Annotated in this window: 54 protein-coding genes and 1 riboswitch (1 of these 55 running past the window's edge); of the genes, 35 read left to right on the top strand and 19 right to left on the bottom strand. The window is 71.1% G+C overall.

What is annotated here, in order from left to right:
• The 4 genes from ACZ4WV_RS02335 to ACZ4WV_RS02320 all read left to right on the top strand — a co-directional run.
• Positions 1 to 1,619, top strand: partial view of a serine/threonine-protein kinase gene (locus tag ACZ4WV_RS02335; RefSeq protein WP_465741938.1) — the 3' portion only. Its footprint begins 340 nt before the window's first position; only the last 1,619 of its 1,959 coding nucleotides appear in the window; its start codon lies off the left edge, out of view; it ends in the stop codon at positions 1,617 to 1,619.
• Positions 1,620 to 1,669: 50 nt separating this feature from the next.
• Entirely contained in the window at positions 1,670 to 1,855 is a 186-nt protein-coding gene (locus ACZ4WV_RS02330) for a DUF6104 family protein (protein WP_465741936.1), read from the top strand.
• Positions 1,856 to 2,104: 249 nt separating this feature from the next.
• Positions 2,105 to 3,028, top strand: coding sequence for a DUF4097 family beta strand repeat-containing protein (locus ACZ4WV_RS02325; RefSeq protein ID WP_465741934.1), 924 nt, complete (start codon positions 2,105 to 2,107; stop codon positions 3,026 to 3,028).
• 1 nt (position 3,029) lies between these two features.
• Positions 3,030 to 4,076, top strand: coding sequence for a PadR family transcriptional regulator (locus tag ACZ4WV_RS02320; protein WP_465741932.1), 1,047 nt, complete (start codon positions 3,030 to 3,032; stop codon positions 4,074 to 4,076).
• A 102-nt stretch (positions 4,077 to 4,178) separates the two neighbouring features.
• On the opposite strand, the gene ACZ4WV_RS02315 is transcribed toward ACZ4WV_RS02320, so the two are convergent.
• Positions 4,179 to 5,141 (bottom strand): zinc-binding dehydrogenase, encoded by a 963-nt coding sequence (locus ACZ4WV_RS02315; RefSeq protein WP_465741930.1) that lies wholly within the window; start codon positions 5,139 to 5,141, stop codon positions 4,179 to 4,181.
• Positions 5,142 to 5,242: 101 nt separating this feature from the next.
• A complete protein-coding gene (locus ACZ4WV_RS02310) occupies positions 5,243 to 6,439 on the bottom strand; it encodes an NAD(P)-dependent malic enzyme (RefSeq protein ID WP_465741928.1) in 1,197 nt (398 codons plus the stop codon).
• Positions 6,440 to 7,021: 582 nt separating this feature from the next.
• Here ACZ4WV_RS02310 and ACZ4WV_RS02305 point away from each other — a divergent pair.
• From ACZ4WV_RS02305 to ACZ4WV_RS02285, 5 genes are all read left to right on the top strand, one after another.
• Positions 7,022 to 7,948, top strand: a complete 927-nt coding sequence (locus ACZ4WV_RS02305; RefSeq protein WP_465741926.1) for an ABC transporter substrate-binding protein — start codon at positions 7,022 to 7,024, stop codon at positions 7,946 to 7,948.
• Between the two features lie 462 nt (positions 7,949 to 8,410).
• Positions 8,411 to 9,349, top strand: a complete 939-nt coding sequence (locus ACZ4WV_RS02300) for an ABC transporter substrate-binding protein (RefSeq protein ID WP_465741924.1) — start codon at positions 8,411 to 8,413, stop codon at positions 9,347 to 9,349.
• Between the two features lie 36 nt (positions 9,350 to 9,385).
• Entirely contained in the window at positions 9,386 to 10,360 is a 975-nt protein-coding gene (locus tag ACZ4WV_RS02295; protein ID WP_465741922.1) for an amino acid ABC transporter permease, read from the top strand.
• Positions 10,357 to 11,154: an amino acid ABC transporter ATP-binding protein gene (locus ACZ4WV_RS02290; protein WP_465741920.1), complete on the top strand. Its 798-nt coding sequence runs from the start codon at positions 10,357 to 10,359 to the stop codon at positions 11,152 to 11,154. Before ACZ4WV_RS02295 ends, ACZ4WV_RS02290 begins: the two co-directional genes overlap by 4 nt.
• 114 nt (positions 11,155 to 11,268) lie before the next feature.
• Positions 11,269 to 11,859, top strand: a complete 591-nt coding sequence (locus tag ACZ4WV_RS02285) for a CGNR zinc finger domain-containing protein (protein ID WP_465741919.1) — start codon at positions 11,269 to 11,271, stop codon at positions 11,857 to 11,859.
• A 24-nt stretch (positions 11,860 to 11,883) separates the two neighbouring features.
• Here ACZ4WV_RS02285 and sodX read toward each other — a convergent pair whose 3' ends face one another.
• Positions 11,884 to 12,342 (bottom strand): nickel-type superoxide dismutase maturation protease, encoded by a 459-nt coding sequence (gene sodX / locus ACZ4WV_RS02280; RefSeq protein WP_465741917.1) that lies wholly within the window; start codon positions 12,340 to 12,342, stop codon positions 11,884 to 11,886.
• Positions 12,343 to 12,519: 177 nt separating this feature from the next.
• Between sodX and sodN the strand changes: the two genes are divergently transcribed.
• The 8 genes from sodN to ACZ4WV_RS02240 all read left to right on the top strand — a co-directional run bounded on the left by sodN (position 12,520) and on the right by ACZ4WV_RS02240 (position 19,065).
• The gene (gene sodN, locus ACZ4WV_RS02275) at positions 12,520 to 12,915 is read left to right on the top strand and encodes a superoxide dismutase, Ni (RefSeq protein ID WP_350747625.1); all 396 of its coding nucleotides are present in this window, start codon (positions 12,520 to 12,522) and stop codon (positions 12,913 to 12,915) included.
• 390 nt (positions 12,916 to 13,305) lie between these two features.
• Positions 13,306 to 14,361, top strand: a complete 1,056-nt coding sequence (locus ACZ4WV_RS02270; protein WP_465741914.1) for a FecCD family ABC transporter permease — start codon at positions 13,306 to 13,308, stop codon at positions 14,359 to 14,361.
• Positions 14,361 to 15,158 (top strand): ABC transporter ATP-binding protein, encoded by a 798-nt coding sequence (locus ACZ4WV_RS02265; protein WP_465741912.1) that lies wholly within the window; start codon positions 14,361 to 14,363, stop codon positions 15,156 to 15,158. Before ACZ4WV_RS02270 ends, ACZ4WV_RS02265 begins: the two co-directional genes overlap by 1 nt.
• A 77-nt stretch (positions 15,159 to 15,235) precedes the next feature.
• Positions 15,236 to 16,228: an ABC transporter substrate-binding protein gene (locus tag ACZ4WV_RS02260; protein ID WP_465741910.1), complete on the top strand. Its 993-nt coding sequence runs from the start codon at positions 15,236 to 15,238 to the stop codon at positions 16,226 to 16,228.
• Between the two features lie 139 nt (positions 16,229 to 16,367).
• Positions 16,368 to 16,751, top strand: coding sequence for a nuclear transport factor 2 family protein (locus ACZ4WV_RS02255; RefSeq protein ID WP_465741908.1), 384 nt, complete (start codon positions 16,368 to 16,370; stop codon positions 16,749 to 16,751).
• Positions 16,752 to 16,760: 9 nt separating this feature from the next.
• A complete protein-coding gene (locus ACZ4WV_RS02250) occupies positions 16,761 to 17,237 on the top strand; it encodes a GNAT family N-acetyltransferase (protein ID WP_465741906.1) in 477 nt (158 codons plus the stop codon).
• A gap of 270 nt (positions 17,238 to 17,507) precedes the next feature.
• The gene (locus tag ACZ4WV_RS02245) at positions 17,508 to 17,918 is read left to right on the top strand and encodes an ATP-binding protein (RefSeq protein WP_465741904.1); all 411 of its coding nucleotides are present in this window, start codon (positions 17,508 to 17,510) and stop codon (positions 17,916 to 17,918) included.
• Positions 17,919 to 18,186: 268 nt separating this feature from the next.
• On the top strand, positions 18,187 to 19,065 hold the full coding sequence (locus tag ACZ4WV_RS02240; protein WP_465742166.1) for an RNA polymerase sigma factor SigF: 879 nt from the start codon (positions 18,187 to 18,189) through the stop codon (positions 19,063 to 19,065).
• A 69-nt stretch (positions 19,066 to 19,134) separates the two neighbouring features.
• On the opposite strand, the gene ACZ4WV_RS02235 is transcribed toward ACZ4WV_RS02240, so the two are convergent.
• Positions 19,135 to 19,551 carry a hypothetical protein gene (locus ACZ4WV_RS02235; protein ID WP_465741902.1) on the bottom strand — a complete coding sequence of 139 codons (417 nt, stop codon included), beginning with the start codon at positions 19,549 to 19,551 and terminating at the stop codon, positions 19,135 to 19,137.
• Between the two features lie 50 nt (positions 19,552 to 19,601).
• On the opposite strand from ACZ4WV_RS02235, the gene ACZ4WV_RS02230 reads away from it, so the two are divergent.
• Complete coding sequence (locus tag ACZ4WV_RS02230) at positions 19,602 to 20,573, top strand: diacylglycerol/lipid kinase family protein (protein WP_465741901.1); 972 nt, start codon at positions 19,602 to 19,604, stop codon at positions 20,571 to 20,573.
• 368 nt (positions 20,574 to 20,941) lie between these two features.
• On the top strand, positions 20,942 to 21,193 hold the full coding sequence (locus tag ACZ4WV_RS02225) for a WhiB family transcriptional regulator (protein ID WP_014138019.1): 252 nt from the start codon (positions 20,942 to 20,944) through the stop codon (positions 21,191 to 21,193).
• A 515-nt stretch (positions 21,194 to 21,708) separates the two neighbouring features.
• On the opposite strand, the gene ACZ4WV_RS02220 is transcribed toward ACZ4WV_RS02225, so the two are convergent.
• The 7 genes from ACZ4WV_RS02220 to ACZ4WV_RS02190 all read right to left on the bottom strand — a co-directional run bounded on the left by ACZ4WV_RS02220 (position 21,709) and on the right by ACZ4WV_RS02190 (position 31,528).
• Positions 21,709 to 23,229 carry a sensor histidine kinase gene (locus ACZ4WV_RS02220; RefSeq protein WP_465741899.1) on the bottom strand — a complete coding sequence of 507 codons (1,521 nt, stop codon included), beginning with the start codon at positions 23,227 to 23,229 and terminating at the stop codon, positions 21,709 to 21,711.
• Positions 23,230 to 23,706: 477 nt separating this feature from the next.
• Positions 23,707 to 24,765: an SIS domain-containing protein gene (locus ACZ4WV_RS02215; protein WP_465741897.1), complete on the bottom strand. Its 1,059-nt coding sequence runs from the start codon at positions 24,763 to 24,765 to the stop codon at positions 23,707 to 23,709.
• 275 nt (positions 24,766 to 25,040) lie between these two features.
• The gene (locus ACZ4WV_RS02210) at positions 25,041 to 26,351 is read right to left on the bottom strand and encodes an extracellular solute-binding protein (RefSeq protein WP_465741895.1); all 1,311 of its coding nucleotides are present in this window, start codon (positions 26,349 to 26,351) and stop codon (positions 25,041 to 25,043) included.
• 389 nt (positions 26,352 to 26,740) lie between these two features.
• On the bottom strand, positions 26,741 to 28,294 hold the full coding sequence (locus ACZ4WV_RS02205) for a glycoside hydrolase family 3 protein (protein ID WP_465741893.1): 1,554 nt from the start codon (positions 28,292 to 28,294) through the stop codon (positions 26,741 to 26,743).
• 5 nt (positions 28,295 to 28,299) lie between these two features.
• A complete protein-coding gene (locus ACZ4WV_RS02200; protein WP_465741891.1) occupies positions 28,300 to 29,127 on the bottom strand; it encodes a carbohydrate ABC transporter permease in 828 nt (275 codons plus the stop codon).
• Positions 29,124 to 30,152: a carbohydrate ABC transporter permease gene (locus ACZ4WV_RS02195; protein ID WP_465741889.1), complete on the bottom strand. Its 1,029-nt coding sequence runs from the start codon at positions 30,150 to 30,152 to the stop codon at positions 29,124 to 29,126. The genes ACZ4WV_RS02200 and ACZ4WV_RS02195 overlap by 4 nt, the downstream gene beginning before the upstream one ends.
• 89 nt (positions 30,153 to 30,241) lie before the next feature.
• On the bottom strand, positions 30,242 to 31,528 hold the full coding sequence (locus tag ACZ4WV_RS02190; RefSeq protein WP_465741886.1) for an extracellular solute-binding protein: 1,287 nt from the start codon (positions 31,526 to 31,528) through the stop codon (positions 30,242 to 30,244).
• Between the two features lie 336 nt (positions 31,529 to 31,864).
• Between ACZ4WV_RS02190 and ACZ4WV_RS02185 the strand changes: the two genes are divergently transcribed.
• The 4 genes from ACZ4WV_RS02185 (at position 31,865) to ACZ4WV_RS02170 (ending at position 35,748) form a co-directional block, all read left to right on the top strand.
• Positions 31,865 to 32,653: a GntR family transcriptional regulator gene (locus ACZ4WV_RS02185; RefSeq protein ID WP_465741885.1), complete on the top strand. Its 789-nt coding sequence runs from the start codon at positions 31,865 to 31,867 to the stop codon at positions 32,651 to 32,653.
• A 283-nt stretch (positions 32,654 to 32,936) separates the two neighbouring features.
• Entirely contained in the window at positions 32,937 to 33,200 is a 264-nt protein-coding gene (locus tag ACZ4WV_RS02180; protein WP_465741883.1) for a DUF3311 domain-containing protein, read from the top strand.
• Positions 33,197 to 34,807 carry a monocarboxylate uptake permease MctP gene (gene mctP, locus ACZ4WV_RS02175; RefSeq protein ID WP_465741881.1) on the top strand — a complete coding sequence of 537 codons (1,611 nt, stop codon included), beginning with the start codon at positions 33,197 to 33,199 and terminating at the stop codon, positions 34,805 to 34,807. The genes ACZ4WV_RS02180 and mctP overlap by 4 nt, the downstream gene beginning before the upstream one ends.
• A gap of 155 nt (positions 34,808 to 34,962) precedes the next feature.
• The gene (locus ACZ4WV_RS02170) at positions 34,963 to 35,748 is read left to right on the top strand and encodes a histidine phosphatase family protein (protein ID WP_465741880.1); all 786 of its coding nucleotides are present in this window, start codon (positions 34,963 to 34,965) and stop codon (positions 35,746 to 35,748) included.
• A gap of 99 nt (positions 35,749 to 35,847) precedes the next feature.
• Here ACZ4WV_RS02170 and ACZ4WV_RS02165 read toward each other — a convergent pair whose 3' ends face one another.
• The gene (locus ACZ4WV_RS02165) at positions 35,848 to 36,798 is read right to left on the bottom strand and encodes a helix-turn-helix domain-containing protein (RefSeq protein ID WP_465741878.1); all 951 of its coding nucleotides are present in this window, start codon (positions 36,796 to 36,798) and stop codon (positions 35,848 to 35,850) included.
• A 400-nt stretch (positions 36,799 to 37,198) separates the two neighbouring features.
• Between ACZ4WV_RS02165 and ACZ4WV_RS02160 the strand changes: the two genes are divergently transcribed.
• Together ACZ4WV_RS02160 and ACZ4WV_RS02155 are read left to right on the top strand one after the other, a co-directional pair.
• The gene (locus ACZ4WV_RS02160; RefSeq protein ID WP_465741876.1) at positions 37,199 to 37,693 is read left to right on the top strand and encodes a GNAT family N-acetyltransferase; all 495 of its coding nucleotides are present in this window, start codon (positions 37,199 to 37,201) and stop codon (positions 37,691 to 37,693) included.
• 191 nt (positions 37,694 to 37,884) lie between these two features.
• Positions 37,885 to 40,059, top strand: coding sequence for an acyltransferase family protein (locus ACZ4WV_RS02155; RefSeq protein ID WP_465741874.1), 2,175 nt, complete (start codon positions 37,885 to 37,887; stop codon positions 40,057 to 40,059).
• Between the two features lie 31 nt (positions 40,060 to 40,090).
• Here ACZ4WV_RS02155 and ACZ4WV_RS02150 read toward each other — a convergent pair whose 3' ends face one another.
• The 5 genes from ACZ4WV_RS02150 to ACZ4WV_RS02130 form a co-directional block, all read right to left on the bottom strand.
• The gene (locus ACZ4WV_RS02150; RefSeq protein WP_465741872.1) at positions 40,091 to 41,290 is read right to left on the bottom strand and encodes a glycoside hydrolase family 113; all 1,200 of its coding nucleotides are present in this window, start codon (positions 41,288 to 41,290) and stop codon (positions 40,091 to 40,093) included.
• Between the two features lie 15 nt (positions 41,291 to 41,305).
• Positions 41,306 to 42,757, bottom strand: a complete 1,452-nt coding sequence (locus ACZ4WV_RS02145; RefSeq protein ID WP_465741871.1) for a glycosyltransferase family 2 protein — start codon at positions 42,755 to 42,757, stop codon at positions 41,306 to 41,308.
• Positions 42,758 to 42,881: 124 nt separating this feature from the next.
• Positions 42,882 to 43,739, bottom strand: a complete 858-nt coding sequence (locus ACZ4WV_RS02140) for a hypothetical protein (RefSeq protein ID WP_465741869.1) — start codon at positions 43,737 to 43,739, stop codon at positions 42,882 to 42,884.
• Positions 43,740 to 43,894: 155 nt separating this feature from the next.
• Entirely contained in the window at positions 43,895 to 45,349 is a 1,455-nt protein-coding gene (locus ACZ4WV_RS02135) for a glycoside hydrolase family 26 protein (RefSeq protein WP_465741867.1), read from the bottom strand.
• Between the two features lie 139 nt (positions 45,350 to 45,488).
• Positions 45,489 to 46,415 carry a hypothetical protein gene (locus ACZ4WV_RS02130; RefSeq protein ID WP_465741865.1) on the bottom strand — a complete coding sequence of 309 codons (927 nt, stop codon included), beginning with the start codon at positions 46,413 to 46,415 and terminating at the stop codon, positions 45,489 to 45,491.
• Positions 46,416 to 46,945: 530 nt separating this feature from the next.
• A riboswitch (cobalamin riboswitch) is annotated at positions 46,946 to 47,077 on the top strand.
• Between the two features lie 191 nt (positions 47,078 to 47,268).
• Between ACZ4WV_RS02130 and ACZ4WV_RS02125 the strand changes: the two genes are divergently transcribed.
• On the top strand, positions 47,269 to 49,668 hold the full coding sequence (locus ACZ4WV_RS02125; RefSeq protein WP_465742164.1) for a ribonucleoside-diphosphate reductase subunit alpha: 2,400 nt from the start codon (positions 47,269 to 47,271) through the stop codon (positions 49,666 to 49,668).
• A 20-nt stretch (positions 49,669 to 49,688) separates the two neighbouring features.
• On the top strand, positions 49,689 to 50,684 hold the full coding sequence (locus ACZ4WV_RS02120) for a ribonucleotide-diphosphate reductase subunit beta (RefSeq protein WP_465742162.1): 996 nt from the start codon (positions 49,689 to 49,691) through the stop codon (positions 50,682 to 50,684).
• 64 nt (positions 50,685 to 50,748) lie between these two features.
• On the opposite strand, the gene ACZ4WV_RS02115 is transcribed toward ACZ4WV_RS02120, so the two are convergent.
• Positions 50,749 to 50,937 carry a DUF397 domain-containing protein gene (locus ACZ4WV_RS02115; protein WP_465741863.1) on the bottom strand — a complete coding sequence of 63 codons (189 nt, stop codon included), beginning with the start codon at positions 50,935 to 50,937 and terminating at the stop codon, positions 50,749 to 50,751.
• A gap of 26 nt (positions 50,938 to 50,963) precedes the next feature.
• Complete coding sequence (locus tag ACZ4WV_RS02110) at positions 50,964 to 51,827, bottom strand: helix-turn-helix domain-containing protein (RefSeq protein WP_465741861.1); 864 nt, start codon at positions 51,825 to 51,827, stop codon at positions 50,964 to 50,966.
• Positions 51,828 to 52,030: 203 nt separating this feature from the next.
• On the opposite strand from ACZ4WV_RS02110, the gene ACZ4WV_RS02105 reads away from it, so the two are divergent.
• The 8 genes from ACZ4WV_RS02105 (at position 52,031) to ACZ4WV_RS02070 (ending at position 55,589) form a co-directional block, all read left to right on the top strand.
• Positions 52,031 to 52,480 (top strand): ATP-binding protein, encoded by a 450-nt coding sequence (locus ACZ4WV_RS02105; protein WP_465741859.1) that lies wholly within the window; start codon positions 52,031 to 52,033, stop codon positions 52,478 to 52,480.
• The gene (locus tag ACZ4WV_RS02100) at positions 52,477 to 52,749 is read left to right on the top strand and encodes a hypothetical protein (RefSeq protein WP_465741857.1); all 273 of its coding nucleotides are present in this window, start codon (positions 52,477 to 52,479) and stop codon (positions 52,747 to 52,749) included. The genes ACZ4WV_RS02105 and ACZ4WV_RS02100 overlap by 4 nt, the downstream gene beginning before the upstream one ends.
• A 333-nt stretch (positions 52,750 to 53,082) precedes the next feature.
• Entirely contained in the window at positions 53,083 to 53,604 is a 522-nt protein-coding gene (locus ACZ4WV_RS02095) for a DUF6879 family protein (protein ID WP_465741855.1), read from the top strand.
• On the top strand, positions 53,601 to 54,431 hold the full coding sequence (locus ACZ4WV_RS02090; RefSeq protein WP_465741853.1) for a helix-turn-helix domain-containing protein: 831 nt from the start codon (positions 53,601 to 53,603) through the stop codon (positions 54,429 to 54,431). Before ACZ4WV_RS02095 ends, ACZ4WV_RS02090 begins: the two co-directional genes overlap by 4 nt.
• 40 nt (positions 54,432 to 54,471) lie before the next feature.
• Positions 54,472 to 54,693 carry a hypothetical protein gene (locus ACZ4WV_RS02085; protein ID WP_465741851.1) on the top strand — a complete coding sequence of 74 codons (222 nt, stop codon included), beginning with the start codon at positions 54,472 to 54,474 and terminating at the stop codon, positions 54,691 to 54,693.
• A 13-nt stretch (positions 54,694 to 54,706) separates the two neighbouring features.
• Entirely contained in the window at positions 54,707 to 54,835 is a 129-nt protein-coding gene (locus tag ACZ4WV_RS02080; RefSeq protein ID WP_465741849.1) for a hypothetical protein, read from the top strand.
• 171 nt (positions 54,836 to 55,006) lie between these two features.
• On the top strand, positions 55,007 to 55,255 hold the full coding sequence (locus ACZ4WV_RS02075; RefSeq protein WP_465741847.1) for a hypothetical protein: 249 nt from the start codon (positions 55,007 to 55,009) through the stop codon (positions 55,253 to 55,255).
• 97 nt (positions 55,256 to 55,352) lie between these two features.
• Positions 55,353 to 55,589 (top strand): DUF397 domain-containing protein, encoded by a 237-nt coding sequence (locus ACZ4WV_RS02070; protein ID WP_465741845.1) that lies wholly within the window; start codon positions 55,353 to 55,355, stop codon positions 55,587 to 55,589.
• Positions 55,590 to 55,692 lie beyond the last annotated feature (103 nt).

Raw genomic sequence — 55,692 nt, 5'->3', positions numbered from 1 at the left:
TGCAGCAGGTGGTGCGCGAGCACGGTGCGCTGCCGGTGCGCACCGTGCTGCTGCTGATGGGCGGCATCGCCGAGGCGCTCCAGGCGATCCACAGCGTCGAGGTGGTCCACCGCGACCTCAAGCCCGCCAACGTGCTGGTCGCCGGGGACGGCCCCCGGGTGATCGACTTCGGCATCGCCCGGGCCGCCGACGCGACCGCGCTGACCGGCACCGGCTACCGGATCGGCTCCCCCGCCTTCATGGCCCCCGAGCAGGCGCAGGGCCGGGCCGTCACCCCGGCCACCGACGTCTTCGCGCTGGGCGCCCTGGCCGCGTACGTGGCCGGCGGCACCCCGCCGTTCGGCGACGGCCCGGACACCGCGGTGCTCTACCGGGTGGTGCACGAGCAGCCGGACCTGACGGCCGTCCCGGCGGACCTGCGCGAGCTGGTCCAGCGCTGCCTGGCGAAGTCCCCGGAGGACCGGCCGAAGCCGGCCGAGATCATCCAGGCCGCCCGCAACCACCCGGAGGTCGGCGGCCAGCTCCGGTTCGGCGAGGACTGGCTGCCGCGGCAGGTCAACACCGAGATCACCCGGCGCTCCGACCTGCCGAGGACGCCCCCCACCCCGCTGCCGGCCGCCCCCGCCACCCCGCCGGCCCCGGCCGCTCCCCCGCAGCCGGTCGGTGCGCCGACCCACCCGGCCACCGTCGCCGCCCAGCCGCCGCAGCAGCCGGCCACGCCCCCGCCCGGCTTCGCCCCGCCGCCGCTCGGCGCGTACGGCGCCCCGCAGCTGCCCACCGAGACGCCGACCGCCCCGGTGCTGCCCGCCCCGCCGACCGTGCCGCTCCGCCCGGAGGCGCCGTCCTTCGACACCCCGCCGCCCGGCCCGGTGGTCACCGCCGCCGCCCCGGCGCCCGAACCGGAGCCCGAGCGCCGGGGCGGGGTGTCCTGGAAGGTGCTGCTGACCGTCGCCCTGGTGATGGCGGTCGGCGGCACGGCGGGCGGCGTGGTGCTGGTGAAGAAGCTGGACGACGGCGACAAGAAGAACAACAGCAGTGGCAGCATCTCGGTTCAGCAGGGCACCGGCACCCCTGCCCCGGTGCCCGTCCAGGGCGGTACCGCACCCAGCCCGAGTGCCACCGCCTCCGGCGTGTCGGTGACGGCCGGCCCCTCGAAGTCCGGGCCGGCCACCGTCTCCGCCCCCGCGCGGCCGGTCGGCTACACCCCGCTGCTGGACAAGAGGGCACTCTCGATCCCGGCCGCCGAGTTCTCCTCGGACGCGTACCGGATCGACCTGAACGCCGGCACGGTGGTGCCGCGCAGCGGCTCCAGCGACCTCAAGTGGGGCCTGGGCGTCACCAACACCGGCACCGGCAGCAAGGCCAACTCCTTCGAGAGCGCGGGCGACGAGAAGTCGGACTTCGCCGTGATCACCGAGGCGACCGTCACGGCCGAGCAGTGCGCCGCCGCGATCGACTCCCGGCCGGACACCGACCTGACGTACAACCGGGTCGCGCCGGGCCGCCTGCTCTGCATCCGCGACCGGGCGAGCCGGAACATCGCGATCGCGGCGATCACCGCCGCGGACCCGACCACGGGCGCCGCCTCGATGACCGTCAGCACCTGGCGGGCCGGCTGACCGGCGGGTCTATCCTGGCCGGGTCAATTCCCACCGGACCGGAGCGAACCGTGTACTTCACCGACCGAGGCATCGAGGAGCTGGAGAGCCGGCGCGGCGACGAGGAGGTCACCTTCGAGTGGCTGGCCGAGCGCCTGCGCGAATTCGTCGACCTCAACCCGGACTTCGAGATCCCGGTCGAGCGGCTGGCCACCTGGCTGGCCCGGCTCGACGACGAGGACGAGGACGACGAGTGACCCGGTGACCGCCGGACGAGGGCCCGGGAGGCAGCCGCCTCCCGGGCCCTTCGCGTACCCCGCGGGGCAGACCCCGGGTCGCCGGCTCCGGGACGGGGTCCGGGAAGCCCCGGGGACGCCTCGGGGATCCCTCGGGGAAGGGTCGGGGACGGGTTCGGGGTCGGAACCGCTTGCTTTTCCCGGCACGCGATATATCGTCTTTGGAAGAGGACGCGATACATCGCGATCGCTGAGCGGGAGGCGGCAGAGATGAGCCAGTGGACGATCGAGGGGCCCGGCAGGACCACCGTGACCGATGAGGTGCGCGCGCTGCACGTGCGCGTCATCGACGGCTCGGTGAACGTGGTCGCGGCCGAGGGCCAGGCCCGCCTGGAGGTCACCGACCTCACGGGCGAGCCGCTGCACGTGACCGTCGTCGACGGCGTCCTGACGGTCACCTACAAGGACATCAACAGCTGGGGCGAGTTCGGCGAGTGGATCAAGTCGATCGGCTCGGTCCGCAGCTTCTTCGACTCCTTCAAGCGCAAGCGCTCCGTCGCGGTCACCGTGACCGTCCCGGCCGGCACCGAGGTGAAGGTCGGCACCGTCTCGGCCGACACCACCGTCACCGGCGTCGAGGGCCACGTCTCGGTGCAGAGCGCCAGCGGCGACACCACGCTGGCCGGGCTGACCGGCCGGATCGACGCCAGCACCGTCACCGGCGACGTGGACGCCCAGGCGGTGGGCGGCCGGCTCAAGGTCAACACCGTCTCCGGGCAGCTCACCGTCGTCGCCGGCACCGCCGACAAGGTCCAGGCCAACACCGTCACCGGGGCCGTCACCCTGGACCTCGACGTGGCCGGCGAGACCGACGTCAAGGTCAACACCGTCAGCGGGGCGGTCGTGGTGCGCATCCCCTCGCTGGCCGACGCCACCGTCGAGGCCGGCTCCACCAGCGGCGAGGTGTCCAGCACCTTCGACGAGCTCAAGATGAGCAGCACCTGGGGCGCCAAGAAGATTTCCGGCCAGCTCGGCGAGGGCCGCGGCAGCCTCAACGTCACCACCGTCTCCGGCGCGGTCACCGTGCTGCGCCGCCCCGACCACGAGGACGACGACCCGGCGGTGGCCAAGGAGCTCCCGGCCTCCCCCGACGCCGACCGGCCCGCCGGGCCCGACTTCACCAAGGAGGCCTGAGATGACCCCCGTGTTCGGCCACGGCCGTCTCCGGCTGTACCTGTTGAAGCTGCTGGACGAGGCGCCGCGCCACGGCTACGAGGTGATCCGCCTGCTGGAGGAGCGCTTCCAGGGGCTGTACGCCCCCTCGGCCGGTACGGTCTACCCGCGCCTGGCCAAGCTGGAGCAGGAGGGGTTGGTCAGCCACAGCACCGAGGGCGGCCGCAAGGTCTACCGCCTGACGGACGCCGGCCGTGCCGAACTCCAGGCTCGCCGGGTCGAGTTGGAGGAGCTGGAGCTGGAGATCCACGACTCCGTGGCGCAGCTCGCCGGGGCGATCCGGGAGGACGTCCGGGACAGCGCCAAGGTCCTGCGCGAGGAGCTGTGGCAGGCCGCCAAGCAGGCCCCCCGGCCGGAGCGCGGCGAGGCCGCCGGCGACCCGTGGGCCGGGCCCTGGGGCGACAACGAGTCCTGGCAGCGGGCCAAGGAGGAGTTCGCGCAGTTCAAGCGGCACGCCAAGGAGCAGGCCAAGCGCGCCCGCGAGCAGGAGAGGGCCGCCAAGGCCAAGGCGAAGGCCGCCGAGGACGAGGCCCGCCGGCTGCGCGAGCAGGCCAAGGCGTCCCGCACCGCGGCCCAGCAGGAGGCGCTGCGGATCAAGCGCCGGGTCGAGCAGCAGGTGCGCGAGCACGCCGCGAAGGGTGACTGGCCGACCGGACTGGCCGAGGGCCTGGCCGAGCTGACCAAGGGCCTGGCCGGGCTGGCCGACGCGGCGCGCTGGGGCCACCACCCCGGGGAGGAGCCGGCCGAGCAGGTCTCGGTGACCCGGATCGACCTCGACAAGGACGCGCCCACCGCGCCCGCCGAGCCCACCGCCCCCGCCGACCTGCCGCCGTGGACGCGCATCGACCCCGCCGCGGACCCGGCCCGGGAGCTGGAGCGGCTGCTCGACCGCTTCCGCGACCAGGTCCGCGACGCGGCCCGGGACGGCGGGGTGAGCGCCGACCGGCTGGCCGAGGCCCGCTCGGTGCTCGGCACGGCCGGCGAGCGGCTGAGGCGGCTGCTCGGCTGAGCCGACGGCCCGCAGCACGGCCGCACGGCTGCACGGCCCGCACCGCGCGCACGGCGCAGCGGCCCGGTGCCCCCGAACGAGGGGCGCCGGGCCGCCGTCGTGTCAGGGGTTGAGCACGATCTTGCCGAAGACGTCGCCCTTGGCCAGCCGGGCGAAGCCATCCCGGGCCTCGGCCAGCGGCAGCACCGAGTCGATCACCGGACGGACGCCGGTGGTCGCGCACAGCGAGAGCAGGCCGGCCAGCTCCTCCTTGGTGCCCATGGTGGAGCCGACCACCTTGAGCTCCAGGAAGAAGATCCGGTTCAGCTCGGTCGCGCTCGGGTTGGGGCCGGAGGTGGCGCCGGAGATCACGATGGTCCCGCCCGGGCGCAGCGACTTCACCGAGTGCGACCAGGTCGCGGCGCCGACCGTCTCCATCACCGCGTCCACCCGGGCGGGCAGCCGGGAGCCGCTCTCGAAGGCCGCGTCCGCGCCGAGCTCGACCGCCCGGCGACGCTTGGCCTCGTCCCGTCCGGTGACCCAGACCCGCAGGCCGGCCGCCTTGCCGAGGACGATCAGCGCGGTCGCCACCCCGCCGCCGGCGCCCTGCACCAGGACGGTGTCACCGGGCTTGACCCCGGCGTTGGTGAACAGCATCCGGTAGGCCGTCAGCCAGGCCGTGGGCAGGCAGGCGGCCTCCTCGAAGCTCAGCTCGGCGGGCTTGGGCAGCAGGTTCCAGGTGGGCACAGCCACCTGCTGGGCGAAAGTGCCCTGGTAGCGCTCGGTCAGGATGGACCGGGGCTCATTCGGGCCCACCCCGTGCCCGGTCTGGCCGATCACCGAGTGGATGACCACGTCGTTGCCGTCCTGGTCGACCCCTGCGGCGTCGCACCCGAGGATCATCGGCAACTTCTCGGCCGGCAGGCCGACCCCGCGCAGCGACCACAGGTCGTGGTGGTTGAGGCTGGCGGCCCGGACCGTGACCACGCTCCACCCGGGACGGGCCTGCGGCTCGGGGAGTTCGCCCAGCTCCAGCCCGCTCAGCGGGTCGTCGGCGTCGATACGTGCGGCGTAGGCAGCAAACATGCCCCGGACGATAGCCGGGACGGCCGGGGCCGGGAACCACGCGGAGGTGTGACGCGTGTCCCGGCCCCAGACCGTTGTCCTGGCGGCGATCCGCCGGAGCGTCAGATCCGCGCGACGCCCTCGGCGCGGGCGGCCTCGGCCACCGCCTTGCTGACCGCCGGGGCGACCCGCTCGTCGAACGGCGAGGGGATGACCTTCTGCGGGGTCAGCTCGTCGGCCACCACACCGGCCAGCGCCTTGGCGGCGGCCAGCTTCATGCCCTCGGTGATCCGCGAGGCCCGCACCTGGAGGGCGCCCGCGAAGATGCCCGGGAAGGCCAGCACGTTGTTGATCTGGTTCGGGAAGTCGCTGCGCCCGGTGGCCACGACCGCCGCGTACTTGTGCGCGACCTCGGGGTGGATCTCCGGGTTGGGGTTGGCCATCGCGAAGACGAACGCGCCCTCGGCCATGGTCGCCACGACCTCCTCCGGCACGGTGCCGCCGGAGACGCCGATGAACACGTCGGCGCCGGCCAGCGCGTCGGCCATCGAGCCCTTGAGGCCGGTCCGGTTGGTCAGGGCGGCGATCTCGGCCTTGACGTCCGTCAGGTCGCCGCGACCCTCGTACACCACGCCCTTGCGGTCGCAGACGGCCACGTCGCCGATGCCCGCCGCCAGCAGCATCTTGGCGATGGCGATGCCCGCCGCGCCGGCGCCGGAGATGACGGCCCGCAGCGAGCCGACCTCACGGCCGGTCACCTTCGCCGCGTTCCACAGGGCAGCGGTCGTGACGATCGCGGTGCCGTGCTGGTCGTCGTGGAAGACCGGGATGTCCAGGGCCTCCTGGAGCCGGCGCTCGATCTCGAAGCAGCGCGGGGCGGAGATGTCCTCCAGGTTGACGCCGCCGAAGGAGGGCGCCAGCCGCACCACCGTCTCGACGATCTCGTCGACCCCGGTGCAGGCCAGCGCGATCGGCACCGCGTCCACCCCGCCGAACTGCTTGAACAGGATCGCCTTGCCCTCCATCACCGGGAGCGAGGCCTCCGGGCCGATGTCACCGAGGCCCAGCACCGCGGTGCCGTCGGTGACCACCGCGACGGTGTTGGACTTCCAGGTGTAGTCGTTGACCAGCTCCGGCTGCTCGGCGATGGCCGTGCAGACCCGGGCGACACCGGGGGTGTAGGCGAGGGACAGGTCGTCCGCGTCGCGCACCGGAACGGTCGCCCGGATCTCCATCTTGCCGCCGCGGTGGAGCGCGAAAACGGCGTCGACCGGATCGTCGGTGTCCTGGGTGCTGCTCTGAATGATCTCCGCTGCCACGATGACCTCTTCGTCATTGTTCTGGCGAGGTGCGCGGCCGACGGAGTGCGCGACCCGTCCGGAAACCGGAAACCGGGTACGCCGAAGCGGACCCGGGGTCGGGGTCGGGGGCGCCCGTCGGGTGGCGCCCTCGGATGAGGGTTTTATGGGGTCTTGTGTTGTCCGCGTAGTGCTACCGGGCCGAGCGTAGGTCGGACAAAGGCATCGCACCTATGCCTTTTCGTCCTCGTCGCGCGCCGTTCATCGCCGTGCTGTCGCGTCGAGTGGGCCCGGCGTCGGAAGCGTCGGACACCAACAACGGCAACGGCGTGAACACACGCACACCCGCAGGAGTGAACGCAGACCCGGAGGGGAGTCGGCACCCCGGATACGGAGCCACGTGATGACTTCCGGTCCTGGGCACCCCGAGCCTGTCGGGGCTCGTCGGCCTGGTTCGAGCGTTCGGGGGTCACCCGGTTTGAATTCTGACACACCCGCCGCCGGGCCTGGCAGGCCGGGATGACAGGATCGCTTGTCCGCCGTTCGGCGGACACCACAGCGACACCTAGGCGACCGCGCGTCCCGCCCACAGGAGCAACCTTCATGCCTCACGTCCCCCAGGTCCGCCGTCCGTTCTTCGTCGCGGCCGCACTGGCCGCGGCCGGCGCCCTGCTGCTCACCGGCTGCGGCGGTGACGGGCCGACCGCCGCGAGCGACCCGGTCAAGGACATCCGCGCCAAGCTCCCCAAGGCCCAGCGCTCGGCCGGGGTGCTGCGCATCGGCATGGACGTCAACTACGCGCCGGTGGAGTTCCGCGGCCCGGACGGCAAGCCGACCGGACTCGACCCCGAGCTCGCCGCGGCCCTCGGCCGGATCCTGGACGTGCGGATCGAGTTCGTGGACACCCCGTTCGACAAGCTGATACCGAATCTGCAGGGCAAGCAGTTCGACGTGGCGATGTCCGCGATCAGCGACATCCGCCAGCGCCGCGAGGGCCTGGACGAGAACGGCAAGCAGGACAACCCCGGCGTGGACTTCGTGGACTACTTCATCGCCGGGACCTCGATCGTCGTCCCGAAGGGCAACCCCAAGGGCATCAAGACCCTGGACGACCTGTGCGGCAAGACCGTCGCCTTCCAGCAGGGCACCACCCAGGACGACATCGGCACCCGGCAGGTGGCCGTCTGCGCCCGCACCGGCCGTCAGCTGACGGTGCACAAGCTGGACACCGATGCCAAGGCCCTGGCCGAGGTCGCCTCCGGCGCCGCCGCGGCCGGCCTGAACGACTTCCCGGTGGCCGCCTACGCGGCGAAGACCATCGACGGCGGCAACCGCTACGAGGTGACCGGCGCGCAGTCCACCTCCATCCCCTACGGGATCGCGGTGCGCAAGCAGGACACCGACCTGCGGGACGCCGTGGCCAAGGCGGTCGACCAGCTGATCCGCAGCGGCGAGTACGACAAGATCCTCGGCAAGTGGAACGTGGCCGCCGGCGCGGCGCAGAACGCGGTGGTCAACGGGGGCATCTGAGCGACGGGCCATCCCGACCGGGGGCGTCCCGACCGGGGGCGGGCGGTCCCCGGCGGGCCTCCGGGCGGAGCGCGGAGGGATCTGCATACTTATACGCAGGGTGACAGGGACAAGCGAATCGTCCGAATAGCGGACGGTGCGAGCCCTTGTTATCCGATTTTGATCTGGATGAGGGCCACCCGACCGTCATCAGATGGCAGGATTCCCCCCATCTCGGATCGAGCCGACCACCGGTCGAGGCGGTTCCGGTCAACGTCCACCTCGGCGGAGGGTGGCGGAAGCAGTCCCCGCACCACCCTGGGCGGCCACCTGCGCCCAGGCAACTGCACCACCAGGCAATGCCCGTACGACGACGTACAGGGACCTAGCCCTCCGTACGGTCCCGTACGGCCAGCTGCCCCCGGTGCGCCGCTTCCGCGGCGTACTCCGCCCGATTTCTCTCCCCAGGAGGAGATCCCCCTCATGACCGCCCGTACCCAGCGCACCCGCTTCCTCGCGGCCGGCGTGGCTGCCGTGTCCGTCTCCCTGGTCCTGACCGGCTGTGGCAGCAGCAAGTCCTCGTCCGGCTCGGCCACCGGCGGCGGCGTGAACGCCAGCGCCACGGTCCCCGCCGTGACCGCCGACCCGTCGCTGGCCGCCGCCGTGCCGGCCGACGTCAAGGCCGCCGGCAAGATCGTGGTCGCCACCGACGCCTCCTACGCGCCCAACGAGTTCAAGGACGAGAAGGGCACCATCGTCGGCATGGACGTCGACCTGGCCAACGCCATCGCCAAGAAGCTGGGCCTGACCGCCGACATCCAGAACGCCACCTTCGACGCGATCATCCCGGGGATCACGGGCAAGAAGTACGCGATGAGCATGAGCTCCTTCACCGACACGAAGGAGCGCGAGGCCTCGGTCGACATGGTGACCTACTTCAGCGCCGGTACGGGTGCCGCGGTGAAGAAGGGCAACCCGGACAAGATCGACCCCAAGGACCTCTGCGGCAAGAAGGTCGCCGTCCAGACCGGCACCACCCAGGCCTCCGAGATCAAGGACACCGTCAACCCCGCCTGTGCTCAGGCCGGCAAGCCCACCGTCCCCAACGACGGCGACAAGTTCGACCTGCAGACCGACGTCACCCAGGCGCTGGTCTCCGGCCGCGACCAGGTCATGCTGGCCGACTCCCCCGTCGTCGACTACGCGATCAAGCAGACCAACGGGCAGCTGGAGAAGGTCGGCGACGTCACCGACACCGCCCCGTACGGCGTGGTGCTGGCCAAGGGCTCGCCGCTCTCCCAGGCCGTCCAGGGCGCCATCCAGTCCCTGATGGCGGACGGCACCTACAAGAGCATCCTGGAGAAGTGGGGCGTGCAGGCGGGCGCGATCGACAAGTCCGTCGTCAACGGCGCCACCAGCTGATCCCGTAGTCCTGAACACAACCCCTGAGGCCACACAGTGAACTCTTCCGACCAGGGGTCGGTGCACCCGGGACGGCCCGAAACCCTCAAGGCCGTCCCGGTCCGCCACCCCGGACGCTGGGTCGGAGCAGCAGTCGTCGCACTCCTCGCGGCGATGCTGATCCACGCCCTCACCACGAATCCCCAGTTCCAGTGGGACGTCGTCGGCACGTACCTCTTCGACTCCACGATCCTGCACGGCCTCGGCGTCACCCTAGAGCTGACCTTCCTCTCCATGCTGATCGGCGTGGCGGGCGGCATCGTCCTCGCGATCATGCGCCTGTCGCCGAACCCGGTGCTCTCCAGCACCGCCTGGTTCTACATCTGGGTCTTCCGCGGCACCCCGGTGCTGGTCCAGCTGCTGTTCTGGAACTTCCTGGGCACGCTCTGGGCCAACATCTCGATCGGCGTCCCGTTCGGGCCGGCCTTCTGGTCCGAGCCCACCAACCAGGCGATCCCGCTGTTCGTCGCCGCCCTGCTCGGTCTCGGCCTCAACGAGGCCGCCTACATGGCGGAGATCGTCCGCGGCGGCATCCAGTCCGTGCCGCTCGGCCAGACCGAGGCCGCGCACGCGCTCGGCATGAGCCAGTTCAACACCATGCGGCGGATCATCCTGCCGCAGGCGATGCGGGTGATCATCCCCCCGACGGGCAACGAGACCATCTCGATGCTGAAGACCACCTCGCTGGTCTCGGCGATCTCCCTGGAGGAGCTGCTCCGGGCCGGGCAGAACATCTACTCGCGCACCTTCCAGACCATCCCGCTGCTGCTCGTCGTCAGCATCTGGTACCTGCTGCTGACCTCGATCCTGACGGTCGTCCAGTACTACATCGAGCGCCACTACGCGCGCGGCGCCAACCGGGTGCTCCCGCCCACGCCGCTGCAGCGACTGCGCCGGCTGTTCGCCGGCAAGCCCGTCCCGCCGGCCAAGGACGACGTGGTCACGGGCCTCGAAGGAGGTGGCCACGTATGACCGACCTGACCAAGCCCCCGGCGGACGCCCCAGCCGTACCGATGGTCGAGGCGCACGGCGTGCGCAAGTCCTTCGGCCTGGTGGAGGTGCTCAAGGGCATCGACCTGGAGGTCAGGAAGCGCGAGGTGTTCGTCCTGGTCGGCCCCTCCGGGTCCGGCAAGTCGACCTTCCTGCGGTGCATCAACCACCTGGAGAAGATCAACGGCGGTCTCCTCTCGGTGGACGGCGAACTGGTCGGCTACCGGATGAAGGGCGACCGGCTCCACGAACTGAAGGACCGCGAGGTCGCCCAGAAGCGCCGGGACATCGGCATGGTGTTCCAGCACTTCAACCTCTTCCCGCACATGACCGCGCTGGAGAACGTCATCGAGGCGCCGGTGCAGGTGCGCAAGGAGACCAAGGCCGCCGCGCGGGAGCGCGGGATGGCCCTGCTGGAGCGGGTGGGCCTCGCCGAGAAGGCGAAGAGCTACCCCTCGCAGCTCTCCGGCGGCCAGCAGCAGCGCGTGGCGATCGCCCGCGCACTGGCCATGAAGCCGAAGCTGATGCTCTTCGACGAGCCCACCTCGGCGCTCGACCCCGAACTCGTCGGCGAGGTGCTGGACGTCATGCGCGGCCTGGCCGAGGAGGGCATGACGATGATCGTCGTCACCCACGAGATGGGCTTCGCCCGCGAGGTCGGCGACGCACTGGTGTTCATGGACGGCGGCGTGGTGGTCGAGTCCGGCACTCCCCGCGAGGTGCTCACCAATCCCCAGCACGAACGCACCCGGGCCTTCCTCTCGAAGGTGCTCTGACCCCGCCCGGTCGGCGCCCGGCAGGAGGCTTCCTGTCGGGCGCCGTCGTTTTGCCCACCCGGGTAATAGGCTGGAAGCAGTCAGCCCGTTACCGACATCTCTGGAAGGACCGCCGTGGAGCTCGCCTCGTATGCCGATCTCGCCGTTCGGCTGGTGAACACCGAGGAGCCCGAGCGCGGCACCGACACGCTGACCTCCGTGGACGCGGTGCGCGCCCTGTTCTCCGACTCCTCGCGGGCCGCCGCGCTGGCCGACGAGTCCGACGTGCCGCGCCTGCGGGGCGTGCGGACCAGGCTGCGCGGAGTGTTCGAGGCCGCCGCCGAAGGGGACGAGGCCCGGGGCGTCGACCTGCTGAACAGCCTGCTGATGGAGTACCCCGTCAGCCCGCTGGTCTCCGGGCACGACTACCTGGACGACGCCGGCCGGCCGCGCTGGCACCTGCACCTCGCCGACAACTCACCGACCGCCACCGCGCACTTCAGCGCCGTCGCCTGCATGGGCCTGGCGGTGCACCTGACCGAGCTGGGCGCCGACCGGCTCGGCATCTGCCAGGCGGCGCCCTGCCGCAACGCCTATCTCGACACCTCCACCAACCGCTCCCGCCGCTACTGCTCGGACCGCTGCGCGACCCGCGCCAACGTGGCCGCCTACCGGGCCCGCAAACGCCAGGAGGCCGAGGCGGCGCTCAACGCCGGGCAGCCGTAGCGGCAGGACGCCGGGCGGGAGGGCTCAGAGGTCCTCGACCCACACCCCGAGGCGGCGGGCCAGGCCCGGCAGCCGGGCCAGCGGCGGGCTCAGCACCAGCCGCTCCAACCGGCGGCCCGGCGCCAGCCAGGCCGGGCGCGGGCGCAGCCGCAACAGCACCCGGCCGAGCACCAGGTCGTCCGGGACCGGGCCGTAGCTGCGGCTGTCGCTGTCCACCGGCCGGTTGTCGGACAGCAGCCACCAGCCCTTCGGCCGGCGCTCGGCGGCCCGCTTCACGACCAGCAGGTCCTGCTGGAAGGGGTGCCGGAACAGCACCACCGCGCCGGGCCGGATCGGCGCACCGTAGCGGACCAGCAGTTGGTCGCCCTCGCGCAGGGTCGGGATCATCGACGGCCCCGAGACGTCGACCAGCCCGAACGGCACCGCACCGCCGGCCGCACCCCCGGCCGCACCGCCGTCTTCCGGCTCCCTGCTCCACGCCACGACTCCTCCTCCCGGACGGCCCGACACCAGTCTGCCGTACGGACCGTCATCCGTTCGGTGTCCGGATTACCCCGGTTCCGGGTCCGTCTTTCGCCCTAGGCCCACCGCCCGATCGCGAAACCGGGAGGGCGGAAGGGTAATCTCGGGCGCGGGAAGACGATCTAAGGAAGGACTCCCATGTTCTCTCGTCTGTTTGCACCGCGTGCCACCGCCCACGCCCACTGTGACCTGCCCTGCGGCGTGTACGACCCGGCGCAGGCCCGGATCGAGGCCGAGTCGGTCAAGGCCACCCAGGAGAAGTACCAGGCCAACGAGGACCCGCACTTCCGCGCCCGCGCCATCATCATCAAGGAGCAGCGCGCCGAGGCCGTCAAGCACCACATCTCGGTGCTGTGGAGCGACTACTTCAAGGCCCCGCACTTCGAGAAGTACCCGCAGCTGCACAAGCTGATCAACGACACCCTGAAGGCCGCCTCGGCCGCCAAGGCGTCCACCGACCCGGCCACCGGCCAGGCCCTGCTGGACCTGATCGCCGAGGTCGACAAGATCTTCTGGGAGACCAAGCAGGCCTGAGCCTGACGCGTCGCCACCCGGCCGCCCCCGTCCGCCCGTCGGACGGGGGCGGTCGTGCGTTCACGGGCGGTCCGCAGCCGGCCCGCGTCCCGCCCGCATCCCGCCCGGGGCCCGCCGGCGCGGGGGGCGACCCCCGCCCGGTAAGGACTGCCTAGCCTGAGTGCCTGTTATGCTGCCAGGGCGTCCGAGGGGGGAAGTCCGGTGCGAATCCGGCGCTGACCCGCAACGGTGAGCGCGGCCCGGGGCACCCCCCGTCCGCGCCAGTCCGATCGCCCCCGGTCGCTGAACTCCCGACAACTCGCCGTGGACTGCGAGGGGAGGGCGCCCGGGCACACCCCGGCCGGCGCCCGCCCCGGCACGCCCGCGGCCCGAGGCAAGGCGCGGCCCCACGTGCACAGCAGTTCGCCCGTTCGCCGAATACCCGCCCTCCCGCTCGCCGCGGGTCTCGCCGTCGCCCTGCTGCTGTCCCTGGTCTGCGGGGTCGCGCTCGGCGCCGCCGGAATCGAACTCCCGCGGGTGCTGCGGCTGCTGGGCGCCGGGCTGACCGGCGGCCGGCTGGACGCGTCCGAGGCCGCCGGCTACGCGATCGTCTGGGAGATCCGGCTGCCGCGCACCGTCCTGGCCGCGGTGGTCGGCGCCGGGCTGGCCGCCACCGGCGTCGCCGTCCAGGCCCTGGTGCGCAACGCGCTCGCCGACCCGTTCGTCCTCGGCATCTCCTCCGGCGCGGCCGTCGGCGCCAACGCCGTCCTGCTGTTCGGCGCCTTCGCCTCGCTCGGGGTGTGGGCGATCTCCGCCTCCGCCTTCGCCTCCGCGCTGGTCGCCATGGCACTGGTCTACGTCGCGGCGCGCACCGCGTACGGCCTGACCCCGCTGCGGCTGGTGCTCACCGGCACCGCCCTCTCCTACGGCTTCTCCGCCGCCACCACCCTGATGGTCTTCGCCGCCGACCGCGGCGAGGCCGCCCGGGCCGCCATGATGTGGCTGCTCGGCAGCCTCGGCGGCGCCACCTGGGGCTCGGTGCCGATCGCGGCCTGCACCGTCCTGGCCGGGCTGGCCCATCTCCTGTGCGCCGCCGGCCGGTTGGACGCGCTCGCGATGGGCGACGAGACCTCCGCCTCGCTCGGCGTGGACCCGGACCGGCTGCGCCGGGAGCTGTTCGCCGTCACCGCCGCCGTCACCGGGACGGTGGTCGCGGTCAGCGGGGCGATCGGCTTCGTCGGACTGCTGGTGCCGCACCTGGCCCGGATGCTGGTCGGCGCCGGCCACCGCCGGGTGCTGCTGGTGGCGCCGCTCGCCGGGGCCCTGCTGCTGGTCTGGGTGGACATCGCCTCGCGTACCCTGCTGGCGCCCGCCGAGCTGCCCGTCGGCGTGTTCACCGCGGTGCTCGGGGTGCCGGCCTTCCTGCTGCTGATGCGCCGTCGCGGCCAGGCCCTGGGAGGCCGCTGATGTCGCGCACCGAACCGGCCGGGGGCGCCGAGGCGCTGGCCGTCGACGCCGTCTCGGTGGAGCTGGCCGGGGCCCGGCTCGTCCACGAGGTGAGCCTGGAGGCCGCCGCCGGGCAGCTGGTTGGCCTGATCGGGCCGAACGGCAGCGGCAAGTCGACCCTGCTGCGCTGCGTCTACCGGGTGCTGCGGCCGGCCGGCGGAGCCGTCCGCCTGGGCGGCGACGACCTGCACGCGCTCACCGCCCGCGAGTCGGCCCGGCGGGTGGCCGCGCTGTCTCAGGAGCACTCCGCCGAATTCGACTTCACGGTGGCCGAGGTGGTCGCCATGGGCCGGCTGCCGCACCGCCGCGGCCTGGGCGGCCCGACCGACGCGGACCGGCTGCGCTGCGCCGAGGCGCTGGGCAGGGTCCGGGCCGGGCACCTCGCCGACCGCGGCTTCCTGAGCCTGTCCGGGGGAGAGAAGCAGCGGGTGCTGATCGCCCGGGCGCTCGTCCAGGAGCCACGGCTGCTGGTGCTGGACGAGCCCACCAACCACCTGGACATCGCCCACCAGTTGGAGGTGCTGGCGCTGGCCAGGGAGGCCGGGCCGACGGTGCTCACCGCCCTGCACGACCTCAACCTGGCGGCGAGCCACTGCGATCTGCTGTACGTGCTGCGGGCCGGCCGGATCGTCGCCTCCGGGCCGCCCCACGAGGTGCTCCGGCCCGACCTGCTGGCCGAGGTGTTCGGTGTCCGGGCCACCCCCGTACGGCATCCGGGGACCGGCGCCCTCCAGCTGCTGTTCGACCGCCTGCCCTGACCTGCCCGAAGCCTGCTCGAAGACCGTTCGAGACTGCCGAGACCGCTCGAAGACCGCTCCGATCCGAAAGAAGTGACGTGCGCACCAAGGCCGTTGCCGCTGCCGCCCTGCTCACCCTCGGGCTCACCGCCTGCGGCGCCGAGATCGCTCCGGGCCCGGCCGCCACCGCCTCCCCCCACTACCCGGTGACGATCGACAACTGCGGGGAGAAGCTCACCTTCTCGCACAAGCCCGCCCGGGTGGTGACCAACGACGTCAACATGGCCGAGCTGATGTTCTCCCTCGGCCTCGCCGACCGGATGGCCGGCTACGTGATGCCGGACGACAAGGGCCGGGTCGACCGGGTGGCCTGGAAGGACGGCTACCAGCAGACCAGTTGGCTCTCCAAGAAGACGCTCACCAAGGAGATCGCGCTGGACGCCGGGGCCGACCTGGTGTTCGCCGGCTGGCACTACGGCTTCGACGAGGGCAGCGGCGTCACCCCCCAGGCGTTCAAGGCGCTCGGGATCGACTCCTACGTGCTCAGCGAGTCCTGCCGCAGCGGCAACGGCACCGAGCGCGGGGTGATGGACCCGCTGGACGCGCTCTACACCGACCTGGCCAACCTCGGTGAGGTCTTCGACGTCAGGGACCGCGCCGACCGGCTGGTCGCCGACTTCCGGGCGAGCATCGCCGCCGTCCCGCAGACCGGCCACCGCCCGTCGGTCTTCCTGTACGACAGCGGGCAGGACAAGCCGTACACCGCCGGGAAGTTCGCCGCCGCCGACCGGATCATCGACAAGGCCGGCGGGGCCAACGTCATGGGCGACCTCGCCGACAGCTGGGTCACCGCCGGCTGGGAGAGCGTGGTGCGGCGCGACCCCGAGGTGATCGTGATCAACGACTACGCGACCCCGAGCGCCGAGGAGAAGCGCGCGTTCCTCAAGTCCTTCCCGCCGCTGGCCGGCGTCTCCGCGATCAAGAACGACCGGATCGTGGTCCTGGACTACGCGGACCTGGTCGAGAGCCCGCGCAATCCGGCGGCGATCACCACCCTGGCCGCCTACCTGCGCACCGTCCCGGCCCGCTGACCGGCCTCCGCCCGGCGCTGTCCAGCCTCGGACCGGCGCCTCCCCGGCGTGTGCCCGGCCGCTGCCGCCCCGGTCGAACCCCTCCGGTCGGGCGTACGCTCGGAGTACGAGCCGACGGACCGACCGGAGGAACGAGACCATGACCACCATGGCGGCGCCGTCCGCCTTCGACACCCGGGCACTGCGCGAAGGCATCGAGCGCTGCGACGCCGAGGCCCTGCTGGCGCTGTACGCCGAGGACGCGGAGCTGCGCGTGGTCGACCGCAAGACCCAGCCCAGCCACCCCCTGGTGATGCACGGGCGGGACGAGATCGGTGCCATGCTGAACGACGTCTACGGCCGCGAGATGACCCACAAGCTGGAGCAGGTGGTCGTCCAGGAGGACCACGTCGCCTTCCTGGAGTCCTGCCGCTACCCCGACGGCGTGCGGGTGCTGATGGCTTCGATGGCCGACCTGCGGGACGGCCGGATCGTCGACCAGACCTCGGTCCAGGCCTGGGACGAGCCGGGGCCGGAGCAGTAGGCTCGCGGCATGATCCGCACCGCCGTCGTCACCGACGTCCCCGTCATCCTGAGCATGATCCGCGAACTCGCGGAGTACGAGAAGGCGCCGCGGGAGGCGGTGGCCACCGAGGAGCAGCTGCGTGAGGCCCTGTTCGGCGCGAACCCCGCGCTGTTCGGCCTGATCGCCGAGGACGACGCCACCGGCGAACCGGTCGGCTTCGCGGTCTGGTTCCTCAACTTCTCGACCTGGCGCGGCACCCACGGGATCTACCTGGAGGACCTGTACGTCCGCCCGCAGGCCCGCGGCGGCGGCCACGGCAAGGCGCTGCTGCTGGAGCTCGCGCGGATCGCCGTCGAGCGCGGCTACGCGCGGGTGGAGTGGTCGGTGCTGGACTGGAACCAGCCCTCGATCGACTTCTACAAGTCGCTCGGCGCGGTGCCGATGGACGAGTGGACCGTCTACCGGCTCACCGGCGAGGCGTTGACCGCCGCCGCCGGCCGTTGAACGTCCGGAGCCGGCTTCCGGCGCGGCAGCGTCCGGGAAGTCGCTGAGAAGACGGTGAGAAGTCGCTGATCCGACCGCTGAGTACGGGAAAAGCCCCTGCCACCCAGCGTCGCAATGCCTTACCATGAGTAACTCTCGCACCGGGGTGCGGAGCACACGCAGCGAAGGCGGACCAGCGGCATCGGCGCCGCCCTTCGAGGGGTGGCAAGGCGCCCCTCTACGGGTAGCACAGGTACCAACCAAGCACAGCGCGTCACCCAGGAGGCAAGGGTGTCCCAGATCGACAGCGATCTCGGAGTTCAGGACTTCGTGGAGGTCCGGCTGCCCGCGGCGGGGGCTTACCTCTCCGTGCTGCGGACAGCGACCGCCGGGCTTGCGGCCCGGTTGGACTTCACCCTCGACGAGATCGAGGACCTGCGGATCGCGGTGGACGAGGCCTGCGCCATCCTGCTCCAGCAGGCGGTGCCCGGGTCCGTGCTGTCCTGCGAGTTCCGCCTGGTCGGCGACTCGTTGAAGGTGACGGTCTCCGCTCCCACCACGGACGGCAAGGCGCCCGAACGGGACACCTTCGCCTGGACGGTGCTCTCCGCACTGGCCGGTGAGGTCGACTCCTCGGTCGGCGAGGACAAGACGGTCTCGATCAGCCTGCACAAGAAGCGCGGCGGCTCCACCGCCCACTAGCCGGCCCCGAGCAGCACCCTGCAAGGGCCGTCCGCCGCTCCCCCACCGGGGGCTCGGCGGGCGGTTCCCGGTACCGCTCCCATGCGGTACGACCAACGAGACGATGCCGGGGCCGACGGCCCCGGCGCTCCCGGAACGGAACGGGGGAATGGCCGTGAGTGATCTGGACCGTACCGGCCTCGCGACGGCGGGCCCTGCCGTACCGACCCAGGCGAGCGTTCCCGGCCTCGCCGCCAACGACGAAGCGCACCCGAAGGACGCCCACCGGATGAGCCACCCGACCGAGCCGACGTCTGAGCCGACGCCCGCCTCCGCGCCCCCGCCGGACCCGGCGGACGGGGCGGTGGAGCTGCACGGCGCCGTGCCCGCCCAGGTCTCGCACCGCACCGGCGCCCCGGACCGGGAGGCCGCCCGCGCGCTGTTCGTCCGACTGTCCGCGCTGCCCGACGGCTCCCCGGAGCGCGTCGAGCTGCGCAACCAGCTGGTGCGGATGCACATCCCGCTGGTCGAGCACCTGGCCCGGCGCTTCCGCAACCGCGGCGAGCCGCTGGACGACCTCACCCAGGTCGCCACCATCGGGCTGATCAAGTCGGTGGACCGCTTCGACCACGAGCGCGGGGTCGAGTTCTCGACCTACGCGACGCCGACCATCGTCGGCGAGATCAAACGGCACTTCCGCGACAAGGGCTGGGCGGTGCGCGTCCCGCGCCGCCTCCAGGAGCTGCGGCTGTCGCTCACCACGGCGACCAGCGAGCTCTCCCAGCGGCACGGCCGCTCCCCCACGGTGCACGAGCTGGCCGAGCACCTGGGGATCTCCGAGGAGGACGTCCTGGAGGGCCTGGAGTCCGCCAACGCGTACTCCACGCTGTCCCTGGACGTCCCGGACAGCGACGACGAGTCGCCGGCCGTGGCGGACACCCTGGGCGCCACCGACGAGGCGCTGGAGGGCGTCGAGTACCGCGAGTCGCTCAAGCCGCTGCTGGCCCAACTGCCGCCCCGCGAGCAGAAGATCCTGGTGCTGCGGTTCTTCCGGAACATGACCCAGTCGCAGATCGCCGCCGAGGTGGGGATCTCCCAGATGCACGTGTCCCGGCTGCTGGCGCGGACCCTCGCCCAGCTGCGGGAGAAGCTCCTCGTGGAGGAGTAGGACTGACGGCCGCTCAGCTCCCGCTGCCGCGGCCGCCCGGCCCGCCAGGACCCCGGCGGCCCTGTGTGCTCAGCCCTCGTGCTGGGCGTACAGGGCCGCCGTCGACTTCGGGTTCAGCAGCGCGCCGATGCCCACCAGGCCGAGCAGGCCCACCACCGCGCCGACCGCGATCATCGCGCCGCCGCTCTGCACCATGTAGTAGGCGACCGGCAGGCAGATCGAGTTGGTCAGCACGGCCGGGCTGCGGCCCCAGCGGCGCTCCTTGAGCAGCGCCCGGGCGGCCAGGACCGGCAGCACGCCGAGCAGGACGATGACCAGGCCGCCGAACTCGTTCAGGGCCAGCTGCTTGGCCTGGCCGGACACCGCGGACACCATGTCCGAGATGCCGACGACGGCCAGCGCGGCGCCCTCCAGGGCGGTGATGACGGCGCCCAGGGTGAGCGGAACCGGGCGGGCGGGTGCGGGGGCGGGGGTTTCTGCGGTCACTCCAGCAGGGTAGCCGCCGCCTGGTCCGTACCGACCCGTAGGCTTTCCCCATGCGCGCTCTCCTGGTCGTGAACCACAAGGCCACCACCACCAGTGGCCGGACCAGGGACGTACTGATCCACGCGCTGCGCAGCGACCTCAAGCTGGAGGTCGCCGAGACCAAGTACCGGGGCCACGCGCGCGACCTGGCCCGCGAGGCGGCGCAGGACGGCACGGTCGACCTGGTGGTGGCCCTGGGCGGCGACGGCACGGTCAACGAGGTGGTGAACGGGCTGCTGGCGCACGGCCCGGGCGAGAAGGTCCCGCGACTGGCCGTGGTGCCGGGCGGTTCGACCAATGTGTTCGCCCGCGCGCTGGGTCTGCCCAACGATCCGGTGGAGGCCACCGGCGCCCTGCTGGACGCGTTGGAGCACGGCCGCGAACGGCCGATCGGGCTGGGCAAGGCGATGACCGAGGGGCTGCCGGACCGCTGGTTCACCTTCACTGCCGGCCTCGGCTTCGACGCCGGGGTGGTCGGCCGCGTCGAGGAGCAGCGCCGGGCCGGGCGGAAGTCCACCCACGCCCTGTACGTCGGGCAGGCGGTCCGGCACTACTTCACCCAGCGTGAGCAACGCCGAAAAGGCCCGGTGACCCTGGAACTACCGGGCCGCCAGGCCGTGCCGGGCCTCGTCCTGGCGATAGTCAGCAACACCTCGCCCTGGACGTTCCTCGGCAACCGTCCGGTCTACCCCTCGCCCCTCGCCTCCTTCGACACGGATCTCGACGTCTTCGGCATCACCCTGATGACGGCGTTCGGAACCGCTCGAACGGTCCGTCAGATCCTGCGGTCGCACGCGCCTTCGAGCGATGGCGCCCCGCCCGCCGGCCCGTCCGGAAAGCACGTCGTCTCCTATCACGACGTCAGGCACTTCACCTTGGTTTCGCAGGAACCCGCCCCCTTCCAGGTCGACGGGGACCATCTTGGAGACCGGAGGCGGGTCAGTTTCACAGGCGTACGGCGGGCACTGCGTGTGATTGTGTGACCGGAAGGGGGCTTCGCCCTTGTTCTCGAACGCACAAGCCCCCTTCACTCCATAGAAGTACTGGCTGTGAGCTAGGCGACACCGAAGAATCAAAAATTCCTCCCCGAAGGGGGTTGTATCCGAGCCCGAGGTTTGCGAACCTCTACATGGCGATCGGGACACATCGCAGCGACGGCACCTCCGGAACCACAGGAGCGCCGACCGCGGAGTGTCCCTCGAATCGCCGAATCCCCCTAGCGCAGACCACCCGGGCCCGGTGGGCCTTTGGTCTCTTTTGCTGTTGTGGGATTCGTGAAAGCGTTCACATTCACAAGCCATTCGATTATGCCGATCGGGTCCACCCCCGCGGCAGGAGGAGTTGGACGACCATGGACTGGCGCCACCGCGCTGTCTGCCGCGAAGAGGACCCGGAGCTGTTCTTCCCGATCGGGAACACCGGTCCTGCTCTGCTGCAGATCGAGGAAGCCAAGGCCGTGTGCCGCCGCTGTCCGGTGATGGAGCAGTGCCTCCAGTGGGCTCTCGAGACCGGTCAGGACGCCGGCGTCTGGGGCGGTATGAGCGAGGACGAGCGTCGCGCGATGAAGCGCCGTGCCGCCCGCAACCGCGCCCGCACCGCCTGATCAGCTCCGCCTGATCACACGCCGTAGCAGTAGCACCAACCGCAGTACCGATCAACACATGATCAAAGGCTTCCCTGCACCTCCTGGTGAAGCCTTCCGCACCAAGTGCCTTGCCTGGCGAGGCTCCGCGACACCGGACCGTCCAGCCACTTGATACTGTTCACTTAGAGCAATATCGTGGAGCTGAGGCGCTCACCGTGTGCAACGCACCGGCCCCAGTGTCGCACCACCCAGAGCCCCCGTTCCGGCCGACTCCCCCCGACGGCCGGAACGGGTTGAGAGGCCCTGTCGACCCACCCCCCCCGGTCGACAGGGCCTCGTTTCTGTCTCCGCCCGGCTCCGGCTGTCTCCGCCCGTGTCCGGCCGCCCCCGCCTGTCTCGGCCCGCGTCGCCCGTCCGGCCTGTCCGCGTGTCCAGCGTGTTTTCGTCCGGTTCCCCGCCGCGGGCGCCGGGCGCGCGCAGTGGCCACCCGGCGCTTACGCCGAATGCACGCCCCTGCCACGCACCCGGGTGCCTCAGCGGACGGGGATCTCCAGGATCACCTTGGTGCCGCCGTTCGGGCCGGCCACCATGTCGAACGTCCCGCCGAGCTCCCCGGTGGCCAGCGTCCGGACGATCTGCAGACCGAGGTTCCCCGCCGTCTTCGGGTCGAACCCCTCCGGCATGCCGCGGCCGTCGTCCTGGACGGTGATCAGCAGGTACTCCTCCGGCGGGGCGCCGCCGTTCCAGCTGTCCGACCAGCCCATCCCGGTCGCCGGGGCCCGGCCGCGGAGGGCGCTCACCTCCAGGTTCCCGGAGGCCGTCGGGCCGAACGCGTGCTCCAGGGCGTTCTGCAGCAGTTCGGTCAGCACCATCGACAGCGGGGTCGCCACCTCGGCGGACAGGATGCCGAAGCTCCCGCTCCGGCGGGTCGCCACCCGGCCGTCCTGGGACAGCTCCATCACCATCGCCAGCACCCGGTCGGCGATCTCGTCGAAGGCCACCCGCTCGTCCAGCCCCTGCGAGAGCGTCTCGTGCACGATCGCGATGGAGCCGACCCGGCGCACCGCCTCGTCCAGCGCGGCCCGGCCGGACTCCGACTCCATCCGGCGGGACTGCAGCCGCAGCAGGGCGGCGACGGTCTGCAGGTTGTTCTTCACCCGGTGGTGGATCTCCCGGATGGTGGCGTCCTTGGTCATCAGTTCGCGGTCGCGGCGGCGCAGCTCGGTGACGTCCCGGCAGAGCACCAGGGAACCGGTCAGCGTGCCCTTGGGCTTGAGCGGGATGGCGCGCACCGTCACCACTCCGCCCTGCGCCTCCACTTCGGTCTGCCGGGGGGCCCAGCCGCTGGCCAGCTTCACCAGCGCCTCGTGGACGGCCGAGCGGGACGGCGGGACGAGGTCGGCGGTGGCCCGGCCGAGGTGGCTGCCGACCAGGTCGGTGGTGAGGCCGAGCCGGTGGTAGGCGGAGAGGGCGTTCGGGCTGGCGTAGGTGACGATGCCGTCCGCGTCCAGCCGGATCAGGCCGTCGCCGACCCGGGGCGCGGCGTCCATGTCGGCCTGCTCGACGCCCGGGAACGGGAAGCTGCCGGCGGCGATCATCTGGGCCAGGTCGGAGGCGCTCTGCAGGTAGGTGAGCTCCAGCCGGCTGGGGGTGCGGACGGTCAGCAGGTTGGTGTTGCGGGCGATCACCCCGAGCACCTTGCCCTCGCGCCGGACCGGGATGGACTCGACCCGGACCGGGACCTCCTCGCGCCACTCCGGGTCGCCCTCGCGCACGATCCGCCCCTCGTCGAAGGCGGCGTCCAGCAGCGGGCGGCGGCCGCGCGGGACGAGGTGGCCGACCATGTCGTCCTGGTAGGAGGTGGGGCCGGTGTTGGGCCGCATCTGCGCCACCGAGACGTAGCGGATGCCGTCCCAGGTGGGGATCCACAGCACCAGGTCGGCGAAGGAGAGGTCGGAGAGCAGCTGCCACTCCGAGACCAGCATGTGGAGCCATTCCACGTCGGCCCCGGTGAGGGTGGTGTGGCGGCGGACGAGTTCGTTCAGCGAGGGCACATGGCGAGGGTAGCGCCGCCGCTCGGGGGCGGGCGCGGCGGACCGGCGGCCGGCCGGGAGCGGGCCGGCGGCTGCGGGCCAGGGGTTCCGGGCGGGCCAGAGCGGGGCCCGTTCGCATCCGGCGGGTTGTTTAGACCAATTTTCGGGCCGGCCTGGACAACTCAGATTGGTCTAGTCCACAATGAAAGGGCACCAAGGAGAGGCCACCGCGCAACTGCCCTGACCGCGCGCGGCCCCTCCTCGGTCGGACGCCGCCGAGCGAGGACCCCGCACAGTCCTCGCCCGACCCCGGTGCCCGACGACAGCTCCGGGCTGCGGTGCCGCACGGGTTGAGGGTCCCGTGTCGGCGCCGTGGCCCGTAGTGCTGCCCGGGCCCCTCCCCGCGGTTCCTCCCCTTCTCCGGACCATGTCCCGCCGCTCAGGCGACCGGCTCCCCGTCCACAGCCTGTGGACGGGGAGCCGGTTCGCGCGCGGCCGTCAGTGGGTCTCGGTGACCTTGGCCAGGGCGCGCGGGGCGTCCGGGTCCTGGCCCCGGGCGATGGTCACCTCGTAGGCCAGCTGCTGCAGCGGCAGGATCTCCAGGATCGGCTGGACCTCCTCGGGCACGCCGGGCGGCAGCGCGAAGCCCGCCGAGGCGGCGTCCACCTGGGCCTGCTGGCCGATCACCACGAGGTCCGCACCGCGCCCGCGCAGCCGGTCCAGCACCGGCTGCAGGGCCTCGCCGCCCTTGCCGTCCGGGACGATCGCGATGACCGGTGAGACGTTGTCCACCATGGCCAGCGGACCGTGCAACAGGTCGGCGCCGGAGAACGGGCTGGCCGGGATGTACGTCGTCTCCATCAGCTTGAGCGCCGCCTCGCGGGCCGTCGGGTAGCCGTAGCCGCGCGAGGTGATGACCAGGCGCTGGGCGAAGCGGTAGCGCTCGGCCAGCGCCCTCACCTCGGACTGCCGCTCCAGTACCCCGGCGGCCAGGGCCGGCAGCCCGGCGGCGGCCGAGCCGTCCCCGCCGCGCAGCCCCTCGACCAGCAGGTAGAGCGCCAGCAGCTCGGCGGTGTACGTCTTGGTGGCCGGAAGTGCCTTCTCCGGTCCGGCCAGCACGTCGATGTGGAACTCGGAGACCTCGGCCAGCGGCGAGTCGGGGTTGTTGGTGACCGCGAGGGTGATCGCCCCGGCCTCGCGGGCGGCCTTGGTGGAGGCGACCAGGTCGGGCGAGCCGCCGGACTGGCTGACGGTGATCACCAGGACGTCGGTGAGGTCCGGCTTGGCGCCGTAGGCGGTGGTGGTGGACATCGAGGTCAGGCCGGCCGGCTTGCCGAGCAGGATCTCGATCAGGTACTTGGCGTAGAGCGCCGCGTTGTCGGACGTGCCGCGCGCGGTCAGCAGGACGAAGCGGGGGCTGCGGGCGGCGATCGCGCCCGCGATCGCGCGGATCTTCGGCGCCCCCTCGTCGAGGATGCGCCGCAGGACGGCCGGCTGCTCGGCCATCTCCGCCGCCATGATCCGGCCGGGAACGGAAACAGTCTGCGGGTCGGACATCTGGGTGTGCCTCCGATGAGATGGGTCGACCCCGCCCGGGCGGTCGCCCGACGGGGACCTCTACGGCGGCGAGTCCGCACACTCGCTGCGTCTGTCCTGGATTCCTCTGGTTCCGGTTTCCTGGTTTCCTCTGGTCCTGGTTTGCTGGCGCAATCTTACGAGGGCGGCCGCGGCCCAGCACCCCTGAACCTCCCCGCCGCGCGGTCCTCGCGACGGTTCGGCGGGAGCGTGCGGGGGGGGCGTGCGGGGGGGCGGCCGGCGACGGCGTTCCGGTGTCAGGAAGCGTTGTTGATCAGCTGGTCGATCGCGGCGTCGGCGTCCCTGGTGGCCTGGTCCACGGACTTGCCCTTGAGGATCGCGGCCAGCATGTCCGGGATGATCTTCTGCTTCTCCACCGCGCCCCAGCCGGGGGCCAGCGGGGTGAACCAGGCGTCCGGGACGGCGTTGGCGGCTGCGGCGGTGGTGGCCTTGTTCCGCAGCGGGTTCAGCTGGGTGAGGTTGTTCGGGAGGATGTCCTTGTCGGCCAGCGCCTGCTCGGACTTGGCGCTGGTGAACATCCGGATCCAGTCGGTGGCCGGCGCCACCTGCGGGGACTTGGCGGTGACCGCGAGGTCGGAGCCGCCGATGAAGGTGGGCAGCGGCTTGCCGTCCGGGCCGGGCATGGTGGCCACCTTGACGGCGTCCTTGAGGCTCGGGTCGCCGGTGACGGGCGCGGTCACGCTGGCCGCCTCGAAGCCGTTGCCGTAGAAGGCGGCGGCGTGCCCGCGGGCCATCGACTCGAACTGGTTCTGCTCGTTCACCGTCAGGTCGCCCTTGTTGTACTTGCGCACCAGGTCGGCGAAGTGGCCGATGCCCTGCTGGGACTTGGGGTCGTGCAGGGTGCCGTGCCAGTTGCCGGAGCTGTCGAACTTGGCGATGCTGCCGCCGTACGCGGCGACGTAGCTCATCGCGGCGTACCAGTACGGGCCGGGCAGGTACAGCGGTGAGAAGGTCCGGTCGGACTTGTTCCGGTCCGCGATCCGGTCCAGCGCGGCCAGCAGGTCGCTCTCCGTCCTGGGGAAGTCCGCGCTGCCGGTGGCCTGTTGGAAGGTGGCGGAGTTGTAGATGGCGACCCGGGCGCCGGCGTAGTACGGCACGCACCACAGCTTGTCCTGGTAGGTGCAGGTGTTGGCGAGCGCCTTGATCCAGCTGTCGGAGTTGTCGAAGGTGGTGCGGTCGACCGGGGCGAGGGCGCCGGAGAGCACGTACTTCATGGTCTCGGTGTTGCCGAGCTCGACCACGTCGGGGGCGCTGCCGTCGGCGAGGGCCTTGTCGAGCTTGCCGACCTTGTCGGCCCAGCCCTGGTAGACCAGCTTGAGGCTGACGCCCGGGTACTTCGCCGCGAACTCGTCGTCGACCCGCTGCACGAGGTCGGGCCAGTTCTTCTGGGCGTCGTCCATCAGCCAGACGGTCACGGTGCCGGTGGCGGACTTCGGGTCGGCGGAGGAGCCCTTGCCGTCCGCCGAGGGCGAGCCGGACGAGGAACAGGCCGTCAATGCGGCCGCCAGGGCGGCGATCGCGAGCGCGGACACGAGCTGACGCTTCATCACGCCATCCTCCGAGGGTGTTCAAGAACGGTGATGCCCGCCGACAGCGTGATTGGCGCCCGCGGCGGAGAGTCCGGGCGGGACGGCGAAGAGCTTCGAGGAGGGCGCGATACCACATCCGGCGACGTCCACGTCAGAACCGGATGCATGGACTCTGGCCTAGACCAAGTGTGGTGTCAACGGCCAACAGGCCTTGCCACCACGGCCGTTGCAGAGCCGTTGTACCGCGTGGCGATCAGTCGCCGGGCCGTCACCCTCGGTGGGACTTAAGGGGGATTTAAGCCCTGCTTGAGGGAGCGGAAACGGAACGGGCCCGTCATGCGACACGCGCATGACGGGCCCGTCGGCCGACGCCTCCCGGCCCGGCCGGTGACGTCTCGTCCGTCGGTTCAGCCGATCGCTCCCGGCTGCCCGGTGAGCACCTCCACGGCCGCCAGCCCGCAGACCCGGGCCGCGCCGTGGGTGGAGATGTGCAGCGCGCCGATCGGCTCCGACTGGGGCAGCCCCATCTCCACCACCGCGGCGTCCGGCCGGGCTGCCACCAGCCGACCGAGCGCGGCGGACATCCAGGCGTGCCGGTGCGCGTCCCGGACCACCAGCACCAGGCGGCGGCCCTCGGCGCCGGCCACCAGCTCGGCGACCAGGGCGTCCAGCAGCTCCGGGGCGGCCTCGGCGGCCGCCACCTCACGGGTGCGGGTGCCGGGGAAGCGGTCGGCCAGCATCCCGGCCACGCCCCAGGGGGTGACGTCTCCGACCGCGATGTTCGGCTCGTCCGAGAACGAGGCCACGTACGGGCGTTCGCTCACCGGCAGCACCTCGCGGCCCGGCGCCCGGACCACCCTCAGCGCCCGGCGCGCGGCTCGCAGGCCGACCGCGAGGTCCGGCTCCGCCCGCTCGCCCTGGGCCGCGATCCGGCCCCAGCTGCCCAGCGCCCGGACCCGGTCGGCCGCGTCGGCGAGCCGCTCCTCGGTGAGCTTGCCGGAGCGCACGCCCGCCACGATGGCGTCGCGCAGCATCAGCACCGTCTCCTCGTCGGCCAGCCCGCCGCCGACGCAGATCGCGTCGGCGCCGGCCGCCAGGGCCAGCACGGTGCCCTCGCCCATCCCGAAGGTGTCGGCGATGGCCCCCATCTCGATCGCGTCGCTGACGATCAGGCCCTGGTAGCCGAGGCCGCCGTCGGCCGGGGCGGCCCGCAGCAGGTCGCGCAGCACCGTCGGGCTCAGGGTGGCCGGCAGCTTCGGGTCCAGCGCCGGGATCATGATGTGGGCGGTCATCACGGCCTTGGTGCCGGCCGCGATGGCGGCCTGGAACGGCACCAGGTCGCGGGCGCGCAGCACGTCCAGGTCGACGTCGATGACCGGCAGGCCGTGGTGGGAGTCCACGGCGGTGTCGCCGTGGCCGGGGAAGTGCTTGGAGCAGGCGGCCACGCCGGCCGACTGCAGGCCCTCCACCCAGGCGGCGGTGTGCCGGGCGCACAGCTCGGGGTCGGCGCCGAAGGACCGGACGCCGATCACCGGGTTGCGCGGGTTGGAGTTGACGTCGGCGGTGGGCGCCCAGTTGTAGTTGACGCCGGCCGCGGCCAGCGCCCGGCCCAGCTCGCGGGCCACGTCCCGGGTGAGCGCCGGGTCGTCGATCGCCCCGAGCGCGAGGTTGCCGGGCCAGGAGGAGCCGGAGCCCGCCTCCAGCCGGGTGACGTCGCCGCTCTCCTCGTCGATGGCGATCAGCAGGTCGGGGTTCTCCGCGCGCAGCGCGCGGGTGAGCGCGGAGAGCTGGTCGAGATCGACCACGTTGCGGTCGAACAGGGCGACCGAGCCGAGACCGGCGGCCAGGTGGCGGCGCAGCCAGGCCGGCGGCTCGGTGCCGACGAAGCCGGGCTGCAGGACGGTCAGGGCGTCGCGGTGCAGCTGGTCGCTGTCCGGGGCGGTGGGAACGAGGATGCTCACGTGGCTCAGCCCTTCACGGCGCCGTCGGTGAGACCGCCGACCGCCTTGCGCTGCAGGAAGATGAACAGGATCAGCACGGGGATGGCGAACATCGTGGAGGCCGCCATGGTGGCGCCCCAGTCGTTGCCGAAGGCCGTCTTGAAGGAGGACAGCCATAGCGGCAGGGTCTTGCCCTGCTCCTTGTTCAGCCACAGCACGAGCGGGAACTCGTTCCACGCCGTGATGAAGCCGAACAGCGAGGTCGACATCAGCCCGGGGGCCAGCAGCGGGAAGATCACCTTCACGAAGGCCTGGGTGCGGGTGCAGCCGTCGACCATGGCCGACTCCTCCAGCTCCTTGGGCACGGCGGCGATGAAGCCGCGCAGCGTCCAGATGGTGAAGGGCAGGATCATCATCATGTAGAAGAGGGTCAGCGGCAGCAGGCTGTTCAGCAGGTCGTTGTCCCGGGAGATGATGTACGCCCCGATGGTCATGACCTCCCAGGGCGCCATCTGCGCCATCATGATCACCAGGACGAAGGTCTTGCGGCCGCGGAACCTCATCCGGGCGATCGCGAAGGACGCCAGGGTCGCGATCACCAGCGAGATCAGCACCGCGCCGACGGTGACGGTGATGCTGTTGGTGGTGTACGTCCAGAAGTCCGGGGCGTTCACCGCGGTGGTGAAGTGCTGGAAGGTCCCGTCGAAGGGGATGAAGACCGGCGTCTTGCTGATGATGTCGCGGTCCTGCTTGAACGCGGTCGCGATCATCCAGTAGACGGGGAAGATGAAGAAGACGATGAGGACGACCGCGATCACGTTCGGCCAGGTACGTCCGAAGAGAGAGCGCCTCACAGCTCGTCCTCCTGCTTGATCATGATGCGGAAGTAGTACGCCATCAGCACGCCCAGCATCAGGATGGTGAGCACCGCGATCGCGGCGCCGACGCCGTAGTGCTGGCTGCCCGAGCCCTCCAGGAAGGCGTGGACGGGCAGGGTCCGGGTGAGCTTCTCGGGGCCGCCGCCGTTGATCGCGTAGACCTGGGTGAAGGACTTGAACACCCAGATGACTTCGAGGAAGGTCGTGGCCAGGAAGAACGGCTTCAGGTTGGGGAAGATCACCGCGCTGAAGATCTTCCGGGAGCCGGCGCCGTCCATCCGGGCGGCCTCGTACAGCTCCCTGGGAATCGTCGTCAGACCGGCGTACATGTTGAACGCCACGAAGGGGATCGACATCCAGACGATCAGCAGGATGACGACGAAGAAGGTCGAGTACTCGTCGCTCATCCAGTTGTAGTGCGCCATCGAGTGCCAGCCCAGCTGGTCCAGGAACCAGTTGACGACGCCCCACTGCTCGTCGAACAGCCAGGTGTAGACGGTGGTCGCGGCGACCACCGGCATGGCCCAGGCCATCAGCAGCGCGATCGACAGCGCCAGGCGCATCTTCTTGCCCAGGTGGTTGAGCAGCAGGCCGATCAGGGTGCCGCCGACCATGATCAGCACCACGTTGACCAGGGTGAAGACGACGGTGCGCCCGGTGACCGCCCAGAACTCCGGGTCGGTCAGCTGCTCCTTGTAGTTGTCGAAGCCGGTCCACTCGGTCAGGTGCAGGACCAGCTGGCGCCGGTTGAGGTTCTGGAACGACAGCAGGACGGTCTTCAGCAGCGGCCAGCCCAGCAGCAGGATGGTCGCCGCGACGGCCGGCAGCAGCAGCAGGTAAGGGGCGAGGCGCGTGCCCAGGCCCGGTCCGCTCGCGGATCTGGTGCGCTTCGGCGCGGCGCCCTCGGCCCCGCCGCCGGCGGCACTGGTGTCATTACCGGCCACAACGGCCTCCCCTGGCTCCGGGGACCGTGTCTGCACCCGCTCCGAATGCACAGCCATCGTTCTCACTTCCTCACAACCCGGCCACGACGGACGGGCGTCGCCCACCGGCCCCCCGCCGGGGGCCGGTGAGCGACGCCGCTCGATGCTTACTGCTTCTCGTTGAGCCGCTTGGCGATCTCGTCGTCGTACTTCTTCGCGGTGGCCGCGTAGTCGCCGCCCTGCAGGGCGGCGGTCAGGAAGTCCTTGATCGGGTTCGGCTTGTTCTCGACGCTGGCCCAGTTCGGGGTGTTCGGGGTGATCCCGCCGACGGCGGCGGCCGACTGGGCGGCCTTCGCGAAGTCACCGGCGAGCTGGCTGTTCAGCGCGGCCTTGTTCGGGATGTTCCCGGCGGCGGCGACCAGACCCTCGTTCTTGTCGTCGAGGGCGATCTTCAGGAAGTCCTTCGCCATGTCGGTGTTCTTGCTCTGCGAGGCGATCGCGAGGTTCGAACCGCCGAGGAAGACGCCGGAGGGCTTGTCGGCGGTCTTGCCCGGGAGCGGGAAGAAGCCGATCTTGTCCTTGGCCATGGTCTTCTCGTCCGGCAGCTCCCAGCCGAGGGCGATCATGGTGCCGACGTCACCCTTGCCGAAGACGTCCTTCTGCTGCGGGGTGGCCTCGTCCTTGTCCTTCGGGCCGGTGGCGGAGTAGCCCTGGAGCTTCTTGTAGGTCTCGAAGGCCTTCTGCGCCTCGGGCGAGGACAGGCCGCCGACCCACTTGTCGCCGTCCTTCTTGGCGATCTTGCCGCCCTCACCGGTGAGCAGACCGAAGTAGGTGTACCACTCCTGGCCCGGGAGGTAGATCGGGTCGGTGACGCCCGGGGTGGCCTTCAGCTTGTCCAGGTCGGCGTAGAACTCGTCCAGGGTCTTCGGGGCGTCGGTCAGGCCGGCCTTGGCCCACAGGTCCTTGTTGTAGGCGACCACGCGGTTGGAGACCCACCACGGGGCGGCGTACTGCTTGCCGTCCAGGATCGCGGCCTCGTTCTGGTTGGCGGCCCAGCTGTCGCCGCCCAGGGCGGACTTGTCCTTGGTGATGTCCAGCAGACCGCCCGAGGCGGCGTAGCCGGCGGTCTGGGTGTTGCCGACCTCCAGGACGTCGACCGAACCCTCGGAGAGCGCGGCGGTGATCTTCGGACCGATGTCGGTCCACTCCTGGGTCTGGAAGTCGACCTTCGAACCCGGGTAGGTGGTCTCGAACTCGGTCTTGACCGCGTCGGTCCAGCCCTTGGGGGCCGAGCCGGTCATGGTCCACACCTTGAGCGTCTTGCCCTTGTACTTGTCGGCGGCCGAGGCGGAGGACGACTTCGAGTCGCCGTCCTTCTTGCCGTCCGAGCCGCAAGCCGCCAGGCCGACGACCATTGCTGCGACGCCGACCGCCGCGATGAGCTGACGCTTCACGCCATCCTCCTGAGGGATGCCTGGGTTACCCCCGTCGGGCGGCAGCGGCAGGCCCACGCGAAGCGGGAGGAAAGGTGCCGCGGACCCCTTCGAACGGGTGGGGGGATTCATCGTTACCGGCCTAGTGGTGTAGACCAGATGCCTGGAGCTTGGCCTAGACCAATGGGCCTGTCAACGGCTGTTCGACCGATCCCGACCACCCGTTATCAAGCCGACACCGCACATCGTTCATCGCGTGATGAGGTATTCGTTCCGTAGCCATACATGCAACGATGTGAGCCGTTAACGATGTGGCGGGGCTGTAAAGGGCTCCGCGAGAAGCGGGAGAACGGTCCGATGAGCAGCGACGGGGGAACCACCGCCCAGGTCGACGACCCCGAGGTGAACAACCTCCCGGCGCCCGGCGCCGACCCGACCGCGCGCGTCCCCAAGTACTACGGCCTCAAGCGCCACCTCCTCCAGCTGACCGAGACCCAGCCCGCCGGCACCCCGGTCCCGCCCGAGCGCGCCCTGGCCGCCCAGTTCGACACCTCGCGCACCACCGTCCGCCAGGCCCTGCAGGAACTGGTCGTCGAGGGCAGGCTGGAGCGCATCCAGGGCAAGGGCACCTTCGTGGCAAAGCCCAAGGTCGCCCAGGCCCTGCAACTCACCTCCTACACCGAGGACATGCGCGCCCAGGGCCTGGAGCCCACCTCCCGGCTGATCGAGATCGGCTACATCACCGCCGACGACCGGCTCGCCCCGCTGCTCGACATCAAGCCGGGTGGCCGGGTGCTGCGGATCGAGCGGCTGCGGCTGGCCAACGGCGATCCGATGGCGATCGAGGTCGCCCACCTGTCCGCCAAGCGCTTCCCCGCCCTGCGGCGCAACCTCGCCAAGCACAACTCGCTGTACGCGGCGCTGCGCGAGGTCTACGGGGTCACCGTGGCCGAGGCCGAGGAGACCATCGAGACCACCCTGGCCGACCCGCGCGAGGCCGGGCTGCTGGGCTCCGACCTCGGCCTGCCGATGCTCCAGCTGTCCCGGCACTCCTTCGACGCCGAGGGGGAGCCGGTCGAGTGGGTGCGGTCGATCTACCGCGGCGACCGCTACAAGTTCATCACCCGGCTGAAGCGGCCGGAGTAGGCGAACCCTCCGCTTCACGCCCCCTACGCACCTCGGGCACCGGCGCGCGCGACCCGCACGCCGGTGCCCGCTCCTGTCCGGATAGCGGAAAGTTGCGCCAATTCCGGTGACATGGATCACTCCATGCCCTAGATTGCGCAGCCGTACTGACTGCCGATCACCGATGGTGCTGCTCGGCGGGCTCACGGGGGTGCGCGACGGCTCCCGGGGCTGCGGCGCCGACGGGGAACCCTCCGGAGCGGAGCCGAAGATGCCGTCTGACCAAGCCCCCAGCAAACCTGTCATGCCCGAGCCAGCCGGGCGGTCCGTCCCGGCGGTGACCCCCGAACGGGTCCTGGCCGGGCTCGCCCTGCTCGTGCCGATCGTGGCGATGCTCTGGGTGTCCTCGTACGACAAGAACGACCCGGCGGTGGCCGGGATGCCGTTCTTCTACTGGTACCAGCTGCTCTGGGTGCCGGTCTCGGCGGTGTTCACCGTCGCCGCGTACCTGCTGATCAACCGGGACGAGAAGGCCCGCGCCGCGGCCCGCCGGGGCGGTGCGCGATGAAGGACGTCAACGTGCCGGCCCTCGTGGTCTTCGTGCTGTTCTTCGCCCTGGTCACCGCGATGGGCTTCCTCGCCTCCCGCTGGCGCCGCGCGGACGACGCGGCCCACCTGGACGAGTGGGGCCTGGGCGGACGCAGCTTCGGGACCTGGGTGACGTGGTTCCTGCTCGGCGGCGACCTCTACACCGCGTACACCTTCGTGGCCGTCCCGGCGGCGGTGTACGCGACCGGCGCGGCGGGCTTCTTCGCGGTGCCGTACACGATCATCGCCTACCCGCTGGTCTTCCTCTTCCTCCCCCGGCTCTGGTCGGTCTCCCGGGTGCACGGCTACGTGACCCCGGCCGACTTCGTCCGCGGCCGGTACGGCTCGCGGCCGCTGTCCCTGGTCGTCGCGCTGACCGGGATCCTGGCCACCATGCCGTACATCGCCCTCCAACTGGTCGGCATCCAGGCGGTGCTGGACGTGCTCGGGGTCGGCGGCGGCGCGAACGCCAACTGGTTCGTCAAGGACCTGCCGCTGTTCATCGCCTTCGGCGTGCTGGCCGCCTACACCTACTCCTCCGGCCTGCGCGCCCCGGCGCTGATCGCCTTCGTCAAGGACGCCCTGGTCTACATCGTGATCATCGTCGCGGTGATCTACATCCCGATCCGCCTCGGCGGCTACGGGCACATCTTCAGCGCGGCCGCGGACCACTTCAAGCAGACCAAGGCCGGCTCGCTGACCGTCCCCGACAACAAGCAGTGGACGTACGCGACGCTGGGCCTCGGCTCGGCGATGGCGCTGTTCATGTACCCGCACTCGGTGACCGGCGTGCTGGCCTCGAAGTCCCGCAACACCGTGCGCCGCAACATGGCGATCATGCCCGCCTACTCGCTGATGCTCGGCCTGCTGGCGCTGCTCGGCTTCATGGCGATCGCGGCGGGCGTCGGCGGCGGCGTCAAGGGCTACAACGCCCAGCTCTCGGTGCCGCAGCTGTTCGCGAACATGTTCCCGGACTGGTTCACCGGCGTGGCCTTCGCCGCGATCGGCATCGGCGCGCTGGTGCCGGCCGCGATCATGTCCATCGCCGCGGCCAACCTGTTCACCCGCAACGTCTACAAGGAGTGGCTCAAGCCCGCCGCCACCCCCGCCGACGAGACCCGGATCGCCAAGCTGGTCTCGCTGCTGGTCAAGGTCGGCGCGCTGGTCTTCGTGCTCGGCATGGACAAGCAGGCCGCGATCAACCTCCAGCTGCTGGGCGGCCTGTGGATCCTGCAGACCTTCGTGGCCATCGTCGGCGGCCTGTTCACCCGCTGGTTCCACCACTGGGCGCTGTTCGCCGGCTGGGCGGCCGGCATGGTCTACGGCACCTGGAAGACGTACGGCATCGCCAGCCCGGCCACCAAGCACTTCGGCGGCAACGCGGCCGAGATCCCCGGCATCGGCGAGATCGGCTACATCGGCCTGACCGCCTTCGCGCTCAACCTGATCGTCGCGGTGGCGCTGACCCTGGTGCTGCGGGCGGTCAAGGCGCCCGACGGCCCGGACGAGACCAAGCCGTCGGACTACAGCGCCGAGGCCGGCGACGACGAGCTCGAGAACGCGCCGGAGCCCGTAGCGGCGCACTGATTGCCGCCGCGCGCGCCCTGTGATCGTGCCGCCTTCTCCGTGAACACTGGAGGAGGCGGCGCGATCATATGTATGAACAGGCGTGCACGCTGGGCACCACCAGACCGGACCGGCGACCGGCCGGAACCTGATCGACCCACGGGGAGCTCGCGGCCATGGCAGAACTCGGTACCACCCTCAACGGCCAACACCAGTCCACCCAGAGCCCGCACCACCACGTCACCACCCACCGCCCGGCGGCGGCCACCCGGCTGCCGTCCGTGCTGATCGCCACCCGGCACGGCGAATCCACCGCCAACGTCGAGTTCCAGCTGGCCGAGGCCGTCGGCGCGCTCAGCGTCCCGATCAGCTGCCGGGACGCCGACATCCCACTGTCGCGGCGCGGCCGGCAGCAGGCCCAGGCGCTCGGCCGCTGGTGGGCCGCCCTGCCCGGCGCCGACCGCCCGCGCAGCGTCTGGTGCTCGCCGTACGTGCGCACCGCCGAGACCGCCCGGATCGCGATCGCCCAGGCCTGCGGCCTCGGCGCCGTCCCCGTCACGCCGGCCCTCCGCTACGACGAGCGGCTGCGCGACCGCGAGCTCGGCATCCTGGAGATGCTGCCGAAGGCCGCCATCGAGGCCAAGTACCCGGAGGAGGCGGCCCGGCGGCGCAAGATGGGCGAGCTGTACTACCGCCCGCCCGGTGGCGAGTCCTGGGCCGACGTCGCGCTGCGGGTGCGCAACCTGCTGCGGGACCTCTGCGAGGAGGAGGCCGGGCGGCCCGTCCTGCTGGTCGCCCACGACTGCACCGTGCTGATGCTGCGCTACGCGCTGGACCGCCTCACCGAGGCGCAGCTCACCGCGCTCGGGCCGGTGCACAACTGCTCCACCAGCCTGTGGCGGGCCCAGGAGGGGCGGCTGCGGCCGGACGGCTGGAACGCCGTGGACCACCTGGCCGGCTGACGGCTACGGCCGGCTGGCCGGCTGCGGGCTTACGGGCTGCGGGCTTACGGGCTGCGGGCTGCGGGCTTCCGGGCGCGTACGGGCTTGCGGGCCGACCGATCAGCAGGCGTCGGCGAAGCAGCGCCGGTACGCCAGCGGCGTGGTGCCCAGCCGGCGTCCGAAGTGGTGCCGCAGGGCGGCCGCGTTGCCGAAGCCGCAGCGCACCGCGATCACGTCCACCGACTCGGTGGTCGACTCCAGCAGCCGCTGGGCCAGCAGCACCCGCTGCCCCGTCAGCCAGCGGTGCGGGGTGGTGCCGGTCTCCTGCTGGAAGCGCCGGGCGAAGGTGCGCGGCGACATGTGCGCCCGGGCGGCCAGTTGCTCGACGGTGGCCTCCTCGTCGAGGTGGTGGCGCATCCAGTCGAGCAGCGGTGCCAGCGAGTCGCCGTCCCCCTCGGGCAGCGGCCGGTTCACGAACTGGGCCTGCCCGCCCTCCCGGTGCGGCGCCACCACCATCCGGCGGGCGATCGCCCGCGCCACCTCGGCCCCCTGCACCTTGCGCACCAGGTGCAGGCAGGCGTCGATGCCCGCCGCCGTGCCCGCCGAGGTGATCACCGGGTCGTCGTCGACGTACAGTACGTCCGGTTCGACCACCGTCTTCGGGAACCGCTCGGCCAGCTGCTCGCTGTGCCGCCAGTGGGTCGCCGAGCGGCGGCCGTCCAGCAGCCCGGCGGCGCCCAGCACGAAGGCGCCGCTGCAGATGGACAGCACCCGCCCGCCGTTCGCCACCACCCCCCGCAGCGCCTCCAGCAGCGGCTCCGGGTACCGCTCACGGATCCCGGAGGCCGTCACCACCGCCAGGTCCGCCCCGGCCAGCCGCTCGGGCCCGTACGGGACGTCCACCGCGAAGCCCGAGTGGGTCGCGTGCGGGCCTGGTCGGGCGCCGGCCACCGCGAAGTCGTACCCGGGCAGGCCGTCCGCGGTACGGTCCAGGCCGAACACCTCACAGGCCACGCCCAGTTCGAAGGGATGGACCTCCTCCAACACCACCGCGACGACGTTCTTCAGCATGCCGCCCAGCATGCCCCGGACGGCCGGGCGGGGGGAAGGCCCGCGGTGGCAGGATTTCGCGGCAAAAGGTCATTCCTGCCACTCGTGGGCACCCGCCCCGCCCGGCCACAGTGGTGTCCATGGAACCCGGCACCCTCGCAAGCGCACTCGCCCTGGCCGGCACCGTCGGCGGTTTCGGCCTGCTCGGCACCCTGATCGGCCGCGAACTCTCCCGCGGCGCCGCCACCGGCCGCGACAACCACCACCGCCCGGGCGGCTACCCGGCCGACCCCGCCCTCCCCGACCGGCTGTACGGCACCATGCCCGCCGCCTCCCTGCGCCCCTCCGCCGACCCGGCCACCCTCCCCGTCCGCTCCACCCCTGAGATCCGCACGGCACACGGCTCCGGCACACTGGCCCGATGGACTTCCTCATCCGCCAGGCCCTCCCGCGCGACCTCGAAGACGCCGGCCGGATCACCGTCGAGGCCTTCGTCGGCGACGGCTACACCCGGCCCACGAGCGACTACGTCGGCCTGCTGCGGAACGCCGAACGCCGCGCCCGGGAGGCCGAACTCCTGGTCGCCGTCGACGCGGCCGGCGAACGGGTCCTCGGCTGCGTGACCTTCGCCGTCGGCGGCACCGAGTGGGCCGACATCGCCACCCCGCGGGAGGGCGAGATCCGGATGCTCGCCACCGCCGCCGCCTCCCGCGGCCGCGGCGTCGGCGAGGCCCTGGTGCGCGCCACCGTCACCCGCAGCCGCGACCTCGGCCTGGCCGGCATGGCCTTCTCCACCCGCCCGGAGATGACCGCCGCCCACCGCGTCTACGAGCGCATAGGCTTCCGGCGCACCCCGGCCCGCGACTGGGCGCCGTACCCGGGAATGGACTTGATGGTCTACACCATGGCCTTCTGACGCCCCCGCGGACATCACCGGGTGCCCCCTTCCCGGTGACCGGCGGACGATCAACAGACGACTTTTGATATAAACCACAGATCAAGACACGTCTTTGACACGTCGCGACAATCGATCGACCCGGGGGGACGCACCACATGGACGACGGGCCCGGTCTCGGCGCGCCCGGAAGCGGCCCGACGCTGCAGGACATGCGCGAAGCACGGGGCGTCCAAGCCCCCGCCACCAGCCGCTACGCCATCCCCGCGCCGGCCCCCGAGCCGCGCGGCCCGCTGCCGCCCTCGGTCCGCTTCAAGGCGGTGGACGGGCTGCGCGGCGTCGCGATCGCCTCCGTGCTGCTCTACCACACCGACTGGTTCCAGAACGGCCTGTTCGGCGTGGACGTCTTCTTCGTGCTCTCCGGCTTCCTGGTCACCCTGGTGCTGATCCGCGAGCTGGACCGCACCGACGGCATCCGGCTCGGCGTCTTCTACCGTCGCCGCGCCAAGCGGCTGCTGCCCGGTCTGTTCGCCACCGTCATCCTGGTGGTCGGGCTGTCCGCCCTGGTCAGTCCGCTACGGGACGTCAAGGACCTGCGTCCGCAGGCACTCGCCGCGCTCGCCCAGATCGCCAACTGGGCCCAGCTGTCCCGCGGCGACGCCTACTGGCAGCACTTCGCCTCGATCGACCCGCTGGCGGCCATGTGGTCGCTCAGCATCACCGAGCAGTTCTACGCGGTCTGGCCGCTGCTGCTGCTCATGGTCTTCGGCCTGTGCCACCGCTCGCTGCGGGCCACCGGCATCGCCACCGCCGTCCTGTTCGCCGCCTCGGCCGTCGTCGCCCCGCTGATGTGGGACGGCGACAACAGCGACCGCCTCTACCTCGGCACCGAGACCCGGGCCGTCGGCTTCGCGGCCGGTGCCACCGCCGCCTTCGGGGTCTACCTGTGGCTGCGCCGCCGGGTCCGCGCGGCGGCCGCCGACGGCGCGGACGGCGCCCGCCCCCGGCGGAGCCCGTCGGGCGGCGCCGTCCTGCCCACCCTGGTCGGCACCGCGGCCCTCGGCGGCCTCATCTGGGCCAGCCTGTCCGTGAGCTCCTACCACCAACCGTGGCTCTACCAGGGCGGGCTGGCGCTCGTGGCGGCGCTCGCCGCCGTCCTGACCGCCTCGCTCTGCCACGACCGCGGCCCCCTGGTGTGGCTGCTGTCGCTGCCCCCGGTACGGCTCACCGGCACCATCTCCTACAGCCTCTACCTGCTCCACCTGCCGGTGTACTGGCTGCTCCAGCACTACGTCGACGACATATCGCCGCGGAAGCTGCTGCTGATCGGCGGACCGGTCTCCTGGGTGCTGGCCTGGCTACTGCACACCGCCACCGAGAAGCTGCGGGTGCTGCGCTGGCGCGCCTTCCCGGCCGTGCCGCTGCTGGCCGTCACGGCCGCGGTGGCCACCACCGGCGCCTGGTACCTGCCGGCCTGGGTCACCCACGAGATGAAGTCCGGGCCTAGCAGCAAGCCCGTGGTCCTGGTCCTCGGTGACTCCTTCGCCCAGGACCTCGCCACCGGCCTGTACCGGCACGGCGACCGCTACCGGGTGGTCGACGGCGGGATCAGCGGCTGTGGCGTATTCGACCCGGACAAGGTGCGCACCACCTCCGGGACGGAGTTCGAGACGAGTACGGACTGCCGGGACCGGACGGCCGAGTGGGACCAGCGCCTCGCCTCCGCCGCGCCCCGGGCCGTCGTGATCCACCTCGGCTGGGACGCCGCCGAACAGTACCTGGACGGCACCTGGCTGAACCCCTGCGACGAGGACTACCGCAACCGGTACCGCGTCCAGCTCTCCCAGGCCGTGGAGCAGGTCCGCCGGGGCGCGCCCGGTGCCCGGGTGCTGCTGATGAACGAGCGCGTCGAGAACGGCGCCATCAACAAGACCTGGGGCACCTGCTACAACCAGCAGGTCGGCGACTTCGTGAAGTCCGCCGGCGGCAGCGTCGCGCTGCTCGACCTGGACACCTTCTACTGCCCGTACGACACCTGCGTCTGGAAGGACAAGGACGGCCACCGGGTCACCCCCGCCAACGACGGGGTGCACCTCACCCCGGCCGGCATGCGGTTCGTCACCCCGTGGCTGGAGAAGCAGATCGCGGACGCGCTGTCCGGGGCCCGGCCGGACCACCCGGGCCAGGAGCCGGCACCGACCGCCACGGCCACTCCGACCCCGGCGGCCGCCCCGACGCCCACGTCCAGGGCCACCTCGACGCCCGCCCCGACGCCCGCCGCGAGCGCCCGGCCGACGGGCCGGGCGACCCCGGCCAAGCCGTCCAGGACGCCGATCGCCAGGGCGACGGCCGGGACCGGCGACCACCCGGCGGAGACCCAGCCGTAGCCCTCGGGGCCGGAGCCGTCGCGGCCGCCGGCTACTGCTGCGGGACCTCGTACGTCTGCGCGAAGCAGTCGCGGATCGCCTTCTCGGAGTCCGGGCGCCCGGCGTAGTCCATCCGCGGGGTGTCCGGGGTGGTCGGCAGGGTCGGGTCGATGCCGAAGTACAGCGACCAGAAGTACAGCCCGCGCAGCTTGCGCTCCTGCGCCACCTGGCAGACCGCGGTGAACCAGGTGGCCTGGACGGCCTCGTTCAGCTCGGTCTTCTTGTAGTACTCACCGGGCGTCTTGTACGCGCCCTTCTGCGCCGGGATGCCCACCTCGGTGAGCTTGGTGGTCGGCTGGGGGCCCTTGCCGCGCTTGTCCAGCCAGGCGTTCCAGCTGGCCTTGAGGTCGGCGATCGGGGCGTCGTCGTCGGCGTTCTTCGCCGGGGGGTAGGCGTCCGCGCCCGTCCCGTCCGCCGGTACCGCGATCGGGCCCTTGGACCAGTTGTCGAAGTTCGCGTCGTACACCAGCTCGCCGTGGAAGGTCTTCCGGGCCTCGTCGATCAGGCCCTGCCAGTGCGGGTCGCCCTCCAGCGAGTTGAACTCGGTGCCGATGGTGAACTCGGCCGCCGAGTGGTCCTGCGCGGTCTTCAGGTACGGCGCCAGGAAGGTGGCGTAGCTGGCGAACCAGGCGTCCCGGTCGGTCGGGGCGATGTTGCCGCGCCACTTCTGGGTGTGCACGTAGTCGAACACCTCCTCGTCCATGATCGGACGCACGGTGGTGCGCAGGCCGGCCCGGTGGGCGGCGTCGAGCAGCAGCGCGAGGCGCTCCGGGCTGGGTGAGGTCGGCCGGCCGGCGACGGCGTTCGACTTGGTGCCGGTGGTGTAGTACGGGAACGTCACCGACAGGGAGTTGGCGTTCAGCCCGACCACGTACTTGACGATGCGGTCGACCTTGCCCTGGACGTAGCTGTCCGGGTCCGCCGGGTCGTCCAGCCAGTACACCTGCACGCCCCACTCGGGGCTGCCCTTGGTCCACGGGCGGGTCACCTTGGGGCCGGTGTCCGCGGGAACCGACGGCGCGTCCTTGCCGAAGCCCCAGACCCGGCCCTGCTCGGTCGGGGCGCCGGCCCAGTGCACCTCGGTGGGGCGCTGGTGGTCGAACCTGATCGGGTGGTCACCCCAGACCACCGGGACGACGACGGTGATGCCGAGCACCAGGGTCGGCAGGACGAATATCGCGGGGCGTTTCACAGTCGTGTTTTCCGATCAGGCCGGCTTGGCGATGACGACGAACTTGTTCTCCTCGCGCTTGAGGAACTTGATCAGTCCCCGCAGGCCGCCCCAACCCTCCAGGAAGGAGAACACCGGGATGCAGGCCACCACGACGATCGGCTCCCACCACTTGCGCCGGTGGTTGGCCGAGGAGACCACGTTCAGCCGCAGCCCCTCCCAGTAGGTCCAGATCACGTACGCGAAGTTGATCGCCCACAGCAGCACCACGGACTGGGTCACCGGCGAGGTGTTCCAGGTGCCGGTGAACCAGGCCACCATCAGCACCAGGCCGACGTGCTGCAGCGGGCCGAGCACCCAGCTGACCATGCCCATCCCGATGAACAGCCGGTACCGCAGCGGGATCGTCTTGTTGAAGCAGAGCGCGACCAGGCCCCAGGCCCAGCGCTCGCGCTGCTTGAGGAAGTCCTTGACCCCGGCCGGCGAGGCGCCGTAGCAGCGCCCGTTGAACCAGTCGCTGCGGCCCGGGTAGCGCTGGCAGAAGTTCAGCGCCATCTGGGCGTCCTCGACGATGGTCTTCGGCCCGAAGTCCCACCCGATGGTGGCCTCCACCGAGGAGCGCACGATCAGCAGTTCACCGTGCACGCCGGCGATCGGGGTTCCGGTGCCGGTCATCGCGCGGAAGCGGGCGATGTCGTCGGCCGGGCGGATCGCGTCGGCGAGCCAGGTGAAGGTGGAGACGGCGTTCTCCCGCGGGTACGTCAGGATGCCCTGGGCCATGTGCTTGGCGTCGTCCCCGGCGCGGCGCTGCCGGTTGACGAACTGGGCGACCGCGGCGGCGGTGTCGGGGCCGACGCCGGTGTCGTCGTCCATGTGCAGCACCCAGACGTCGTCCTCGGCCTCGCCCTCCTCGATCCGCAGTTCGTGCGAGTAGTGGTTGGCGCGGGCCTTGAACTTGGTGCCGTTGGCCGTCTCGTACGCCTTCGGCACGGTCACCACCCGGATCAGCGGGTGGCGTTCGGCCAGCTCGTCGATCCTCTCGGCGGCGGCGCAGCCCTCCTCGGTGAGGATGTCCACCCGCATCCACGGGAAGTACGGCGGCAGGTGCTCGACGTACGAGAGCACCGAGCGCTCCAGCGCCGGGTAGGTGTCGTGGCGGCCGATGGTCGGCACGAGCACGATCAGGAAGTCGTCCTCGACCGGCGCCGGCGGGGTCATCCTGTCCACCTGGCGCAGCCGCCGGCGGACCATCAGCACGCCCTGGAAACCGATCAGCACGCCGAACACGGGCATGCCCCACAGGATGGTGATCGCCCAGCCGAGCGGGGTCGGGTTGGGGACGTACGCCCAGATGGAGAAGGCGAAGATGATCAGGAAGGCGACGTAGAACGGCAGCACCCGGGGCTTCCACGACATCTGTCGCTCGGCGAGCCGGGCGGCCTCCCGGGACGTGGTGAGCACCGTCCGCGCGGGGGCTGTCGTCGTCATGGCGGAAGTCGTTCCTCGTCTGGTGTCGGTCCGGCCCCCGGGCGGGGCGCGGGTCGTCGGTGGGCGGTCAGGCCTGCGGCGGGCGGTCAGGCCTGCGGCGGCCGGTCAGGCCTGCGGCGGGCGGTCAGGCCTGCGGCGGGCGGTCCGCGGGCGGCGGGTCGGCCGGCGGCGGCACTCCCGGGCCGGGGGCGACCGGGCCGGGTGCCGCCGGGCCGGGTGCGACCGGTCCGCCGCCCGGCTGGCCCGAAAAGGGCGGAGCGGCGGGCCACTGCTGCTGGGCGACGGTCGGCTGGTACGACGGCGCCGTGTGGGTGGGCTGCTGGGCGTACGGGACCGGCTGCGGCGGCTGCGGTTGCGCCGGGGGCCACCCGGCGGGCTGCGGCTGGCCGTGGGGCTGCTGGGGTGCCATCGGCTGCTGGTGCCAGTCGGGCTGGGCCGGCTGCTGCTGCGGCCACGCGTACTGCTGCTGTCCGTACGGTACGGGCGTCGGCGCGGACGGCACGGTCTGCATGATCGACCAGTGCGGCTCCCCGGCCGGCGCCGCCTCCGGCCGCGCTCCCCACCTGGAGCGGGCGAGCAGCAGGACCAGCACCGCGGTGACGACCACGCCGATCGCGAAGGTCGCGAGCTTGAGCCAGCCCTCGGTGGTCCCGGTGAACCACTCCCGCTGCGGCTGGTCCAGCAGCGCACCGGTCAGGCTGCGCACCCGGTTGTAGCCCTCGACGAGCGCCACGCCTGCCGCCACCCCGAGCGCCCAGTCGCGCCCGCGCCACAGGAGGATCCCCGAAAGCAGGTAGAGCAGGCCGTAGTTGAGGCTCCCCGTCTCGGCGGCCACCGAGGAGCCGCCGTAGTAGAAGATGCCCTTGACGTACGCGGCGAAGCCGACCTGGCCGAAGCAGTTGTACGCCGCCCAACCGAGCAGCACCGCACCCCAGCCGACCGCGAGACCACCGGCCCCGCGTATCGGACCTGTCTGTGCCATCCCCTACCCCCGCCCCTTCGGACCTTCACCCGACCGTGCACCCAGTCCTCGGTTTCGCCGCCACAGGATGCCACACGCCGCAACGGACCCGGAATTCCACCCGTTCGACGAATCCTGGAGCGTCCCCAAGCGTCCCGGCGCGAACCCGGTGGACCTCACCGGACGTGCAGCCCGCCCCAGTCGACGGTCCCGCCGAACGCGCCGGAGCCGCCGGTGATCGCCAACGGGCTGTGGTAGGTCGCGTTGACGTCCGCGGCCGGGTTGCGCGGCTGATCCGGGGTCAGGTTGGCGGCGGTGAGCGACTGTCCCCAGACCGTCCAGATCGTCCAGGGTGTGCGCCGCAGGGTGTCCGGCTGGCGGGAGTTGACGGGGACGGCGAAGGACTCGGCCAGGATCCGCGGCTTGTCGTAGGCGGCGAGCCCGTCGTAGTAGCGCTTGGTCCACACCTCGCCGGTGCCGATCGGGTGCGCCGGGCTGCCGCTGTAGTCGTCGACGCCGACGACGTCGACGTACTGGGTGCCCGGGTAGTAGTCCCACGGGTCCACGCCCGGGGCGCCGTCCCAGGACACCGGCGTCCAGACGAACAGCAGGTTGTGCAGGCCCCTCGTCTCCACCAGGTACTTGTAGGTGATCTTCCACAGTGCCTGGTAGTCGGCCGGATTCTGGCCCGCCCACCAGAACCTGCGGGAGCAGTCCTGCACGTTCATCTCGTGGTAGGGGCGCAGCAGCACCGGCACGTCGTGGGCGGCCAGGTACTCCAGGTGGTCGGCCAGGTACGACAGGTCGGTGATCAGCGCGCGGTACTCGGCGGTGTCGTGCGCGGCGTCCACGACCCGGCCGAACCAGCCGGGGTCCTTCGCCGCCGGGGAGTTGGCGCAGAGCACCCGGTCGAAGGACTTGACGTCCGATCCGGGGTAGGGCTCGTGGAAGGACATGCCGACGATCCCGGCCGGGGCGCCGCCGTTGTCGGGCAGTTCGGTGGTGCTGCCGTCGCAGTTCGGCTGGACGCCGGAGCTGTCGTAGGTGCCGTCGTCGGCGCGCGGGTGGCCGGACCAGACGGCGGCCATCAGGTCGACGGCGTCGTCGGTGTACTGCCAGCCGGCCCGGCAGGTGGGCCAGCGGCCGGCGGAGTAGGAGCGCGGATTGCCCACGCCCCAGGCGTTCTGGCCGTAGCCGGGGCCGAGGTCGGTCTCCAGGAAGCCCGGCAGCTTCCCGGTGATGTCGGCGGCCTTCTTGTAGTAGTAGCCGACCTGTTTGGTGCCGCGGTAGTCGCCGTACTCGGGGTTGTTGCGCTCGTTGTGCGCTTCGACGTGCTGGCCGATCACCGTTCCGCCGCTCTGCCCGGTGCGGGCCTGGCGCTCCAGGTCGGTGAGGAACTGGTCGACGGCGCGGGCGTTCGGCGAGGCCTGCGGGTCACGGGCGAGCAGGTCCCGCCCCACGTCGGGCGGCAGGGTGCGCCCCGGGGCGCCGACCGACACCGGTACCCGCAGGGGCTGGGTCGCGTCGATCCGGTCGTCCCGGCCCAGCAGCGCGAAGGTGCCCGCGACGACCACGATCCCGGCCGCGGCCAGGACGGCGGACTTGCCGCGCAGGGCATTGGGCAGGGCCACGACCGCTCCTCCGGTTGCTCGCCGGTACCGACCCCCACGGACGCAACCGGAACACGCGTACGAAAAACTCCGATGAGAGCCTGCCACACTCCCCCGGTCCCGGCGAACGCGTCCGCCGGCACCGGGATGCCGGCGTAGCTCAGCCGGCCGGGGTGGCCGCCGGCGTGCCCTGGGATCCGGGCGTGGCGGAGCCCGCCGCCTTGGCCCGCTGGAGCAGCCGGCCCTTCACGTGCTCGGCGAACCCGGAGGCCGCCGCCGTCGCGGTGGCGTCGGGGGCGTTGCCGCCCTTCGCCGAGCCCTCGACGGTGAAGTAGGCGTACCGGCCGAGGCTGCTGTGGGTGCCGGTGCAGCCGGCGTTGGCGCAGAACGCCGGGGCCCCGGGCGCGGGAAGGCCCTTGAGCTGGCCGGTGTAGTTCTTCATCGCGGTCTCGGCCTGGATCTTGTGGTCGAAGACGGCGGCGCCGACGGTCACCGCGCTGTCGCCGGAGACGTACGTCGCCCGGAGCACCTTCTGGCAGCCCTGGTCACCGAGGACCTTGCCCAGCCCGCCGGTGGTGGAGTTGCCGTCCCAGCAGGGCTGGTCCAGGGAGACCACGGTCCGGGTCCAGGTCGCGCCGTTGATCGTCACCTGCGTCGCGGAGAACAGCGCCCCCGCGTCCTGCGGCGCCGGGTCGGTGGCGGCCTCCCAGATCGGCTTCGACGGGTCGTCACCCTGGCCGCCCGGGCTCGCGCTCGACGGGCCGGGGGTCGGGCGGCCGGAGGTGGCCGCCACGGTGGGGGTCGGGCCGCCGCCGGTCTTGCCGGGGTCGCCCTTCTTGCCGAGCAGCACCGCACCGCCCGCGACCAGGCCGCCCACCACGACGACCGCGGCCACGACGCCGATGACCTTCATCCGGCGCTTGCGCTTGGCGGCGGCCTCGTTGCGGTTCGCCAGCGCCTCCCAGTCCGGCTCGACGCGCTGCGGCGGCACGGGCTGCGGCGGGGGCTGCTGCTGCCACTGCGGGGCGGCCATCGGCTGCACCGGCTGGTGCTGCGGCTGGGCCTGCGGCGCCATCGGCTGCGGCACGGGCTGGGGTTGCGGCACTGGTTGGGCCTGCGGCTGCGCGACCGGCTGCGGCTGCGGCACAGCCGGAACGGGCTGCGGGAGCGGCTGCGCGGACGGCACCACCGGCCCGTAGGAGGCCGGCGGCGGGCCGAAACCGCCGCTCGGCGGCGGCACCGGGCCCGGCCCCGCCGGCTGATGATTCCGTGCGTCCCCCGACCCGGCGGGGGGCGTTCCCTGCGGCCCCTGCCCAGGTACGCCAGTTCCGTCGCTCATGCGCCCAGATCGTAGGGCATCCCCCCGACCACCGGTCCCCCCGGTGACCGTTCCGTATCGAAACCAGGACGGGCGCCGGCCGGATCCGGCCCTGACGTCGGGTCGGCCGCGCCCGGCCGGGGCGCGGATCGGCTCGGGCCCGGGGCGGATCAGGGACGGTCCGACGCCCGGATCCGGCCCCCGGAAGGCCACGAACGGCCGCCCGCCCGGTACCGCCGGTCATCGTTCCGACACACCGCGCCGCACAACATCTGGTGCCGCATCACCGAGACACCACTACATGTATGCTCACTCCTGCTGTCGATGCAGGGGAACCCGGTGCGAATCCGGGACTGCCCCGCAGCGGTGTGCGGGCGGCTCCAGCAGCCGTGTCCGCGAGTCCGAGTACCTGCCGGCGGCGTGCGCCACGGCCCTCCCGCAGAGGCCGCGCCAGCACGAGCAGTACCCCTCCGGGCCTCGCGGGCGGGCCGGGGAGACACCGTCGCGCGACGCGTTCAGCGTTCGCGCCGTGCTCCCCTGCCCAGATCGGCCCGGTGCCACCCGATCACGCCGCCGATCGCCGCCAGGAGAGAGCGCCTTGACCACCGCTGCCTCAGCCACCCTGCCCGCCCAGGGCACCGGCACCGCCTTCACCGACCCGACGGTCTCCGACCCCGGGGGCGCGCTGCTGCGGCTGCTCACCGACCGCAGCGCCGATCTCACCGAGGTGGACCCCGGTCATGTCGCCGCCGCCGCGCTGCGCGGCCGCCACGCCGGCTCGGACTTCGCCGAGCTGCGCGGGCTGGCCGTGGACGCCGCCGCGTCGATGATCGCCGAGGACCCCCAGTACTCGAAGCTGGCCGCCCGCCTGCTCGCCCTGGAGATCGTGGACGAGGCGAACAGCCAGGGCTCGGTCTCCTTCTCCGCCTCGATCGCCGTCGGCCACGCCGAGGGCCTGATCGGCGACACCACCGCGGCCTTCGTCGCCAAGCACGCCGCCGCCCTGGACGCGCTGATCGACGCCCACGGCGACGACCGCTTCGAGTACTTCGGGCTGCGCACCGTGCAGTCCCGCTACCTGCTGCGCCACCCGATCACCCGCAAGGTCATCGAGACCCCGCAGCACTTCCTGCTCCGCGTCGCCTGCGGCCTGGCGGTCGGCGACTCCGAGCAGTCGGTGCGCGAGGTGGCCGAACTGTACGGCCTGATGAGCCGCCTGGAGTACCTGACCTCCTCGCCGACGCTCTTCAACTCCGGCACCCGGCACCCGCAGATGTCGAGCTGCTACCTGCTCGACTCCCCGCTGGACAACCTCGACTCGATCTACAACCGCTACGCGCAGATCGCCCGGCTGTCCAAGCACGCCGGCGGCATCGGCCTGTCCTACTCGCGCATCCGCTCGCGCGGCAGCCTGATCCGCGGCACCAACGGCAAGTCCAACGGCATCGTCCCGTTCCTGCGCACCCTCGACTCCTCGGTCGCCGCGGTCAACCAGGGCGGCCGACGCAAGGGCGCGGCCTGCGTCTACCTGGAGACCTGGCACGCCGACATCGAGGAGTTCCTGGAGCTGCGCGACAACACCGGCGAGGAGGCGCGCCGCACCCACAACCTCAATCTGGCGCACTGGATCCCGGACGAGTTCATGCGCCGCGTCAACGCCAACCAGGACTGGTCGCTGTTCTCCCCGGCCGACGTCCCCGAGCTGGTCGACCTGTGGGGCGCCGACTTCGACGAGGCCTACCGCAAGGCCGAGCAGGCCGGCAAGGCCGTCCGCACCATCCCGGCGCAGACCCTCTACGCCCGCATGATGCGCACCCTCGCCCAGACCGGCAACGGCTGGATGACCTTCAAGGACGCCTCCAACCGCGCCGCCAACCAGACCGCCCTGCCGGGCCGCACGGTGCACTCCTCCAACCTGTGCACCGAGATCCTGGAGGTCACGGACGACTCCGAGACCGCCGTCTGCAACCTCGGCTCGGTCAACCTCGGCGCCCACGTGGCCGTCGGCGCCTCCGCCGACGACCTGCTGGGCGCGATGGACTGGGAGCGCCTCGACGCCACCGTCCGTACCGCCGTGACGTTCCTCGACCGCGTGGTCGACATCAACTTCTACCCGACCACCGAGGCGGGGACGTCCAACTCCCGCTGGCGCCCGGTCGGCCTCGGCGTGATGGGCCTGCAGGACGTCTTCTTCAAGCTGCGGATCGACTTCGACTCCGCCGAGGCCGCCCGCCTGTCCACGCTCATCGCCGAGCGCATCATGCTCACCGCCTACGAGCGCTCCGCCGAACTGGCCGAGCAGCTCGGCCGCCACGAGGCGTACGGCGAGACCCGCGCCGCCCGCGGCGAACTGCACATCGACCACTTCCCGAGCGCCGCCCCGCAGTGGGCCGACCGCTGGACGGCCCTGCGCGCCCGCATCGCCGAGACCGGCCTGCGCAACTCGCTGCTGCTCGCGATCGCCCCGACCGCGACCATCGCCTCGATCGCCGGCGTGTACGAGTGCATCGAGCCGCAGGTGTCCAACCTGTTCAAGCGCGAGACGCTGAGCGGCGAGTTCCTGCAGGTCAACCCGTACCTGGTGCGCGAGCTGAAGGAGCTCGGCGTCTGGGACCAGCAGACCCGCGACGCGCTGCGCGACGCCAACGGCTCCGTCCAGGAGTTCAACTGGCTGCCGCAGGACGTCCGTTCCCTGTACCGGACGGCCTGGGAGCTGCCCCAGCGCGCGCTGATCGACCTGGCGGCGGCCCGCATGCCGTACCTGGACCAGAGCCAGTCGCTGAACCTGTTCATGGCCGCGCCGACCATCGGCAAGCTCAGCTCGATGTACGCGTACGCGTGGAAGGTCGGTCTCAAGACCACCTACTACCTGCGCTCGCGCCCCGCGACCCGCATCGCCCAGGCCGCGTCCGGCACCGCCCGCGCCGCCGCGCCCGTCCCCGTCGCCACCCTCACTCCCGAGGAGGAGGCCGCCCTGGCCTGCTCCCTGGAGAACCCCGAGTCCTGCGAGGCCTGCCAGTGAGCACCCCTGAAGACCGCAAGATGCTGCTCGACCCCGGCTTCGAGCTGACGCTGCGCCCGATGCGCTACCCGTCGTTCTACGACCGGTACCGCGACGCGATCAAGAACACTTGGACCGTCGAGGAGGTGGACCTGCACTCGGACGTCGCCGACCTGGCGAAGCTCAGCGAGGGCGAGCGCCACCTGATCGGCCGGCTGGTCGCGTTCTTCGCGACGGGCGACTCGATCGTCGCGAACAACGTCGTGCTGAGCCTGTACAAGCACATCAACTCCCCGGAGGCGCGGCTGTACCTGTCGCGCCAGCTGTTCGAGGAGGCAGTCCATGTGCAGTTCTACCTGACGCTGCTGGACACCTACCTTCCGGACCCGGAGGACCGCAACGCGGCCTTCGCCGCGGTGGAGAACATCCCCTCCATCCACCAGAAGGCCCAGTTCTGCTTCAAGTACATGAACGCGGTCGACCACATCGACTCGCTGCAGACGAAGGAGGACAGGCGGGCGTTCCTGCTCAACCTGATCTGCTTCGCGGCGTGTGTGGAGGGGCTGTTCTTCTACGGCGCGTTCGCCTACGTGTACTGGTTCCGGAGCCGGGGCCTGCTGCACGGTCTCGCGACCGGCACCAACTGGGTGTTCCGCGACGAGTCCATGCACATGGACTTCGCGATGTCGGTGGTCGACACGGTGCGCGAGGAGGAGCCCGACCTCTTCGATGAGGAGATGGCCAAGCAGGTCACCGAGATGCTGGAGGAGGCCGTCGCGGCCGAGCTCCAGTTCGCCCAGGACCTGTGCGGTGATGGTCTGGCGGGCATGAACACCGACTCGATGCGGCAGTACCTGGAGGCCGTGGCGGACCAGCGCCTGGCCCGCCTGGGGATGCCCATTCGGTACGGGTCGACCAACCCGTTCGGCTTCATGGAGCTCCAGAACGTCCAGGAGCTGACCAACTTCTTCGAGCGCCGGGTGTCGGCGTACCAGGTCGCGGTCGAGGGCTCCGTCTCCTTCGACGACGACTTCTAAGCAGCGGAGAGACACAGAGAGGTGCCCCGCACGGCCACAGCCCGTGCGGGGCACCTCTGTTGCTTCAGTCGGTCGGAAACTCCCCGGACTTGACCCCGGCGAGGAAGGAAGCCCACGCCTCAGCCGGGAAGAGCAGTAGAGGGCCATCGGGATCCTTGGAATCCCGAACCGCAGTCGTCAACAACCTGGTCTGCGTTTCGACGCAGTTCCCACCCTGCCCGCTGTATGTGCTCTTGTGCCACTCGTTGGTCATGACTCATCCCATCCCTTGCCCAGAGTTCAGAACTCCTGCCGTACTCGAGCGATCATGTCGAGACTGTCAGCCGGACTCAAGGCGATTGAGCGGAGGGAGTCGAAGATCAGCGTGTACTCATCGATCTCGGCTGACGTCTCCATGTAGAGCGTCCCCGTCCGGTGTTCCACGCAGACGACATCGGAGTAGTCCGGCGAAGGAAAGCTGAACATCACGAACGACCCCATCAGGCCAGCGTGAGCACCGGCGCGGTCCGGCAAGACCTGGAGCTCCACATACGGATGCTCAGCCATCTCAACCAGCTTGTCGAGTTGCCCGGCCATCGTCTTTGCCCCGCCCACCCGAACACGGAGCGCCGACTCGCCCTCGATCACACACAGACGTGGCGGACTGGGCTTGTTGAGCACCGTCTGCCGTTCAATTCGAGCTGTCACCAAAGCGTCTACCTGCTCGGCAGTCAGCCCCGACGGCTTGGCTTGCATCACCGCGCGAGCATAGTCAGGCGTCTGAAGCAGACCAGAGATCAACACATTCTCGAATGACCTGATGTAGTCCGCCGTCTCCTCGTAGTCGATGAAGTCCGAGTAGGACGGCCGAGCCAAGCTCGCCCGCTGCACCCATCCTGGCTCACGACCTCGACGGGCGAGCGCGATCAACTCATCGACCCGGCCTTGGTCCTCCACGCCGTAGAACGTCAGCAGGTCGCGCAGTTCGCCGAGCGAGATGCCCAATCTCGCGTTCTCTATCCGGCTGATCTTCGAACGATGGCAGCCGATTCGCTCCGCCGCCTGTTCAGGGGACTTGCCGGCCTCTTCACGCAGGCTGACCAGAGCGGCTGCCAACCGCCTGCGGCGCACTGTGGGTCGCGCTTGGCTCATCTGATGCTCCATCACGCCGATTTGGACCAGATCATAACCCCTCAGAAACGATCTTGGAAAATTTCCATCGAGCAAGTTGCGAGCGGGCTCCTTTCCGGCGCATGCTACTCAACGTAGTCCGCTCGTCGACTCAACGTGATTATGGCGGGCTTTCACCGGGCATCCCCATGCCTTCTTCAGTCGCTGTCACCCGCACACCCAGAGGTGGCCCCGCCATGCCTGAAACCGTCTCCCCCATCCCCATCCCCATCCTCACCGAGCAGACCTGCTGGCTGCCCCGGCACCCCAAGTCCCCCCGAGCCGCCCGCCAAGAGCTTCGCTCCTTCCTCCTCCCCCTCCCCACCGGCGAACTCCTGCTCCCCACCGCCGAGTTGCTGGTCAGCGAGCTGGTCACCAACGCCATCCAGCACGCCCGATCCCCCCGTGGACGCCTGATCTTCGTCCGCTTCCAGCTCGCCCCGGACGACACTCTCCGCATCGAGGTGCACGACGCCGACAGCGGGAAGCCGGCGCCCCGCCCGGCCTCCGCCTGCTCCGAGAGCGGCCGAGGACTGCTCCTCGTCCAGAAGTTGGCCCAGAGCTGGGGCTGCTGCCCGCGCAGGGGCGGCATCGGCAAGTTCATCTGGTGCCACATCGCCGCCTCCTCCGGGACGGCCGCCGCGTGAGCGCCGTCCGCGCCGGGATCACCGGGATCATGGCCCCCGCACTCTTCCCCAGCCTCGACCACGCGCTCCCCGTCCTCTGGGAGCGCGTCCGCGAACTCCCCATCCGCGAGGCCCACCGGGACTTCATCCGGATCTGCATCGGCCCGGGCAGCGGCGAAGGCGTCGCCCGCGCTCTCTCCCGAGGCGGCACCTGGAGCTTCACCCTCTACGTCGGCGAGCTGACCGACTCGACCACCCACCCGATCACCATCACCACCCACCGGCTCTGAACTCACCGTCCCCGCCCGGCGCTCACGCCGGGCGGGTACGGCCACGACCAACCTGACCGATTTCCTGTTCTCGCAAGATCGAGTCCTTGACGCTGCGCTTGGAGGGTCGGGAACATCGAACGAGAAGCCAGGGGAGGACACAGCCGTGAAGCTGACCGAACTAGACAGCTCCTGCGACAACGGGCCTTGCCCGACGATCTACGCCACTGACACCCGGGGAACTGGTCGTACAAGGTTTCAAGGTGGACGACCCGGAAGCGCTAGCTACGATGCGACTTCCGGACACCGAGACAGCCGTACGCATCCCGATTGACCTCCTGATGAGGGTTGCCCGTGACCATCTCTCCTGACGCCTTCGGCGCACTCTTCGACACCTTCCAGCAGGAAGCGTTCCGGCTGGAGACGCTGGACGACTACAGCAAGTCCGGCAACGTGGACGCCTACCAAGCGTTCCTTGCCGGGAACCCGAAGCCCGACGACTACAATTCCCGGTGGCTGGCGCAAGTCCGGCGGAACATCGACGCCGGCCGCCGAATGTACCGGGTCCACGTCCTGGCTCGGCCTCTCACCACCTACCTGCAGTTCGAACTGGGCTGGGGATACCAGACCAACGCCACGGTCGGCGAGGAGTTCTTCATCCTCGACACCACGGAGAAGCCGAACCCTCTCGAAGGTGTTCCCGACTTCTGGATGTTCGACGAATCCAGGACCGTCTCGATGACCTACGACAGCGAGGGTGGATTCCTCGGGGCAGAGGAAGAGTCCGACGTTCAGAAATGGGTTCACTGGCGAGACACAGCCTTGAGCCATGCCGAGCCGTTCGCGGACTGGTGGGAGCGGCACAGCAGTAAGTGAGAGCGAATATCGGTAGCACGCTGCGGGAGCTGCGAAAGGCCAGCGGGAAAGAGGCCAAGGCAGTCGCCCGCGGCGCTGCCATGTCCCCATCCAAACTGAGCCGTATCGAAACGGGGAAGATCACCCCGACAGTAATGGACGTGGACCGAATCCTCGCGGCAATCGGTGTGTCCGACGAGGTCCGGGCCGGATTGGTCGAGACAGCTCGTCGAGAAGCTACCGAGGCGACGGCGTGGCGGCTTTACCGCCGCAGCGGTTTCCACTTGCACCAAGATGCCATCCGCTCTGTGGAAGCCGAGACCGCTGTTCAACGGGTCTTCCAGCCGTCCTGCGTCCCTGGCCTGTGTCAGTCACCGGAGTACATCCGGGCGATCCTGAGTACGAAGGGCCTGACGGAGGAGGTGCTGTCACGGACCATCGGCGCCCGGCTCCAACGCCAAGCCGTACTCTTCGAATCCGCCAAGTCGTTTCGCTACCTGATCACCGAATCAGTGCTGCGCTGGCGACTTGTCTCCCCGCGCGAGATGGCTGTCCAGCTGGACAGACTCATCTCGCTCTCTCGCCTCCCCAATGTCTCGATCGGCATTGTTCCACTCACAGCTCCCATGATTGAAGCGCCGTCCTCATCCTTCGTCGTCTACGACAAGCGGCTGGTGATCGTGGAGATTCCCCATGCGGAAATCACCACCAGCGAGCCAAAAGATGTGGAGCTATACCTGGCGCGGTTCAGTCGGTTCGAACTCAAGGCTCTGGCGGGTGACCCCATGCGGCGCCTACTCGAAGAAATCCGGGACGAGTTCTTGGAAGAGCCGGGTGGTGCCCGGTGACGCGAGCTTCTCAGTCCACTCAGAACCCACAGGAGTTGCGGTGCGCAACCAGCCGGGTCCGGCCCGGATCGCGAGTATGGAGTGGCAGGGCGCCGAGACTCTTCGCGATAGCGGCATGGGCGCGAAGCAGGTCGAGCTGGCGGCCCTTGAGCAGGCCTCGACGGAACTCCGCTACTTCCTGCCAACCATGATCACGGGTCTGCTCGCGACGCCGGAGCGCGTCAGCGCCAGTCTGGCCCTGATCCCTGGCGATCACCGCTGAGGTGGCCGCGAGCGTGCTCGTGTTCCGCGAATCCCACGACGTGCAGGCGCACCTGGGCACGTTCCGAACCTTCGAGGAGTCTTCGCTCTGGGGCGAGGACGCTCGGACCAAGCTGGAGGAGTGGGCTTCCGGCCGCCGATAGTCGGCCACTCCAGCGAGGCCTTCATACGCAGGAAGTCGGCTAATCCGACTTCCTGCGCACGCAAATGCCGGACGAGTTCTTTCCGGAACAGGAAAGGACGCAAGAAAAGGCCTCGGCTCCCCGTAATTTGGTGGCTCGCCGAAAAGTTCCCGCGAGACACGGGAGCCTTCCATGTCCGACGCCGGTGTCGCGCAGCCGACCGCCGCGAACTGTCCGCCGAAGCGCCGCCGCACGCACGCGGAACTCATGGCGCGGATCGACAACAACCCGATCCGCAAGGACCTCACCACCGGGCGCCTGGTCGAACTCGTGGGCGCCGCGAGCGGCCGGGCCCTGGTCCGGCCGCTGTTCGAGCCGGACGCGCCGCCGCGCCAGGTGCCCGTCGACCAGCTCACCACCCGCATCAGCCTCTGGCGCTGATCGCTCTCCCTCCCCCACCACCAAGCCCTCCGCCCAAGCCCTGGGCGGAGCGGGGCAGTTCCGTGCTGCCCCGAAGCGATACCGAAAGGTGCAGGCGATGATCGAACGCAACCTGTACGAACTCGACCTCTCCCGCGTCGAGTTCAGCCGCTCGTGCGGCGGCAACCAGGGCGGGGGCGACGACGGCGAGTCGTGTGTGACCCTCGGCCTGGTCGAGGACGGTGTCTACGCCCTCGGCGACAGCAAGCAGCCCGACCGTGCGCCCCTCCTCTTCACCACCGAGGAGCTCACCACCGCCGGGATCGACCCCGCGCGGTTCGGCCTGTCCGTCTGACGCCACCCGACACCTCTCCCCGGGTGCCCGCAGTCCCGTGTGGGGAGCGGGGGGCCCAACACCCCCGAGGAGGAGGGGCCTTGTCCTTCTCCGGGTACGAGGG

It is taken from the genome of Kitasatospora sp. NPDC029312 (assembly GCF_055569215.1).
The sequence above is the reverse complement of the archived record's forward strand: the minus strand, read 5'-3'. Positions and strand labels throughout refer to the sequence as shown.

Excerpts from the sequence above, each read along its gene's own strand:
- ACZ4WV_RS02325 (WP_465741934.1), top strand. The coding sequence starts at position 2,105 with ATGAGCCAGTGGACGATCGAGGGGCCCGGCAGGACCACCGTGACCGAT.
- ACZ4WV_RS02320 (WP_465741932.1), top strand. The coding sequence starts at position 3,030 with ATGACCCCCGTGTTCGGCCACGGCCGTCTCCGGCTGTACCTGTTGAAG.
- ACZ4WV_RS02315 (WP_465741930.1), bottom strand. The coding sequence starts at position 5,141 with ATGTTTGCTGCCTACGCCGCACGTATCGACGCCGACGACCCGCTGAGC.
- ACZ4WV_RS02305 (WP_465741926.1), top strand. The coding sequence starts at position 7,022 with ATGCCTCACGTCCCCCAGGTCCGCCGTCCGTTCTTCGTCGCGGCCGCA.
- ACZ4WV_RS02300 (WP_465741924.1), top strand. The coding sequence starts at position 8,411 with ATGACCGCCCGTACCCAGCGCACCCGCTTCCTCGCGGCCGGCGTGGCT.
- ACZ4WV_RS02290 (WP_465741920.1), top strand. The coding sequence starts at position 10,357 with ATGACCGACCTGACCAAGCCCCCGGCGGACGCCCCAGCCGTACCGATG.
- sodN (WP_350747625.1), top strand. The coding sequence starts at position 12,520 with ATGTTCTCTCGTCTGTTTGCACCGCGTGCCACCGCCCACGCCCACTGT.
- ACZ4WV_RS02265 (WP_465741912.1), top strand. The coding sequence starts at position 14,361 with ATGTCGCGCACCGAACCGGCCGGGGGCGCCGAGGCGCTGGCCGTCGAC.
- ACZ4WV_RS02255 (WP_465741908.1), top strand. The coding sequence starts at position 16,368 with ATGACCACCATGGCGGCGCCGTCCGCCTTCGACACCCGGGCACTGCGC.
- ACZ4WV_RS02250 (WP_465741906.1), top strand. The coding sequence starts at position 16,761 with ATGATCCGCACCGCCGTCGTCACCGACGTCCCCGTCATCCTGAGCATG.
- ACZ4WV_RS02240 (WP_465742166.1), top strand. The coding sequence starts at position 18,187 with ATGAGCCACCCGACCGAGCCGACGTCTGAGCCGACGCCCGCCTCCGCG.
- ACZ4WV_RS02230 (WP_465741901.1), top strand. The coding sequence starts at position 19,602 with ATGCGCGCTCTCCTGGTCGTGAACCACAAGGCCACCACCACCAGTGGC.
- ACZ4WV_RS02225 (WP_014138019.1), top strand. The coding sequence starts at position 20,942 with ATGGACTGGCGCCACCGCGCTGTCTGCCGCGAAGAGGACCCGGAGCTG.
- ACZ4WV_RS02215 (WP_465741897.1), bottom strand. The coding sequence starts at position 24,765 with ATGTCCGACCCGCAGACTGTTTCCGTTCCCGGCCGGATCATGGCGGCG.
- ACZ4WV_RS02210 (WP_465741895.1), bottom strand. The coding sequence starts at position 26,351 with ATGAAGCGTCAGCTCGTGTCCGCGCTCGCGATCGCCGCCCTGGCGGCC.
- ACZ4WV_RS02195 (WP_465741889.1), bottom strand. The coding sequence starts at position 30,152 with ATGGCTGTGCATTCGGAGCGGGTGCAGACACGGTCCCCGGAGCCAGGG.
- ACZ4WV_RS02185 (WP_465741885.1), top strand. The coding sequence starts at position 31,865 with ATGAGCAGCGACGGGGGAACCACCGCCCAGGTCGACGACCCCGAGGTG.
- ACZ4WV_RS02180 (WP_465741883.1), top strand. The coding sequence starts at position 32,937 with ATGCCCGAGCCAGCCGGGCGGTCCGTCCCGGCGGTGACCCCCGAACGG.
- mctP (WP_465741881.1), top strand. The coding sequence starts at position 33,197 with ATGAAGGACGTCAACGTGCCGGCCCTCGTGGTCTTCGTGCTGTTCTTC.
- ACZ4WV_RS02170 (WP_465741880.1), top strand. The coding sequence starts at position 34,963 with ATGGCAGAACTCGGTACCACCCTCAACGGCCAACACCAGTCCACCCAG.
- ACZ4WV_RS02165 (WP_465741878.1), bottom strand. The coding sequence starts at position 36,798 with ATGCTGAAGAACGTCGTCGCGGTGGTGTTGGAGGAGGTCCATCCCTTC.
- ACZ4WV_RS02160 (WP_465741876.1), top strand. The coding sequence starts at position 37,199 with ATGGACTTCCTCATCCGCCAGGCCCTCCCGCGCGACCTCGAAGACGCC.
- ACZ4WV_RS02155 (WP_465741874.1), top strand. The coding sequence starts at position 37,885 with ATGCGCGAAGCACGGGGCGTCCAAGCCCCCGCCACCAGCCGCTACGCC.
- ACZ4WV_RS02145 (WP_465741871.1), bottom strand. The coding sequence starts at position 42,757 with ATGACGACGACAGCCCCCGCGCGGACGGTGCTCACCACGTCCCGGGAG.
- ACZ4WV_RS02140 (WP_465741869.1), bottom strand. The coding sequence starts at position 43,739 with ATGGCACAGACAGGTCCGATACGCGGGGCCGGTGGTCTCGCGGTCGGC.
- ACZ4WV_RS02120 (WP_465742162.1), top strand. The coding sequence starts at position 49,689 with ATGCTGCTCGACCCCGGCTTCGAGCTGACGCTGCGCCCGATGCGCTAC.
- ACZ4WV_RS02115 (WP_465741863.1), bottom strand. The coding sequence starts at position 50,937 with ATGACCAACGAGTGGCACAAGAGCACATACAGCGGGCAGGGTGGGAAC.
- ACZ4WV_RS02110 (WP_465741861.1), bottom strand. The coding sequence starts at position 51,827 with ATGGAGCATCAGATGAGCCAAGCGCGACCCACAGTGCGCCGCAGGCGG.
- ACZ4WV_RS02105 (WP_465741859.1), top strand. The coding sequence starts at position 52,031 with ATGCCTGAAACCGTCTCCCCCATCCCCATCCCCATCCTCACCGAGCAG.
- ACZ4WV_RS02075 (WP_465741847.1), top strand. The coding sequence starts at position 55,007 with ATGTCCGACGCCGGTGTCGCGCAGCCGACCGCCGCGAACTGTCCGCCG.
- ACZ4WV_RS02070 (WP_465741845.1), top strand. The coding sequence starts at position 55,353 with ATGATCGAACGCAACCTGTACGAACTCGACCTCTCCCGCGTCGAGTTC.